Origin of the sequence: Caballeronia temeraria (genome assembly GCF_001544795.2) — a bacterium.
GTDB lineage: Bacteria > Pseudomonadota > Gammaproteobacteria > Burkholderiales > Burkholderiaceae > Caballeronia > Caballeronia temeraria.
The window spans coordinates 111,760-162,864 of record NZ_FCOI02000016.1 but is presented as its reverse complement, the minus strand read 5'-3'; the positions used below and the strand labels follow the sequence as shown (position 1 = coordinate 162,864).

General features: G+C 64.2%; 45 protein-coding genes and 1 pseudogene (1 of these 46 only partly in view). 19 read left to right on the top strand and 27 right to left on the bottom strand.

Features of this window, described 5'->3' with window-relative positions; translation table 11 throughout:
* From AWB76_RS43060 to AWB76_RS22915, 4 genes are all read right to left on the bottom strand, one after another.
* A partial coding sequence (locus AWB76_RS43060) for an ESPR-type extended signal peptide-containing protein (protein WP_374729943.1) occupies window positions 1–1,424 on the bottom strand: 1,424 nt, incomplete at its 3' end.
* 565 nt (window positions 1,425–1,989) lie between these two features.
* Complete coding sequence (locus AWB76_RS22925) at window positions 1,990–2,826, bottom strand: 3-oxoadipate:acetyl-CoA acetyltransferase (RefSeq protein ID WP_061162422.1); 837 nt, start codon at window positions 2,824–2,826, stop codon at window positions 1,990–1,992.
* A gap of 177 nt (window positions 2,827–3,003) precedes the next feature.
* The gene (locus AWB76_RS22920) at window positions 3,004–3,396 is read right to left on the bottom strand and encodes a DUF3303 domain-containing protein (protein WP_341845302.1); all 393 of its coding nucleotides are present in this window, start codon (window positions 3,394–3,396) and stop codon (window positions 3,004–3,006) included.
* Between the two features lie 31 nt (window positions 3,397–3,427).
* A complete protein-coding gene (locus AWB76_RS22915) occupies window positions 3,428–3,781 on the bottom strand; it encodes a hypothetical protein (protein ID WP_063936378.1) in 354 nt (117 codons plus the stop codon).
* Between the two features lie 277 nt (window positions 3,782–4,058).
* Between AWB76_RS22915 and AWB76_RS22910 the strand changes: the two genes are divergently transcribed.
* The 3 genes from AWB76_RS22910 to AWB76_RS22900 are packed head-to-tail and all read left to right on the top strand — an operon-like array spanning window position 4,059 to window position 6,417.
* Window positions 4,059–4,361 carry an EF-hand domain-containing protein gene (locus tag AWB76_RS22910; protein WP_061162419.1) on the top strand — a complete coding sequence of 101 codons (303 nt, stop codon included), beginning with the start codon at window positions 4,059–4,061 and terminating at the stop codon, window positions 4,359–4,361.
* A gap of 11 nt (window positions 4,362–4,372) precedes the next feature.
* Window positions 4,373–5,086 carry a response regulator gene (locus AWB76_RS22905; RefSeq protein WP_061162418.1) on the top strand — a complete coding sequence of 238 codons (714 nt, stop codon included), beginning with the start codon at window positions 4,373–4,375 and terminating at the stop codon, window positions 5,084–5,086.
* The gene (locus AWB76_RS22900) at window positions 5,083–6,417 is read left to right on the top strand and encodes an ATP-binding protein (protein ID WP_061162417.1); all 1,335 of its coding nucleotides are present in this window, start codon (window positions 5,083–5,085) and stop codon (window positions 6,415–6,417) included. The genes AWB76_RS22905 and AWB76_RS22900 overlap by 4 nt, the downstream gene beginning before the upstream one ends.
* 2 nt (window positions 6,418–6,419) lie before the next feature.
* On the opposite strand, the gene AWB76_RS22895 is transcribed toward AWB76_RS22900, so the two are convergent.
* On the bottom strand, window positions 6,420–7,814 hold the full coding sequence (locus tag AWB76_RS22895; RefSeq protein WP_061162416.1) for a polyhydroxyalkanoate depolymerase: 1,395 nt from the start codon (window positions 7,812–7,814) through the stop codon (window positions 6,420–6,422).
* A gap of 223 nt (window positions 7,815–8,037) precedes the next feature.
* Here AWB76_RS22895 and AWB76_RS22890 point away from each other — a divergent pair, with 223 nt between their 5' ends.
* The 3 genes from AWB76_RS22890 to AWB76_RS22880 all read left to right on the top strand — a co-directional run bounded on the left by AWB76_RS22890 (window position 8,038) and on the right by AWB76_RS22880 (window position 10,435).
* Entirely contained in the window at window positions 8,038–8,691 is a 654-nt protein-coding gene (locus AWB76_RS22890) for a glutathione S-transferase family protein (protein ID WP_061162443.1), read from the top strand.
* 76 nt (window positions 8,692–8,767) lie between these two features.
* On the top strand, window positions 8,768–9,487 hold the full coding sequence (locus tag AWB76_RS22885; protein ID WP_061162415.1) for a Crp/Fnr family transcriptional regulator: 720 nt from the start codon (window positions 8,768–8,770) through the stop codon (window positions 9,485–9,487).
* Window positions 9,488–10,060: 573 nt separating this feature from the next.
* On the top strand, window positions 10,061–10,435 hold the full coding sequence (locus AWB76_RS22880) for a DUF3564 family protein (protein ID WP_061162442.1): 375 nt from the start codon (window positions 10,061–10,063) through the stop codon (window positions 10,433–10,435).
* A 16-nt stretch (window positions 10,436–10,451) separates the two neighbouring features.
* On the opposite strand, the gene AWB76_RS22875 is transcribed toward AWB76_RS22880, so the two are convergent.
* Complete coding sequence (locus AWB76_RS22875) at window positions 10,452–10,643, bottom strand: DUF2964 family protein (protein ID WP_061162441.1); 192 nt, start codon at window positions 10,641–10,643, stop codon at window positions 10,452–10,454.
* Window positions 10,644–10,968: 325 nt separating this feature from the next.
* Here AWB76_RS22875 and phaP point away from each other — a divergent pair, with 325 nt between their 5' ends.
* Both phaP and AWB76_RS22865 read left to right on the top strand, forming a co-directional pair.
* Window positions 10,969–11,391, top strand: coding sequence for a phasin family protein (phaP, locus tag AWB76_RS22870; RefSeq protein WP_061162414.1), 423 nt, complete (start codon window positions 10,969–10,971; stop codon window positions 11,389–11,391).
* Between the two features lie 72 nt (window positions 11,392–11,463).
* Entirely contained in the window at window positions 11,464–12,276 is an 813-nt protein-coding gene (locus AWB76_RS22865) for a class I SAM-dependent methyltransferase (RefSeq protein ID WP_061162413.1), read from the top strand.
* Between the two features lie 7 nt (window positions 12,277–12,283).
* Here the strand turns inward: AWB76_RS22865 and AWB76_RS22860 are convergent, their stop codons facing one another.
* A complete protein-coding gene (locus tag AWB76_RS22860; protein WP_061162412.1) occupies window positions 12,284–14,434 on the bottom strand; it encodes a serine/threonine protein kinase in 2,151 nt (716 codons plus the stop codon).
* A 113-nt stretch (window positions 14,435–14,547) separates the two neighbouring features.
* On the opposite strand from AWB76_RS22860, the gene AWB76_RS42215 reads away from it, so the two are divergent.
* Window positions 14,548–15,111, top strand: coding sequence for a hypothetical protein (locus tag AWB76_RS42215; protein WP_244173421.1), 564 nt, complete (start codon window positions 14,548–14,550; stop codon window positions 15,109–15,111).
* 36 nt (window positions 15,112–15,147) lie between these two features.
* Here AWB76_RS42215 and AWB76_RS22845 read toward each other — a convergent pair whose 3' ends face one another.
* A complete protein-coding gene (locus tag AWB76_RS22845; RefSeq protein WP_061162409.1) occupies window positions 15,148–19,521 on the bottom strand; it encodes an Lhr family helicase in 4,374 nt (1,457 codons plus the stop codon).
* A 148-nt stretch (window positions 19,522–19,669) separates the two neighbouring features.
* Between AWB76_RS22845 and AWB76_RS22840 the strand changes: the two genes are divergently transcribed.
* Together AWB76_RS22840 and AWB76_RS22835 are read left to right on the top strand one after the other, a co-directional pair.
* Window positions 19,670–20,968, top strand: a complete 1,299-nt coding sequence (locus tag AWB76_RS22840) for a glycosyltransferase family protein (RefSeq protein ID WP_061162408.1) — start codon at window positions 19,670–19,672, stop codon at window positions 20,966–20,968.
* Window positions 20,969–21,147: 179 nt separating this feature from the next.
* Window positions 21,148–23,547, top strand: coding sequence for a phosphoketolase family protein (locus AWB76_RS22835; RefSeq protein ID WP_061162407.1), 2,400 nt, complete (start codon window positions 21,148–21,150; stop codon window positions 23,545–23,547).
* Window positions 23,548–23,676: 129 nt separating this feature from the next.
* Here the strand turns inward: AWB76_RS22835 and AWB76_RS22830 are convergent, their stop codons facing one another.
* The 8 genes from AWB76_RS22830 to amaB all read right to left on the bottom strand — a co-directional run bounded on the left by AWB76_RS22830 (window position 23,677) and on the right by amaB (window position 32,038).
* On the bottom strand, window positions 23,677–25,014 hold the full coding sequence (locus AWB76_RS22830) for an MFS transporter (RefSeq protein ID WP_061162406.1): 1,338 nt from the start codon (window positions 25,012–25,014) through the stop codon (window positions 23,677–23,679).
* Window positions 25,015–25,045: 31 nt separating this feature from the next.
* Window positions 25,046–25,984 (bottom strand): hydroxymethylglutaryl-CoA lyase, encoded by a 939-nt coding sequence (locus AWB76_RS22825; protein WP_061162405.1) that lies wholly within the window; start codon window positions 25,982–25,984, stop codon window positions 25,046–25,048.
* On the bottom strand, window positions 25,981–27,174 hold the full coding sequence (locus AWB76_RS22820; RefSeq protein ID WP_061162404.1) for a CaiB/BaiF CoA transferase family protein: 1,194 nt from the start codon (window positions 27,172–27,174) through the stop codon (window positions 25,981–25,983). Before AWB76_RS22820 ends, AWB76_RS22825 begins: the two co-directional genes overlap by 4 nt.
* A 124-nt stretch (window positions 27,175–27,298) precedes the next feature.
* Window positions 27,299–28,216, bottom strand: a complete 918-nt coding sequence (locus tag AWB76_RS22815) for a LysR family transcriptional regulator (protein ID WP_061162403.1) — start codon at window positions 28,214–28,216, stop codon at window positions 27,299–27,301.
* Window positions 28,216–28,602 carry a PaaI family thioesterase gene (locus tag AWB76_RS22810; RefSeq protein WP_061162402.1) on the bottom strand — a complete coding sequence of 129 codons (387 nt, stop codon included), beginning with the start codon at window positions 28,600–28,602 and terminating at the stop codon, window positions 28,216–28,218. Before AWB76_RS22810 ends, AWB76_RS22815 begins: the two co-directional genes overlap by 1 nt.
* A gap of 299 nt (window positions 28,603–28,901) precedes the next feature.
* Window positions 28,902–29,093, bottom strand: a complete 192-nt coding sequence (locus tag AWB76_RS22805; protein WP_061162401.1) for a hypothetical protein — start codon at window positions 29,091–29,093, stop codon at window positions 28,902–28,904.
* Between the two features lie 265 nt (window positions 29,094–29,358).
* Window positions 29,359–30,531: an NAD(P)/FAD-dependent oxidoreductase gene (locus tag AWB76_RS22800; protein WP_061162400.1), complete on the bottom strand. Its 1,173-nt coding sequence runs from the start codon at window positions 30,529–30,531 to the stop codon at window positions 29,359–29,361.
* Between the two features lie 7 nt (window positions 30,532–30,538).
* Complete coding sequence (gene amaB, locus AWB76_RS22795; protein ID WP_061162399.1) at window positions 30,539–32,038, bottom strand: L-piperidine-6-carboxylate dehydrogenase; 1,500 nt, start codon at window positions 32,036–32,038, stop codon at window positions 30,539–30,541.
* A gap of 225 nt (window positions 32,039–32,263) precedes the next feature.
* On the opposite strand from amaB, the gene AWB76_RS22790 reads away from it, so the two are divergent.
* Window positions 32,264–32,902, top strand: a complete 639-nt coding sequence (locus AWB76_RS22790) for a helix-turn-helix domain-containing protein (protein WP_061162398.1) — start codon at window positions 32,264–32,266, stop codon at window positions 32,900–32,902.
* 5 nt (window positions 32,903–32,907) lie between these two features.
* Here the strand turns inward: AWB76_RS22790 and AWB76_RS22785 are convergent, their stop codons facing one another.
* The 8 genes from AWB76_RS22785 to AWB76_RS22750 all read right to left on the bottom strand — a co-directional run bounded on the left by AWB76_RS22785 (window position 32,908) and on the right by AWB76_RS22750 (window position 40,925).
* A complete protein-coding gene (locus AWB76_RS22785; RefSeq protein WP_061162397.1) occupies window positions 32,908–34,362 on the bottom strand; it encodes a cytochrome P450 in 1,455 nt (484 codons plus the stop codon).
* Window positions 34,363–34,479: 117 nt separating this feature from the next.
* On the bottom strand, window positions 34,480–34,761 hold the full coding sequence (locus AWB76_RS22780; RefSeq protein ID WP_061162396.1) for a type II toxin-antitoxin system RelE/ParE family toxin: 282 nt from the start codon (window positions 34,759–34,761) through the stop codon (window positions 34,480–34,482).
* Complete coding sequence (gene relB, locus AWB76_RS22775; protein ID WP_061162395.1) at window positions 34,761–34,958, bottom strand: type II toxin-antitoxin system RelB family antitoxin; 198 nt, start codon at window positions 34,956–34,958, stop codon at window positions 34,761–34,763. Before relB ends, AWB76_RS22780 begins: the two co-directional genes overlap by 1 nt.
* Window positions 34,959–35,044: 86 nt before the next feature.
* Entirely contained in the window at window positions 35,045–35,899 is an 855-nt protein-coding gene (locus tag AWB76_RS22770; RefSeq protein WP_061162394.1) for an IclR family transcriptional regulator, read from the bottom strand.
* A 58-nt stretch (window positions 35,900–35,957) separates the two neighbouring features.
* Entirely contained in the window at window positions 35,958–36,779 is an 822-nt protein-coding gene (locus tag AWB76_RS22765) for a sugar phosphate isomerase/epimerase family protein (RefSeq protein ID WP_061162393.1), read from the bottom strand.
* A gap of 14 nt (window positions 36,780–36,793) precedes the next feature.
* Entirely contained in the window at window positions 36,794–37,405 is a 612-nt protein-coding gene (locus AWB76_RS22760) for an NIPSNAP family protein (RefSeq protein WP_061162392.1), read from the bottom strand.
* A complete protein-coding gene (locus AWB76_RS22755; RefSeq protein ID WP_061162391.1) occupies window positions 37,402–39,141 on the bottom strand; it encodes an FAD-dependent oxidoreductase in 1,740 nt (579 codons plus the stop codon). The genes AWB76_RS22760 and AWB76_RS22755 overlap by 4 nt, the downstream gene beginning before the upstream one ends.
* Complete coding sequence (locus AWB76_RS22750) at window positions 39,138–40,925, bottom strand: FAD-dependent oxidoreductase (RefSeq protein WP_061162390.1); 1,788 nt, start codon at window positions 40,923–40,925, stop codon at window positions 39,138–39,140. The genes AWB76_RS22755 and AWB76_RS22750 overlap by 4 nt, the downstream gene beginning before the upstream one ends.
* Window positions 40,926–41,115: 190 nt before the next feature.
* Between AWB76_RS22750 and AWB76_RS22745 the strand changes: the two genes are divergently transcribed.
* From AWB76_RS22745 to AWB76_RS22735, 3 genes are all read left to right on the top strand, one after another.
* A complete protein-coding gene (locus tag AWB76_RS22745) occupies window positions 41,116–42,834 on the top strand; it encodes a SulP family inorganic anion transporter (protein ID WP_061162389.1) in 1,719 nt (572 codons plus the stop codon).
* Between the two features lie 166 nt (window positions 42,835–43,000).
* A complete protein-coding gene (locus tag AWB76_RS22740) occupies window positions 43,001–43,828 on the top strand; it encodes a shikimate dehydrogenase family protein (RefSeq protein WP_061162388.1) in 828 nt (275 codons plus the stop codon).
* Window positions 43,829–44,094: 266 nt separating this feature from the next.
* Window positions 44,095–44,559 (top strand): hypothetical protein, encoded by a 465-nt coding sequence (locus tag AWB76_RS22735; protein WP_061162387.1) that lies wholly within the window; start codon window positions 44,095–44,097, stop codon window positions 44,557–44,559.
* Here AWB76_RS22735 and AWB76_RS22730 read toward each other — a convergent pair.
* Window positions 44,526–45,662 carry a glycosyltransferase family 9 protein gene (locus AWB76_RS22730; RefSeq protein ID WP_244173420.1) on the bottom strand — a complete coding sequence of 379 codons (1,137 nt, stop codon included), beginning with the start codon at window positions 45,660–45,662 and terminating at the stop codon, window positions 44,526–44,528. The genes AWB76_RS22735 and AWB76_RS22730 overlap by 34 nt on opposite strands.
* A gap of 592 nt (window positions 45,663–46,254) precedes the next feature.
* Here AWB76_RS22730 and AWB76_RS22725 point away from each other — a divergent pair.
* The 3 genes from AWB76_RS22725 to AWB76_RS22715 all read left to right on the top strand — a co-directional run bounded on the left by AWB76_RS22725 (window position 46,255) and on the right by AWB76_RS22715 (window position 48,335).
* Window positions 46,255–47,124: an alpha/beta fold hydrolase gene (locus AWB76_RS22725; protein WP_061162385.1), complete on the top strand. Its 870-nt coding sequence runs from the start codon at window positions 46,255–46,257 to the stop codon at window positions 47,122–47,124.
* Between the two features lie 72 nt (window positions 47,125–47,196).
* Window positions 47,197–47,712, top strand: a complete 516-nt coding sequence (locus AWB76_RS22720) for a DinB family protein (RefSeq protein ID WP_061162384.1) — start codon at window positions 47,197–47,199, stop codon at window positions 47,710–47,712.
* A 140-nt stretch (window positions 47,713–47,852) separates the two neighbouring features.
* On the top strand, window positions 47,853–48,335 hold the full coding sequence (locus tag AWB76_RS22715) for a hypothetical protein (RefSeq protein ID WP_061162383.1): 483 nt from the start codon (window positions 47,853–47,855) through the stop codon (window positions 48,333–48,335).
* On the opposite strand, the gene AWB76_RS22710 is transcribed toward AWB76_RS22715, so the two are convergent.
* Together AWB76_RS22710 and AWB76_RS22705 are read right to left on the bottom strand one after the other, a co-directional pair.
* A complete protein-coding gene (locus AWB76_RS22710; RefSeq protein ID WP_061162382.1) occupies window positions 48,329–49,678 on the bottom strand; it encodes an MFS transporter in 1,350 nt (449 codons plus the stop codon). The two genes, AWB76_RS22715 and AWB76_RS22710, sit on opposite strands and share 7 nt — an antisense overlap.
* Before the next feature lie 108 nt (window positions 49,679–49,786).
* Window positions 49,787–50,746 carry an MBL fold metallo-hydrolase gene (locus tag AWB76_RS22705; RefSeq protein WP_061162381.1) on the bottom strand — a complete coding sequence of 320 codons (960 nt, stop codon included), beginning with the start codon at window positions 50,744–50,746 and terminating at the stop codon, window positions 49,787–49,789.
* A gap of 122 nt (window positions 50,747–50,868) precedes the next feature.
* Between AWB76_RS22705 and AWB76_RS42210 the strand changes: the two are divergent.
* Window positions 50,869–51,105: pseudogene (locus AWB76_RS42210) on the top strand (IclR family transcriptional regulator); it runs 1,373 nt beyond the window's last position.

Below are 51,105 nucleotides of genomic sequence, written 5' to 3'. Positions count from 1 at the left end.
CTGGACGTTACCGTGCTCAGCCCCGTCGAAGCCGAAGCAGAGAGCGAATCGAGACCCGTCGACAGCGAAGTCACACTAGAGGTCACCGTGCTCACATTCGTCGACAGCGAGTTCACGTTGGACGTTACGGTGCTCATACCCGTCGACAGCGAGTTCACGCTGGACGTTACGGTGCTCATGCCCGTCGAGAGGGAACTTACATCGGACGTCACGGTACTCAAGCCGGTCGAGAGAGAATCGACGCTGGACGTTACCGTGCTCAGCCCCGTCGAAGCCGAAGCAGAGAGCGAATCGAGACCTGTCGACAGCGAAGTCACACTGGAGGTCACCGTGCTCACATTCGTCGACAGCGAGTTCACGTTGGACGTTATGGTGCTCATACCCGTCGACAGCGAGTTCACGCTGGACGTTACGGTGCTCATGCCCGTCGACAGTGAGCTCACATTGGACGTTATGGTGCTCATACCGGTCGACAGCGAACTGACGTTGGACGTCACGGTGCTCATGCCGGTCGACAACGAGCTCACGTTGGACGTCACGGTGCTCATGCCGGTCGACAACGAGCTCACGTTGGATGTCACCGTGCTCATACCCGTCGACAGCGAGTTCACGCTTGACGTTACGGTGCTCATGCCCGTCGACAGCGAACTCACATTGGACGTTATGGTGCTCATGCCGATCGACAGCGAGCTCACGTTGGACGTTACGGTGCTCATGCCCGTCGACAACGAGCTCACGTTGGACGTCACCGTGCTCATGCCCGTCGACAGTGAACTGACGTTGGACGTTACGGTGCTCATGCCCGTCGACAACGAGCTCACGTTAGAAGTCACCGTGCTCATGCCCGTCGAAAGCGAACTCACTCCGCTCAAAGCCGTACTCAGACCTGAGGACATAGAGCTGGACACAGTGAAAAGCTGGCCACCGTTGATAGCGTCTGTGCTACCTGTACTCACCGAGCCGCTCAGCAAACCCGTGATCTTGTTCCGGTTCATGTTGACCGGTGCGAACGCGTTGATTGTCGTGACACCTGAATTGGGGTCTGTGCTGATCGTTATCTGGTCTGCACCAGCAGTCCCGAATCGAAGCGTGTTGGAGTCTGTTGCGAGCGCATAGGCTCCCACCAGGGCCGCCTGATCGAAGGCTACAAAGCCCGCTCCCGTCATGCCACTGCTGTCGCAAACCGCGCCGGACTGCGAACCTCCGCTTGTTGACGAAAAGCAGTTATTGTTCGGGCCGAACACACCATTTATATAGCTATTCGCATCGATCGCATGCGCAGTCCCACCCGCAAACCCTGCCACCGCCGATGCAACCAGGACTACCGATCGCTTCGTGCCCTTCCCCCTGCTTCGAGCGACTTCCGATACGACGACCCACTCCCCCTGCGCCTGACTCCAAACCACCTTATGCGTGTTATTCACTAAAAACCTCGTAGATCAATCGCTTAAAAATCAATGCCGCGGCACAGGAGGGTCACTGGCCAGAGCACAGGCCACCCGTTCCGACACGGTGAGATCATGCGAACTTCGATATGGGCGACGACCGAATGAATCTGCAAAAACTATTTTGCATCGCATTCCTTAACGTAACGAATGCCAATCGTTCGATAATTTTCATCGACCAATAAGAATCGCCGCGAGATTCTTAAGTTTTACTGAGAGGTTTTCAATTCATGAATTCCGAAAAATCCGCTTTCCTTTACACGATTTTTCAAAAATGAGGCAAATTAGTGCATCAATGCTGATCTCGTCAAAGGAGCACACGGCCATCGCCGCGCATATAACTGCCATTGAGCATTTATATGCAGTCTTAATTGCCAAAAGGCATTGATCAATTGCCTGCATTCGGCGTTCAAAATCAGACGATCGAAATTCCTAAAAGGCAGCATGAACCGAGAGAACAACCGAGACGTGCCACCGCCTCGATGCACGCAAAAAAGCGCGCCGCGGTTTCCCGACGGCGCGCTCCACTTCACACAGCCACCATTCAAATCGACAACAGCTTCCTCGCCTCCGCCGCCGTCGCCACGGGCCGCCCGTACTCCGCGCACAACGACGCCACCCGGCTGACCAGTTGCGCGTTGCTCTTCGCGAGCGTGTCCTTGTCCCAGCGCACGTTGTCTTCCAGCCCCGTGCGGCAATGCCCGCCCAACTGCAGCGTCCAGTGATTCACTTCGAGCTGATGACGCCCGATGCCCGCAGCCGTCCACGTCGCATCGGGCAGATTCTTCTTCAACTGCTCGACCTCGAACTCCAGAATCTCGCGTCGCGCGGGCAGCGCATTCTTCACGCCGAGCACGAACTGCACGTGAACGGGCGACTTCAACAAGCCCTGATTCACGAGATCGACGGTGCTATAGAGCATCGCCAGATCGAAGATTTCGATCTCGGGCTTGACATTGTGATCGAGCATCGTCTGCGCGAGCGAGCGCACGAAGTCGGGCGGATTCTCATAGACGATCGTCGGAAAATTGACCGAGCCCGTCGCGAGCGACGCCATGTCGGGCTTGAGGTCCAGCATCGCGCCGCGCTGCTCGAACGAACGGCCGCGCCCGCCCGTCGAGAACTGGATGATGATGTCCGGACAATGCTTGCGGATGCCCTCCTGCAACTCCGCGAACCGATGCCGGTCCGAGCTCGACTTTTCATCCTCGTCACGCACGTGCAGATGCACGAGCGTCGCGCCCGCTTCATAGGCCTCGTGGGTGCTCTCGATCTGCTCGGCGATCGTGATCGGCACGGCGGGATTGTCCTTCTTGCGCGGCACCGAGCCGGTGATCGCAACCGATATGACGCAGGGTTCATTCGTAGGGGATTGGGTCACGCTTCGCTCCTTGACAGCGCCATCCCGGCGGCAACTTTGCGGGGAATCGCGGATAGCGCTCAAATTTGAACTAACTAGTACGTTTGTAATGGTGAGGCATTCTCCGTTCCGCTGCAAGCCACAGAAACCCTAAGCGTCGGCCGCGCGTTCGTACGATGAATCGGGCCGCCTCCCCGCCTACTGCCGCTCCGCGTACTCCGCCAGCATTTTGCCGACCTGTTCGTCGGTGATGGCCGGCTTGATGTCGAACATGAACAGATCGGCCCACTCGTGCGCCCAGCGTGCGAGCGGCTCGATGGTGTCGCATTCGCATACGGCGATGCCCCAGATCGAGCCGATCGCGTGCCAGCGGCCCAGCAGATGGATGCCATCGGGCGGGGCGCCGCGGGTTTGCAGGAATCGCTCGGCCGCCAGTCGTTCGGCCTCGGGCTGCGCAGTCCAGTTGACGATGAATAGCATGGCTCGATCCTCCTGTTGGAACGCCATGAAACGGCGCGACGCGCCGGGCTCGCCGCCGCATCGGCATATCCGGCCGATGCGGTTCATCCAGTATAGGAGGCGGCCGGGCATCGCAGCGCTGCGTTTGGCACGCGCATTCGGTTCAACGCAGCACGACGACGGGCGCGGCGAGCACCGGCTGCGCATAGGTCACCCGGACCGCCGGCGCGACGCCGTACGGTGTCACCACTACAGCCGGTCGCGGCGGCGGAGGCGGCGGCGCGGCGACCATCACGGGGGCGACGGGCGGCGCGACGACCACCGTGCGCACGGGCACGTACCAATACGGCGGCCTCGGCGGCGGCGCGTAGTAATACACGGGACGCGGCGGCGGCGGTGCGTAGACCACGGCGGGCGCTACATAGGAAACCTGCACGCTCGTACCGGCCAGCGCGGTTTTGGCGCAAGTCAGGCTGATGGCGGCAACGGCGGAAACGCTGATCAAACGGAAGTTCATGACGAGGTCCTCATGCATCGTGAGACGTGAAAACGGCAGCGTCGAAGCGACGGATCTGCCGGCGATGAGAACGATAACGAAGCGCCGCCCGAAGCGTGAGTCATGAGTTATGTCACCGCATGTCGGCGAAAACGCGCTGCATCGCCGATGAAATCCGGCGACATGATTCGTAGCATCCCCAAGATTGCGTTCGCCGCGCGGCTCAATAGAATGGCATCACCGTCGACGTTCAATCGAAGCCAATCGAAGCCAATCGGATCGAATCAGGGAGAGAGCCATGCGAAAGATGCTTGTGATCCTTGCGACATGCGCGGCGTGCGCCGTTTCAGGCGCGGCGTTCGCGCAAACCGCCACGCAGCCGATGGGCGCGAGCCCGCGCGTCGAACACGCGCTCGCCCAGTTGCAGACGCGCTTCTCGAGCGCCAACACCACGCACGACGGCAAGCTCACGCGCGAACAGGCGTCCACCGGCATGCCGATGGTGGCCAAACACTTCGATGAAATCGACACGCAGAAAAACGGCTACGTGACCTTGCCGCAGATCGAAGCCTTCCTGCACGAGCACGCCGCGCAACGCTGACCGGAGCCTCCATGGAAACCCTGCCGAAGATCATCGTGCTCGACGACGAAGCCGAGTTGCGCAACATGTTGCAGCGTTTTCTGAGTTCGCAGGGTTTCGAGGTGCGCGTCGTCGAGAACGGCAGGCGGCTCGACCGCTATCTGCAGCGCGAGCCTTACGATCTGCTCGTGCTCGACTGGATGATGGAGCCCGAGGACGGGCTTTCGGTCTGCAAGCGCCTGCGCGCCGAAGGCCAGACGCTGCCGATCCTGATGCTCACCGCCAAAGGCGATCCGGTCGACAAGGTCGTCGGTCTCGAAACCGGCGCCGACGATTACCTCGCCAAGCCCTTCCTGCCGCAAGAGCTCGTCGCCCGCGTGCGCGCATTGCTGCGCCGCCAGAAGATCGCGGCGGGTGATCCGACACATACTCAACAAATCATCCGCTTCGGCGATTTTCGCTTCGATCTCGCCAAACAGAAGCTCTATCGCAACGGCGAGCCGTTCGAGATGCACTCCGCGCAGATGCAGTTGCTGGCCGCGCTCGGATCGTCGCCGAACCGCGCGGTGAGCCGCGACAACCTCATCGCCCGCACGCGCGGCCGCGATCACGACGCGCTCGACCGCAGCATCGACGTCCAGGTGCTGCGGCTGCGTCAGATCGTCGAGGAAGATCCCGGCAAGCCGCGTTTTATCAAGACCGTCTGGGGCGTCGGCTACATGCTGCTCGCCGAAATCGAATCGTGAGCGTCGTGCCGCGGTCGCTCTTCGCGCGCAATATCCTGCTGCTCGTCGCGCTCGTCGCGGTGAGCCAGATTTGCGCGATCACCGTGCTGCTGCACTTCATCCAGACGCCGCGCATCGAGCGCGCGGCGGCGACTTTCGCGAGCTATATCGTCACGCTCGACACGCTCCTGCAGACGACGCCGCCCGAAGCCGCGCAGAGCGTCGCCCTGAATCTCGACCTGCGCGCCGAGCTGCCCGCCGGCGTGCGCGACACGGCGCCGGGTTCGCGCCTGCGCTTCTATCAAACGTATCAGCGCCGGACCTTCGTCCAGAGCCTGCGCAACCATTTGCCCGCCGACATGCTCGTGCGCTGGCAAGGCGGCGACGCAGCCGACGACGGCCAGCAGCGCTTGTGGATTCGCGCGCATCTGGCGGGCGAGCCGCGCTGGCTGGCGCTGCCGGTGCCTGAAGCCGCGCACGACGACGGCCTCGTGACCGCCCTTCTGCTTTCCGTCGGACTCGGCGCGCTCGCGTTCGCGACGGCTTACCTGATCCAGCGCCATCTGAACCGTCCGCTCGCGCATCTCGCCGATGCCGCGCGGCTCGTTTCCGCTGGCGGCGAGCCGGGCATTCTGCCGACCGACGGCCCGACCGAAATCGCTCAAGTCAGCGGCGCCTTCAACCGCATGACGGCCGCGCTGAAGGAGGCCGACGCCACGCGCGCGCTGATGCTCGCGGGCATCTCGCACGACATCCGCACGCCGATGACCAAGCTGCGCCTCGCGATGGCGATGTCCTCCGTGCCATCGACGGATTCGGCCTTCGCGGCGTCGGCGGAAGGCTATCTCGACACCATCGACACGATTCTTCAGCAGTTCATGGATTACGCGGGCAGCGGCGCGAAGGAAACGCCGGTCGTCGGCGATCTCAACGCGCTGATCGCCAATCTCGCCGCCGATTTCGCCGGACTCGGACACGAGTTCGCGCTCGATCTCGGGCCTATCGAGCCCTTTGCCTTCCGCCCGATCAGCATGATGCGCATGCTCATGAACCTGATGCAGAACGCGGTGCTGTACGGCGTCGTCGGGCTGGAAGTGCGCACGTGGACCGATCGCGAGACCCATACCGCGTGCGTTGTCATCGCGGATCGCGGCAAAGGACTCGGCGGGCAGGACCCCGAAGCGCTCAAGCAGCCGTTCAAGCGCGGCGGCGGCGAAGGCCAGCCGAAAGGCACGGGCCTCGGTCTCGCGATCGTCGAGCGCATCGCGCGGCTGCACGGCGGGACGCTCGAGCTGCGCGCCCGCGAAGGCGGCGGCGCGGAGTCGCGCATCGTGTTGCCGCTTGGCGATTAGCGCTATTCGGTGGCGTGGGCGTCGTCGGCGGGATCGGCAATCGTGTGCTTGCCTTCGCCCTGATTCGCGACTTGCGCCTGCTCCTCGGCGACCGTCGATTCGCGCGCGAGCGGCGCGATCGCCTGCAAGGGCACCATCGGCTGGGCGCGCGCGTTCACGCCGGCGGGACTCGGTTCGTTGTCGTGGATCAATGCGCGGATGCGCGGATAAATCTGCCGCTCCCAACGCTTGCCGTTGAACACGCCGTAGTGCCCCACGCCCGTCTGCACGTGATGCGCCTTCAGATACGGCCGCAGCTTGTCGCACAAATCCTGCGCGGCGAGCGTCTGGCCGACGGCGCAGATATCGTCGCGTTCGCCTTCGACCGTAAAGAGCGCGGTGCGCCGGATCGCCGACGGATCGACCTTGCGGCCGCGCACTTCGAGCTGTTTCAGCGGCAACGCGTGCCGCTGAAACACCGTATCGACGGTTTCCAGATAGAACTCCGCCGTGAGATCCATCGTCGCGAAGTATTCCTCGTAGAAAACGCGGATCGCGTCCGCCTTCGCGGGATCGCCTTTCGCGCGCTGATGATGCATCTCCTCGAACGATTCGATGTGCCGCGCAAGGTTCATCGACATGAACGCGCCCAGTTGCACGAAACCGGGATAGACGCGCCGCATTGCGCCCGCGAAACCGAACGGCACCATGCTGATCAGATTGCGCTCGAACCAGTCGATCGGCTTGCTCCTCGCGAGCTCGTTCACGCGCGTCGGGTTCACGCGCGTGTCGATGGGACCGGCCATCAGCGTCATGCTCGCCGGCTCGGCGGGATGCCGGTCCTCGGCCATCAGCGCGACGGCCGACAGCGCCGCGACCGTTGGCTGGCACACGGCGAGCAGATGCGCGCCCGGCCCGATCGTTTCGATGAAATCGATGATGTGATGCACGTATTCGTCGAAGCCGAAGCGGCCGTGCATCAGCGAGACATCGCGCGGATTGCGCCAGTCGGTGATATAGACGTCGTGATCGACGAGCATCGTCTGCACGGTGCCGCGCAGGAGCGTCGCGAAGTGGCCGGACATCGGCGCGATCACGAGCACGCGCGGCTGCGCGATGGACGCATCGTCCTTGCGGAAATGGAGCAGATCGCAGAATGGCGTCGATGCGGCGACTTCCTCCACGACGCGCACCGTTTTGCCTTCCACCTCCACTGGCGCGATATCGAACGCCGGCCGCGCGTGCGTGAGCCCCGCGAGCTCGATCTGCTCGCACAGCGCCGCGAGCGCCCGGCCCTGCGGCGTCTCGCCCATCTCTTTCCAGACACGCAATGCGCCGTCGACGAGCGCGGCGGCGTGACGAAAAGGCAGCATCGAATCGGACCAGGCCTGATAGCCCGCGTAGGCGAACGGATTCATCTCTCTTGCACGCGGGCCGCGCGCGCATCGATATAAAGCTCCGAAAGAAGGCAATACCTATGCCAATCGATCGCCAGATAGCGCATGAAGCTGCCCTTTATACAGCCGCACGATTGGCATAGGCTTTGCACCGATGCCATCCACGGGCGCGTTTTGCCGCGCTTCGGTGCCTGAATGCACCGCGCCCGATCCGTCTTGGTGCACGACGCGCGAGGAACGACTCATGGCGAACGCCACGCTCACCATCAGCAGCAAGAACTATTCGTCCTGGTCGCTGCGCGGCTGGCTGATCACGAAGTTCAGCGGACTGCCATTTGACGAAGTCGTGATGCCCGCCGACGATCCCGGCGCGCGCGCGGAACTGCTTCTGCTGTCGCCATCGATACTCGTGCCGTGTCTCTTTCATGATGGCATCAAGATCTGGGACACACTCGCCATCGCGGAATATTTGAACGAAGTGCGCCCCGACGCCGGCCTGCTCCCGGCCGAACGCGCCGAGCGTGCGCATTGCCGCGCCATCTGCGGCGAGATGCATTCGGGCTTCGCCGCGCTGCGCTCCGCCCTGCCGATGAACCTCAAGGCGCACTTTCCCGGCTTCAAGGTGTGGGCGCGCGCGCAGACCGACATCGAACGCATCGTGACGATCTGGCACGAGTGTCTCGCGCAATACGGCGGTCCGTATCTGTTCGGCGAACGAACGTGCGCGGATGCGATGTTCGCGCCCGTCGTCACGCGCTTCGTCACTTACGACGTGAAGCTCGATGCCGATATCGTCGCGTACGGCGAACGCATCCTCGCGATGCCCGAGATGCGTCAGTGGATCGCCGATGCGCAACAGGAAGCCGAAGAAATCGACGAACTGGACGTCGAATTCTGAAGACCCTTGGCGCGAGACGGCTGAATTTTCCTTTCCTCCATTCGTGAACCATACTGATCCGTAGGGGGAAACCGCAATGGAACCTTCGGTCGATGCAGGAGCCGCAGCCCGGCGCGCGGCGCACAACGGTGCGCCAACGCTTCACGTGCGCTTCTCGGATGCCGACGCCATCCCGTTTCCGACCCGCACCGTCGAGCGCGGCGACGCGCTGTATTGCGCGGGCGAGCCGCTGCGCAGCCTCTATACGGTGCAAAGCGGCTGCTTCAAGACGGTCGCGACGTTTCCCAGCACCGACGACGACAGCGCCCCGCATACGCAGGTCACGGGCTTTCACTTCGCGAATGAAACGCTCGGTCTCGACGGCGTCTGCACGAACCGCCACGAGAGCGATGCCGTCGCGCTCGAACCGAGTGTCGTGCGCATCATGCCGGTAGGCATACTCGAGCCTTTGTGCCGCGAGTACGCCGCGATGCAGCACGAACTGCTCGCGATCATGAGCGCGGAAATCGTGCGCGCGTCGCGTCTCGCGCTGATGCTCGGCACGATGCCGGCGCGCGAACGCGTCGCCGCGTTCCTGCTGGATTTCGCCGAACGTCTCGAAGCGGGCGCGACACCGGCGGGCGAACATGCCATCGCACTGCTTCTGCCGATGACGCGCGCGGATATCGGCAGCTATCTCGGGCTCGAACTCGAAACCGTGAGCCGCACGCTCTCAAAGCTCCAGCGCGAAGGCGCGATCGGACTGAATGGGCGGCAGGTGCGCATCGTCGATCGTTCGATGCTCGAGCATCAATGAAGCTAGCCGTTTTCGATATTGCAGTGCAGCGCAGCCTGCCTCTGACACCGGCTATCGATGTACGCCCGCGCGACGCCGTGGAGCGCGCAAAGCCGGTGTGGTGCGCCCATGCACGATCGGCGAGCGTCGATGCTACGTAACGTCTTCCGATGGTGCGGCGCGTTCATCGCCGACGAACTGCGCAGCCATGCGGCGATTTGCCTCCGCGCCTTGTCGCTGAAGCGTCAGATTGTCGTACTAAACTGCAATCATGCAGTCACGAGGCGAACATGTGTCGGAGGCACATGTCGGCATCGGTCTTGCTTGAATGGCTCGGATATTGTGGTTGCTGCGGTGCGGGAATTTCGCAGGTCGAAGCTTTGCTTTACGAGCGCATCGCCGATGGAACCCATTACATGCGGCGCGATTAAACTTCTTCGTCGCGCACGGTTCGAACCTTTCACCGCGGTCCCGGGATCGCGTCGCAACGCCTTAACAATACGCGCGGTGCAAGCCGCCATTCAACCGATGACGCTCATGGCCGGCGAAAGTGCCGAGCGTCTCGTCCATCGAAATCGTTTCATGGAGGATGACATGCGTATCACGGTCAAGCTGGATGGCTTCGAAGGCGCGCAATCGGCGGCCTACGCCATCCTGTGGCTCGACAAGGAAACCCGCCGATGGTCGCGCGAGGGCCATCAGTCAGTGGAAGTGCCGGACTGGGGCGGTCTGCAATCCGGATCGAACGGCACGACGATTTGCGGCCAGCAGGTCGGCGAGCCGATCTGCGTGCTGGAGCGTCTCGATGTCGACGCGCCGGACGGCCCGTGCGAAGGTCTCGCGGGACGCGTGCTGTGGTATGCGGACGGCGCCGGCTTGAAGAGCACCGGACGCTGGCACGTGCAGTGTATCGATCGCGAACAGATCAAGGCGGAGCACGGCGTATTCGCCGGCGAAGAGCGAATCTGATCGGCACGAAGAAACGTCAGGGCTCGTCGCTCGGCAACGGTGTGAGCATCACGACGAACGACGCAGCCCCGATGAGTATCGCGAGCACGCCGTAGTACATCACGGCGGTTTCGTCGAAGAGGAGCCCGCGCAGCGCCGCATCGATGCCGCCCAGCGTCACGAATACGGCGCCCAAGGCCGCGACGATGCGCCCTTCACCCCTGATCATGATCTTCTCCCGACCGTCCGGGCGGCGTCGGCCTTCTGCGCGGTCGCGGCACGCCAATGTGCCGATGTTGCGCCGCCATGATCTCATGGTCGTTTGCGCGGCGCGGCACGATTTGACCTGCATCAACCTCGAACGGCCACCGCGGCGAAACCGCTCGTTCTGGTGTTTTCCCTTGCCCCAAATCCACGGCTTATATTGGTAGTATCAGGTGCTGGCTGCGCGTCGGCATGATCGTTCGCGCACACGGCGCATGCTGCCCGGGCCATCCTCGCCCTTGCCCGCAAGAGTGGCTCGCATTCGACCGACAGAACCCTGGGGAGGCACGATGAATCAAAATTTCAGCGATCCGTTCAGCCAGTTTGCAGCCATGTTCCAGCAGTACCAGCTTCCCGGGTTCGACGTCACCGCGATCATGGAATCGCGGCGCAAGGACGTGGAAGCGCTCGCGGCGACCAATCGCGTCGCGTTCGGCGGCATGGAAGCGCTGCGCGACAAACAACTCGAAATCCTGCGCCGGACCTTGGGCGATCTGGAATCCATCGCCAAACAATTCGCCACTACGTCGACCCAGCCGCCCTTCAACGCCAATGAAGTCGTGCAACGCGCGCTGCACAACGCGCTCGCGGACATGCAGGACATCGCGCGCACGACCCAGCAGACTCAGGCCGAAGCCTATGCGCTCGTCAGCAAACGCATGGAAGACGCCCTGAACGAGCTCAAAGCTTCGATGGAGAAGCCCAAGACCTAGCCTCGCGCGGTCCTGACGAGGCCCGGCCTCCGGCAACGACGAGCCGCTGGGTGCGGCGAGCGGAGGTGCGTCATGCAATTCGATGAATTCGCGGCGTTCGAAAGGAACGGCTGGGAGCACGTCGTCCCGTCGTACGAGGACTATTTCGGCAGGCTGACCGTCCAGTCGCATCCCGCGCTGCTCGATGCGCTGGCGGTCGGTCCCGGCATCCGCATGCTCGATGTCGCCGCCGGGCCCGGCAATCTCGCCGCGGCGGCCATCGAGCGCGGCGCGACCGCGACGGCCGTCGACTTTTCCGCGTCGATGATCGCGCATGCCCGTCAGCTTCATCCCGAGATCGAGTTCGAGCACGCGGACGCCGAGCATTTGCCGTTCGGCGACGAAAGCTTCGACGCTGTCGGCATCAACTTCGGCATGCTGCATTTTCCGGAGCCGGAACGCGCGCTCGACGAAGCGGCGCGCGTGCTGCGCCGGCGCGGGCGCATCGCGTTCACCGCGTGGGCGATGCCCGAACGCGCGGTCGGTTTCGGCATGGTGCTCGATGCTGTACGGCTGCACGGCACGCTCGATATCGGACTGCCGCCCGCGCCGCCCTTTTTTCGCTTCGGCGATCCAGCGGAATGCGTGCGCGTGCTGACCGAAGCGGGCTTCATCGATGCACGCGCCGATGAAGTCGAGCAAACGTGGCATCTCGTGCTGCCCGAAACGCCGCTCGACGGATTGATGCACGGCGGCGTGCGCATGGCGGCGATATTGCGCGCGCAGTCGAAGAGCGCGCTTGCCGCGATCGAGCAGGAAGTGCGCACGCGCGTGAAAACGTACGCGCAACACGGCGAACTGCTTCTGCCGATGCCTTGCGTGCTCGCTTGCGCGACGAAACCCTGAGCGTGCGTTACTTCTTCGCCTGCGTCGTGATCTGGAAGATATCGACGGCCACGCGGTCGCGGCCGTACTTGCCCGCGAGCGCGGAGAGCCGTTTCTCGACGGCGCGCAGATATTCGGGCTTCGCCTCGCTGTCGGGGCGCGCCGAGTCGAAGAGCGGCGCGGGCGTGACCGTCAGCACGATCATCTCCGAACCGAACGGCTTGCCGACGACCCAGTCGCCCATCGTACCGATGGTCGCCGTGTAGTTCGCAGGCGCCTGGTTGTCGCGCGAACGCGTGTTGGGCACGAGATGCACGACGCTGCCATCGAGCATGAAATAGTCGACGTTGACGTAGGACTCGAACCCTGGCGTCATCAGATCGATGATGAGCGGATCGCCTTCGGTCAGGCGCGTCGCGCGCGAGCGGGTATGCACCGACGCCGGCCTGCCCGTCTGCCGGTTGGCCGTCCAGAACGGGCCGTACACCTTGAGCAGATCGCACTTGTCGTCGGCGACCTGCTGCACGCCGAAGTTTGTCGTCTTCACGCCGGGCACGCGGCCGAGCGCTTCCTTCAGTTTCGCGAGACCGTACTTCTGCGACACGAAGCCCTGTACGTCGACGGTCTGATCGTGCACCGATGCGACGAGCGCCGAGCACGGCACGCTCGCGAGCACGGGCGTGACGGCGGCCATCGTGAGTTCGGGAATGGGCGTCGCGGGCACGGCGGGCGTGACCGCCACGGTGGGTGCCGGCGCAGCGTTCGTTGGCGCATGCGGCGTGACCGCGCCCGACGCGCTTTCATCGGACGGAGCCGACGGAACTGACGGCGCGACGCGCGCGGACTCTTCGCCGCCTTTCGACTGATCGTAGAAGTAGTATCCCGCGCCCGCGACGAGCACCACCGCGACCGCCGCCGCGCCGATCGCGAGTTTCGGCCCACCGCGCTTCTTCGCCTTGCCCGGCGGCGACGGCGCATGATCCTCGCCGATCTCTTCGAAAAATTGCGTGACGCTCGGCGTCCTCGCCTCGCGCTCGAACGCGAGGGCGGCCTTCAGCGCTTTCCACTGCTTGTTGCCGAGATGCTCGGGTCGCTGCGGCTTCATGCCCGCGCTTTTCGCCTGCAGCGCGGGCACGCGCTCGAACGGGTGCTTGCCCGTCAGCAATTCGTACGTGATGCAGCCGAGCGCGTAGATATCGTCGCGCGGATCGGGCTCGCGATGCTCCAGCATTTCCGGGCTCGCGTAGGCGGGCGTGAGCGCGCCGAGACTGCCGGGATCGAAGACGGTCGCCTCGGTCTCTTCCTCGGGCCGCTGGATCACGCGCGAGATGCCGAAATCGATCACCTTCACTTCCGACGTATCGGTCAGAAACACGTTCGCGGGCTTGAAGTCGCAGTGCACGAAGCCGCGTTCATGGGCATAGGCGAGCGCGTTGGCCATGCCCTTCAGGATCGGGAAGACCTCGGCGAACGGCATGCCCTTGAAATTCGGGTTCCGAAGCAAGCGCGACATCGGCTGGCCGGACAGATATTCCATCGTCAGATAGACGACCTGACCATCGCGATCGAAATCGTAGACCGTGACGATGTTCCGATGCGCGAGCTGCTGCGCCTTGCGCGCCTCGCGCTGCAACGCGATCAGCGATTTCGGATTGCCGCGGAACTGGAGATTGAGCACCTTGATCGCGACATACGGCCGTCGATCCGACGCTTCGAGCTTGCGCAGATCGAGCGCCTTGTACACCGTTCCCATCCCGCCGATGCCCAGACACTCTTCCAGCACGAAACGGCTGTTGAGCGTGTCGCCGACGCCCTTCATCGGCTGGTCGTGATCGACCATGACCTGCGTGGCCTGGCTGCCGGTGCCGCTGCTCGGATCGCGCGATGGCGGCGGCGCGAAGCCTGGCGAGGTCTGCAGCCGCGTTTCGTCGCGGCTCGCGGGTCCGGTGGGGGAATCGGCTTCGGGGCGCATGCGTGCCGCATGCTCGATGCGGCGGCGGATGGCCGCGTAAATGTCGGGCGGCAACGGTCGTGCCGCGTGCTCCTCGTCGAGGATGTCCATGAGTTGCTTCGGCGGAGTCTGCTCGGTCGCCAGTGCGCCGTCCACTCCAGCAAAGAACTCGTCGCGCGACCCGCCGTCGCCCCGATATGTACGAATCGCTTGCGCAAAACTTGTCATCTGTGCGACGCGACGCGGCTCCAATCGATCAACTGCTACTTGTCGTAACAAAACCCCGGTTCTCGTTCGATACTAGCCTTCACATGGCGCTTTCGCAAATGGCGTTTTCGATCATGAGCGGCATCGCGCACATGTCGTTCGGAGACCGACACAACGATGACGAGTGTTGGCGCGGCAGCGCCGATATGCGCGGCGCTGGAGTGTGCGAGATGGCGAAAAGCATCAGCAAATCAAGCCCTTGCGTGTTTCGCTCGCCATTGGCACGCGATTCGCCTCGCTTTACGCGATCGTCCTTTGCGGCAGAAGGCATGCGCCTTTTGCCGCCATTGGCGTTCACAAGCGTCATCGGCGTTTCACAACCGGTGAACGGCGCACCGGATCAGCGAGTCGCTCCGGTGCGTCCGGCACGTATTGTCTATACTCGATTGCGACTCCCCACTCTGGAGGAAGCATCCATGCCCGTCATCAAAATCAGGGATCTCGCCGACAGCGTCGAACTCGACCGGCAGGCGATGCATACGATCGTCGGCGGCGCGCGCGATGGCGTGCGGCCGTTGTTTCGCATCCGGCCGGCGTCGAGCGGAAACCGTGTCGTCGACTATCCCGGCGTGCCCGTGAAGGACGTGCCCGCCGCGCAGACCGGACCGTTCACCACCAAGATCGTCACGAAGAAATAATGTCGATCGCAGCGAGGGATCGCGTCCCTCGCTGCATCAATGGCGCACCGGTATGCCCGTGCCCGTCATCCCGCTTCCGATTGCCGGCGTGCCCAGCGAACGCGCCGTGCGCTTGACGAGCGCGAGACGCATGCGCTCGCGCCCTTCTGCGTCGACATCGCCGAAATAACGCGTCTTGCCCGCGATCACCGCGCCGACCGGCACGCCGTCGCGATACAGCACGCGATTGCCCGCGAGCGCCGGCACTTTTTCTCCCGGCAGCAAGGTGCCGACCAGATTGAGCGGATCGACCGCCGAGAGCGCCACGAATGCGCCGTCCTTCGGGCGCTTGCGCATGTCGCGCAGCAGCGGCACGGCTTCGGGCAGCGCGAATTGCTCACCCGCGAGCCCGGCGACGAACCGCCCGCCGCGAATCTCGCCGCGCGCTTCCAGCCGATGATAAACACGCAGCAGATCGCGCCACGGCGGCAGCCACTCGGCCTCGCGCTCCAGCAGACGCCAGAACACGACGCCATAACGCCGCAAGAGCGTCATCGCGACGTGTTCGAGATCGCCGTCTTCGCGCGCGTCGTCGGGCTTTGCGCGGCGCAGGAGCGCCCAGCGCCCCGCATCGTCCATTCCGCCGATGAACAGACCGCCGCGTCTCGGACGCCGCGCGAACGCGTTGCGCTTCGCCGCGGGCGCGAGCAGCGCGCGCAGGCCCGCGAAGCTGTCGGCGTTGACGAGTCCGAGCGCCACCAGTTCGCCAAGCGCGTCTTCGAGCTCGGTGCGCAGGAGACGCGCGTCGGAGAGCAGTTCGTCGAAGAACATCGCGCCGTGCGCGTTCAGGGCATCGAACACGCGTTCGGCGCGCGATGAAAGCTGCGGCGCGTCGCCGGGGCGCATGAGCGCGTTCCACGCATCCAGATGACGGCGTGGCAGCAGCACGATCGGCGTGCCGCGCACCGGGCCGCCCGACGCGCGCGACCGTCCCGCCGGACGCGTCCACACGAGCTTGCCGGCGCGGCACAGATCGTCGAGCCACATCCCGGAATAATCCGCGATGCGCGCCGGCAGAATCTCTTCCTCCCACGCGACGGCGGGCGCCTCGAATCCTTCGAGCTGTTCGAGCACGGCGCCGAGCGCGTCGCGGCCCGCGCCATGTGAATCGGGTGCGACGCGCTGCCATTCGAGCAGAAAGCGCATGAAATCCTGGCGCTCGACCGGCTCGATCTCGCGACGCAGCCGCCGCACCGTATAGCGATGAATCCGCGCGAGCAGATGCCGCTCGCACCACTCGTCGGCCTCTGCGCCCGGCGTGAACCGGCCGCGCATCACGTAGCCTTGCGCTTCGAGCCGCGTCAACGCGAGCGCGATCGCCGATGCCGGCAACGCGAGCGGCCGCGCGATCTCCGGCACGCTCAGCGGCCCGAACCCGGACAGCCGCGCGCGCACGATTTCGACGAGCGCATCGTCGGGCGCCCAGGCATCGTCGAAACCGGGCGGCGGCGTCAGCGGCGGATGCATCGGCGCGTGCACGTAGACGGCGCGCACGCACGCGAGACGTTCGACGGGCGTCCACAGCGCGTCGTGCTCCGCGATCTGCAGGCGCGTCGCGCGGCCCGAGTGCGCGAGCGCGTCGAGCCACGCGATCCATTGCGGATTGCGCTGGGCTTCGGCATCGGCGATGCAGGCGAGCATCGACAGCGCCTCGTGCATTTCATCGGCGCTCGTGACCTCGGGCCACGCTTCCTCGCGCACGCTCGCGATGGCTTCGGGATCGAGCGCGCCGAGATCGTCCGCGGATTGCGGATCGCTCCAGCGTCGCGCGAGCACGGCCTGCGTGCGGCGTTCTTCGAGCGGCGCATCGTCGAGGAATGCGTACGGCCGCGCCGACAGAATCTCGGCCGCGAGCGGCGACGGCGCCGGCAACTCGCGCGTGACGAGCCGGACATCGCCCGTTTCGATGCGTCGAAGAAGCGCGAGCCATGCGTCGGCGTCCATCGCGTCGTGCAGGCAATCGTCGATGGTCTGCTCGACGAGCGGATGCGCCGGCACCTCGCGTTCGCCCGCGATGTTCTCCGCGCACGCGACCTGATCCGGAAACACCGCCGCGAGCAGATCCTCGCTCTTCATGCGCTGCAGTTGCGGCGCGACCTTGCGCCCGCCGGTGTAGCGCGGCAGCGCGAGCGCGTTGGTCGCGTTCCAGCGCCAGCGCACGCCGAAGAGCGGCGCGTCGAGCACTGCCTGAATCAGTACGTGCTCGGCTGTCGCGGATTTCAGATAGCGCCAGACGTCATCGAGCGCGAAGCTGTGGCTACCCGTCAGCGACAGCACGATGGCGTCCTCGGTGGCCGCCGCCTGCAGCTCGAAGTTGAACGTGCGGCAGAAGCGCTTGCGCAACGCGAGCCCCCACGCGCGATTCACGCGGCTGCCGAACGGCGCGTGAATGACCAGTTGCGTGCCGCCGGATTCGTCGAAGAAACGCTCCATAACGAGCGTGTCCTGCGTCGGCAGCACGGTCAGAGCAGCGCGCGAACGCGCCAGATAGTCGACGATCTGCCGCGCCGCTTCGCCATCGATGCTCGTCGCTTGCGCGAGCCACGCCACGGTTTCATCGACGGTGCCTTGCGCGAGCCTTGCATCGATCTCATTGCGCAGCCGCGCGATGGCGTGCGAAAGCTCGTCGCTGCGGCCCGGCGCTTCGCCGAGCCAGAACGGGATGTTCGGCGGCTGGCCGTTCGCGTTCTCGACGCGCACGCGCCCGCCCTCCACACGCACGATCCGGTACGACGTGTTGCCGAGCTGGAAGATATCGCCCGCAAGGCTTTCGACGGCGAAATCCTCGTTCACCGTGCCGATCTGCAAGCCCTGCGGCTCGAGGATCACGGCGAAATCGGCGTTGTCGGGAATCGCGCCGCCCGAGGTCACCGCCGTCAGCTTGCCGCCGCGCCGGCCGCGCAGCGTGCGCGAGACCGCGTCGCGATGCACATACGCCGCGCGCACGCCCTGCCGCCCGGTATAGCCTTCCGCGAGCGTGCGCAGCACGGCCTCGTAATGCGCGCGGTCGAGCGTCGCATACGGATAGGCCCGCGTGATGCGCGCGAAAAGCTCGTCCTCGCCCCACTCGCGGCACGCGACTTCGGCGGTGATCTGCTGCGCGAGCACGTCGAGCGGCGCGTGCGGAATTGTCAGCGCATCGAGTTCGCCGCGCCGCACGCAGTCGAGGAGCGCCGTGCATTCGATCAGATCGTCGCGCGACGTCGGAAAAAGCCGGCCTTTCGGCACGCCGCCGACGTGATGCCCCGAGCGTCCGACACGCTGCAAGAACGCGCCGATCGAACCGGGCGAGCCGATCTGGCAGACGAGATCGACATCGCCGATATCGATGCCGAGCTCCAGCGAAGCGGTCGCGATCAGCACGCGCAATTCGCCGCGCTTGAGCCGCTGCTCCGCCTCCAGCCGATGCTCCCGCGCGAGACTGCCGTGATGCGCGGCGACGGCTTCCTTGCCGAGCCGCTCGGTCAGATGCCGCGCCGCGCGCTCGGCCATGCGGCGCGTGTTGACGAACACGAGCGTCGTGCGATGCTGCCCGGCGAGTTCCGCGAGACGGTCGTACACGCGCTCCCACGTGTCGTTGGACATGATCGCTTCGAGCGGCGTCGGCGGAATGTCGAGCGCGAGATCGCGCGCGCGGACGTGGCCGACATCGACGATTTCGCCCGGCTCGCTTTCACCGACGAGAAACTTCGCGACGAGCTCGATCGGCTTTTGCGTCGCCGATAAACCCACGCGCACCGGACGCTGCCCGCCCGCTTCCTCGCACAGCGCGTCGAGCCGCGCGAGCGACAGGCTCAGATGCGAGCCGCGCTTGCTGCCCGCGACCGCATGGATTTCGTCGACGATCACGGTGCGCGTGCTCGACAGCATCGCGCGGCCCGAATCGGACGACAGCAGCACATAGAGCGATTCCGGCGTCGTCACGAGGATGTGCGGCGGGCGCTTTCTGACCGCATTGCGCTCTTGCTGCGTCGTGTCGCCGGTGCGCACGGCCGCGCGAATCTTTGGCGCGGCGACGCCGGATTCGCGCAGGGTCTGCGCGATACCCGCGAGCGGTTCTTCCAGATTCACGTGAATGTCGTTCGACAGCGCCTTCAGCGGCGACACATAGACGACGCGCGTCTCGTCCGGCAGCGCCCCGCCGCATGCGATGCCATCGCGCACCAGTTCGTCGATGGCCGCGAGAAACGCGGTGAGCGTCTTGCCCGAGCCCGTCGGCGCGGCGACGAGCGTCGAGCGGCGCGCGTGCACGAGCGGCCACGCGCGCGCCTGCGCGGCGGTCGGCGCGGAAAAGCGCGAGCGGAACCAGCCGGCGACGGCGGGATGAAAGCCGTGAAGCGGATCGGCCGTGGAATCGGATTTTCGGATCATTCGGACATTCTATGAGCGCTTGAGAAATGATGTATTGCACGCGGTTTTAGGACAGTTCCCATGCGAACGCGCGCGCTTTACAGCGATGCTAGGCGGTTCGCCCACGCGGCCGTCATAACGAAACACGTTCAATCGCCTTCTGTCTTTCATGATCGTCCTCAGCCTTCTGTTCGACCACGCGCCCGGTGCGCTTGCCAACCATCGCAGCTATGCGCGCGAGCTCGGTTATCGTCATATCGAAATCGACTGCTCCGATTTGTCCGGCAGCCCGAGCCCGATACGATGGGTCTACAAATACGAAACGCTCCTTCGTCATCTGAGCCAGGCCGCGCCGAACGAAATCCTCATGCTGTTGAGCGAGAACGCCGCGATACTGCGGCCGGTCGCGCTGCCCGACCTGATGGCCGGGCGTGACTGGCTTCTGACCTGCGCCCACACCGACGCCGCGCAGACCGACGTCCTCATTTTCCGCAATACGGAAACCGTCCGCGCCAAGCTCGCGGAACTCGTCAGCCGTTGCCGCATCGGCGTCGTGCTGCCGGAAAACGAAGCCGAGATGCTGCATGACTTCACGACCTGCCCGCAGCAGTTCAAAGTCGGCGACCTGTACGTGGTCATTCCGGCCGCGGCCAATCTGGAAAGCGTCTGGGCGATCTGGAACGCCTTCTCGCTCACTTTTGTCGACGAGAAGCAGCATCGGCGCTACCGGACGGCGGTCGTCGAGCACGTCAACGAATGCCGGGCGCGCGGGAAGCCGTTTCTTTCGCTCACCGATCCAGGCGTGCGCGAAACCGGCGCGAAGAGCGTGTATCAGCCGAGCCGGGCGATCGCCGTTGTCATGCTCTATACGCCGAACGTGGCGTGCTACGGACGTATCGCCGAGGCCAACTTCAGGCATTACTGCGAACGCCACGGCTACACGCTGTACGTACATCGCGATATTCCGCCGCAACTGAACGACGGCAAGACCTCCGCCAACTGGTTCAAAGCCGCGTTGCTGCGCGAATATCTGCCGAATCATCAATGGGTATTCTGGCTCGACGCCGACGTGCTCATCAACGACATGAACCGGCGCCTCGAACCGCTGACGCGAGACCGGGAAACGGTACTCGCGCGCGATGTGGGAACCTGGAGCTTCAATTCCGGAATCATGGGCTTCCAGCGCAATCAGCCCAATTACGACGCCCTCGCGCGGGTCATAGATGAGTGCCGGAACGTGGATGACAAGTCCAACGTGTATTCGAGTCTCGGCGATCAGCATTACTTCATCCGGGCGATTGAGTCGATGCCGGAATTCGATAAAACGCGCATACTCGACTTCATCGATCTGAACACGCCCTGGATCTACCGCCGCCCGGAAAGTTTCATGGTCCACTACATCGGCATGTGGCAGGATAACCGCGCCATCGTGATGGACTACGACCTGCGGCACTCCGCGATGGACTAACGCACCCGCCTCGCCCGCCGCCAACTCCCCACCAGGATGTTGCTCCGGGCGCGCGCGCCCTGCAACCAAAACGCCACACACCCCCCGATCATTGAATCACGCGCAGGACCCGATCTGCGCGCGATCTCGCCCGCCCCGCACGACGCTCGACCGATCCTCCCACCAGCAAGGAGAAGCCATTGAACGACGACGTCCTCCGCACGACCGCCCTCGAAACGCCGCTCGCGCCCGACCTGCTCGCAAAAATCGACGCCTACTGGCGCGCTTGCAACTATCTGTCGGCCGGCATGATCTATTTGCGCGCGAATCCGCTCCTGCGCGAGCCGCTCAAGCCCGAGCACATCAAGCGGCGCCTGCTCGGCCACTGGGGATCGGACCCCGGCCAGTCGTTCGTATGGGTGCATCTGAACCGTCTGATCAAACGCGATGACCTGAACGTGCTGTTCGTCTCCGGCCCCGGCCACGGCGCGCCCGCGACGCTCGCCAATGCGTGGCTCGAAGGCCATTACTCGGAAATCTATCCCGATCGCAGCGCCGACGAACGCGGCATGCTCAGGCTCTTCCGGGCGTTTTCGTCGCCGGGCGGCATCGGTTCGCATTGCACGCCGGAAACGCCCGGATCGATCCACGAAGGCGGCGAGCTCGGCTATAGCCTGTCGCATTCGTTCGGCGCGGCGTTCGACAATCCGGATCTGATCGTCGCGACGGTCGTGGGCGACGGCGAAGCGGAAACCGGCCCGCTCGCCACATCCTGGCATTCGAACAAGTTTCTCAATCCCGCGACCGACGGCGCCGTGCTGCCGATACTCCATCTGAACGGTTACAAGATTGCCAATCCGACGATCCTCGCCCGTATTCCGCATGACGAGCTCGAAGACCTTTTCAGAGGCTACGGCTACGCGCCGCATTTCGTCGAAGGGGACGAGCCGGAGGCCATGCATCAGCGCATGGCCGCGACGCTGGAACGCTGTATCGCCGACATCCGCGCGATTCAGGCGAATGCGCGCGCCAACCCGGAAAACGTGACGCGCCCCCGCTGGCCGATGATCGTGCTGCGCACGCCCAAGGGCTGGACCGGACCGAAGGAAGTCAACGGCCACAAGGTCGAAAATTTCTGGCGCGCGCATCAGGTGCCGATCACCGATCCCGCCAGCAATCACCGCAATCTCGCGTTGCTGGAAGCGTGGCTGCGCAGCTACAGGCCCGAAGAACTGTTCGATGAAAACGGCCGCCTGATCGAGACGCTGCGCGCGCTCGCGCCCGAGGGCACGCGCCGCATCAGCGCGAATCCGCACGCGAACGGCGGCGTGCTGCGGCAATCGCTCGATCTGCCCGATATCCGCGACTACGCGTTCGAGTTCAAGCGCGCGGCGAGCGTCTATCAGTCGCCGACAGCCGTGCTCGCCACCTTTCTGCGCGATGTGATCCGCCGCAACATGACGAGCTTCCGGCTCTTCGGACCGGATGAAACCGCGAGCAACAAGCTCGACGGCGTGTACGAAGCATCGGGCAAGCGCTGGCTCGCACAGACGCTGCCCGAGGACGACGACGGCGGCGCGCTGTCTATCGATGGCCGCGTCATGGAAATGCTGTCCGAGCACACGCTCGAAGGCTGGTTCGAGGGCTACGTGCTCACCGGGCGTCACGGTCTTTTCGCGACCTACGAAGCCTTCGTGCACGTGATCGATTCGATGTTCAACCAGCACGCGAAGTGGCTCGAAAAAGCGAAGACCGAACTCGACTGGCGCGCGCCGGTGCCGTCCGTCAACCTGCTGATCACGTCGCTCGTGTGGCGGCAGGATCACAACGGTTTCACGCATCAGGACCCCGGCTTTCTCGATGTCGTCACGAACAAGAGCCCGGGCGTCGTGCGCATCTATCTGCCGCCCGATGCGAACTGTCTGTTGAGCGTCGCGGATCATTGTTTGCGCACGCATGACTATGTGAACGTGATCGTCGCGGACAAGCAGCCGCATCTGCAGTATCTGAGCATGCAGGACGCCATCGTGCATTGCGCGAAGGGCATCGGCATATGGGACTGGGCGTCGACGGATCAGAACGCGGAGCCGGATGTCGTGATCGCATGCGCAGGCGATATCGCGACGATGGAAGCGCTCGCCGCCGTCGAAATCCTGAAGGCGAATTGCGCCGATCTGAAGATCCGCTTCGTCAATGTCGTCGATCTGTTCAGGCTGATGCCGGACACGGAGCATCCGCACGGTCTTTCACATCGCGATTTCGACTCGATCTTCACGCGCGACAAGCCGGTGATCTTCAACTTCCATTCGTATGGATCGCTCGTGCACAAGCTCACGTACAACCGCACGAACCACGCGAACATGCACGTGCACGGCTATCGCGAACGCGGCAACATCAACACGCCGTTCGAACTCGCGATCATCAACGGCGTGGATCGCTATACGCTCGCGATCGACGTGATCGACCGCGTGACGCGCATCGCGGGCAGCAGCGCGCATACGAAGGAATGGCTCAAGAACCAGATCATCGAAAGCGTTCGATACGCGCACGAAGAAGGCATCGATCGCGACGATATTCGCGAGTGGGTGTGGAAGGATTGATGCCGGCTTGAATGCGGCAAGCAAGATGCCATCTGGCCGAATGCATGCAAAACGCCAGATGCAAAATGCAAAAAGCGCCCGGGGACATGCCGTCCGCCGGGCGCTTTTGCATTCGGAAACGTAGGGAGATCAGGCCTGTTGCGCCGAATGATCCTTCTGTTTCAGCGACTGCGGCAGGCCAAAGAGCAGCAACAGCGCACACAGCACGCTCATCCCGCCGATCGCGTAGAGCGCGGGCGTCGTGCTGCCCATCGTGTCGCGGATGCGGCCGACCATCACCGGACTCACGATGCCGCCCAGTTGACCCAACGTATTGATCAGCGCGATGCCGCCCGCCGCGCCTGCGCCGGTCAGCAGCTTCGGCGGCAGCGCCCAGAACGCCGGGATCGATGCGATCACGCCTGCGCCCATCACGCCGAGCGCGGCGATGAGAAGCGTCGTCTGCTTGTCGAAAATGCCTGCCGCGAAGAAGCCCGCTGCCGCCATCACCAGCAACGCCGCGACGAACTTGCGACGCTCACCCGATCGATCCGACATACGGCCCACCACGACCATGCAGATCGCACCGCAGATATACGGCACCGCCGTGAGCAGCCCGATGATCGTCGGATTCTGCGTGCCTGCCGCGCGGATCAGATGCGGCGCCCAGAAGTTGAGGCCGTACGACGCGATCTGAATCAGAAAGTAGATGAGCCCAAGCATCAGAAAACCCGGCGTCTTGATCGCGCCGAAGAGCGAATGGCCGGTGTCCGTGTGCTGGCTTTGCGTCGAGATCTGGCTCTTGAGACAAGCCTTTTCGTCGCTCGTGAGCCATGCGGCGTCATCGACGCGATCCTTCAGCACCTTCAGCACGAGAATGCCGAGCAGCACGCACGGCATGCCGCCGAGCAGGAACAGCCAGTGCCAGCCCGCGATGCCCGCTACGCCGTTCAGATGCCCGAGCACGAGGCCCGACAGCGGCGCGCCGAAAAGACCCGAGAACGCCGATGCCAGAAACAACATCGACGTGATGCGCCCGCGATAGCTCGCCGGAAACCACAGCGTCAGGTAATACAGCACGCCCGGCGCGAAGCCCGCTTCCATCGCGCCGATGATGAAACGCAGCCCGTAGAACTGCCATTCCGTCTGCACGAAGACCATGAGCGCGGTCGCGATGCCCCACGAAATCATGATGCGCGCGATCCAGCGGCGCGCGCCGACCTTGTAGAGCAGCATGTTGCTCGGCACTTCGAAGATCACGTAGCCGATCACGAAGAGACTCGCGCCGAGACCGTAGGCGGTGTCGGACAGACCGAGCGAACTCTGCATCTGAAATTTCGCAAAACTGATGTTGATGCGGTCGAAGAACGCGAAGAAATAGCACAGCATGATGAGCGGCATGAGCCGCAATGCCACCTTGCGAACGATGTCCGAGGTGTTCGCGAGAAGGTGCGGCTCGCCGGCCGCGTGAACGCTTAGATCGCTCATGTTGTCTCCAATATTGTTTTGGTCTTGTGATTCAAATGGTCCGCACGTAGTCGGGCGCGGGATGCAGATCGCAGTTGCGCCCCGCTTTCGCGACTTGTCCCGGCACCTCATGTCCGACGAGCGCGGGCAAGGTGCGCGACAGCGCGATCAGCTTTTGCAGATCGACGCCCGCCGGAATGCCCATCTCTTCGCACATGTTCACGAGGTCTTCGGTGCAGATGTTTCCCGATGCGCCCGGCGCAAACGGACACCCGCCGAGGCCACCGAGCGCGGCGTCGAAGCGGCGCGCGCCGGCGTCGTAGGCGGCGAGGACGTTGGCGAGGCCGAGACCGCGCGTGTTGTGGAAGTGCAGCGTCAGATCGGCGGCGGGGACGTGTTCGAGCACGCGCGCGACGAGCCGCGCAACCTGTCGCGGATTCGCCATGCCGGTCGTATCCGCGAGCGTGATGCCGGTGATGCCCATCTCGCGATACGTCCGCACGATCGACACGACGCGCTCTTCGTCGATCTGTCCTTCGAACGGACAGCCGAACGCGGTTGCGACCGTCGCGTTCAGTGAGACGGTCGCGGCGGCGAGCCGCACGACATCGCCGAAACCGGCCAGCGACGACTCGCAACTCATGCGCATGTTCGCGCGATTGTGCGTCTGGCTCGCGGACATCACGAGGTTCAGTTCATCGGCGTTGGCGGCGAGCGCGCGCTCGCCGCCCTTCACGTTCGGCACGAGCGCAACGTAGATCACGCCCGGATCGCGACGGATGCCGTTGAAGACCGCGTCGCCATCGCGCAGTGCGGGAATCGCTTTCGGCGACACGAACGAGCCCGCTTCGATGCGCGTGAATCCGCATGCCGAGAGGCCATCGATCAGCGCGATCTTGTCTTCCGTCTCGACCCACTGCTTCTCGATCTGCAAGCCATCGCGCGGCGCGACTTCCTGCACAATCAACGGTTCTTTGTATTCAAAATTCATTGCACCGCTCCTTCGGCACGCAGCCGTTCCACTTCATCCGCGCCGAAGCCGAGCGATTCGAGCACCGATTGCGTATGCTCGCCGAGCGACGGACCTTGCCAGCGCACTTCGCCCGGCGTATCGGAGAGCTTCGGCACGATGCCCGGCATCTTCACCGACGCGCCGCCCGGCAGATTCGCCTGCAGCAGCATGTCGCGCGCTTGGTAATGGGCGTCGTCGACGATATCCGCGACCGAATAGATGCGGCCCGAGGGCACTTCCTCGCGCTCGAGCGTCGCGAGGACGTCGTCCATCGAGTGATGCGAGGTCCACGCGGTGATCGCTTCGTCGAGCATCGCGCTGTGTCGCACGCGGCCGTCATTGCGCGCGAGCGCGGGATCGTCCGCGAGATCGGGGCGGCCGATCACGTTCATCAGGCGCTTGTAGATCGGGTCGCTATTGCCCGCGATCACGACAAAGCCGCCATCCTCCGTGCGATACGTGTTCGACGGCGCGATGCCCGGCAGCGCCCCGCCGCTGCGCTCGCGCACGTGGCCGAGCAGGTCGTACTCGGGCACGAGGCTTTCCATCAGATTGAAGACGCTTTCGACGAGCGAGACGTCGACGACCTGGCCGTCGCCCTTGCCGGTCTTCACGCGCAACACCGACATCAACGCGCCGATCACGCCGTGCAGCGACGCGAGCGAATCGCCGAGACTCACGCCGACACGCGCGGGCAGCCCTTCGGCGTCGCCGGTCGTGTAGCGAATGCCGCCCATCGCCTCGCCGATCGCGCCGAAGCCCGGACGATCGCGGTACGGGCCCGTCTGGCCGTAGCCGGAGATGCGGACCATCGTGAGCTTCGGGTTTATTGCATGCAAAATGTCCCAGCCGAGGCCGAGCTTTTCGAGCGCGCCGGGGCGCATGTTTTCGATGACGATGTCGGCATCGGCGGCGAGCCGCTTGATCACGTCCGCGCCTTCGGGCGACTTGAGATTCACGCACACCGACTTCTTGTTGCGCGATTGCAGATACCACCAGAGCGACGTGCCCTCGTGAAGCTTGCGCCATTTGCGAAGGGGATCGCCGGTGTTCGGCGATTCGATCTTGATGACTTCCGCGCCGAATTCGGCCAGCATGCGCGCCGCGAACGGCGCAGCGATCAGCGTGCCGATTTCGATGACGCGAATGCCCTGAAGAGGTCCACTCATGCTGCTCGTCTCCTGATCCGTGCTTTTGATGGAGACAAGCTTATTGGCGAACGCTCGCGTGCGTCCAACCGCATTTCGGCAAGCATCGTTCGTCAAACGCGAACGCTCGGCCGGCTTTGCGGCGCTAGCCGCGCGCTTCGACGGTCCGCAGATGATCGAACAGCAGACGGCTCACCGGCGAGAGCGCATCAGAATCGCGCACGACGATCACGAGACTGCGCGCGGCCCATTCGTCGTCGAGTGCGACTGCCGCGAGGCCGAGCTGGCGGCCCATCGCTTCGAATACCTGCATCGGCAGCACGCCGACGCCCATGCCCGCCTGCACCATGCGGCACACGGCGTCGAAGCCAGGCACGTGGATGCGCAGCCGCAACGCGCGGCCCGCCTGTCGCGCCGCGAGATGCGTGCGCATGTTGATCGAGCTGGCCGAATGCAAGCCGATATGATCGAAATCGAGCGTTTCCGCGAAGCTGATCGTCTCGCGCCGCGCCAGCGGATGATCGCCAGGCATGACGAGCGCGAGCCGGTCGTGCCGATAATGCGCGCTTTCGAGTCCGCGCGTGTCGGCATCGCCGGAACAGATACCGAGATCGACGAGACTGTCCGCGACGCCTTCCACAATGCCACCGCTCGGCCGCTCTTCCAGATCGATCTTGATCTGCTCGTGCACCGACGAAAACGCGCGCAAATCCTCCGGCAGGAATTCGACGATCGCCGAGAGGTTCGCCATCATCCGCACATAGCCGCGCACGCCGCTCGCGTGCTCCGCGAGTTCGATACCGATGTTCTCGACATCGCGCAGCACGCGCCGCGCATGATGCAGCAGCGTTTCGCCGGCCGGCGTCAGCGCCATGCCGCGCGCCTTGCGCTCGAAGAGCACGGCGCCGACGGCTTGCTCCAGTTCGAGCAGACGCTTGCTCGCCGCCGATACCGCGATCGCTTCGCGTTCGGCCGCGCGCGTGAGCGTGCCTTCCTCGAACACGGCGAGAAAGAGTTGCAGCGTCGTGAGATCGAGACGTCGGAGGAGATTTCGCGTGGCCATCAGCGCGCGTATTTGAACGTGCCTTGCGCGCTCGCGATCATCACGCGATCGTCGACCCACGCCTCGCCGCGCGCGAAATACACGGAGCGTCCCTGCCGCTCGAGAAAGCCTTTCGCGACGACTTTGTCACCGATGCCGCGATCGAGATAATTCACGGTCAGCGAAAGCGTGAAGCCGTGCACGGGCGCTGCGCCCGTCGTGAAAAGGCCGGCGTAGCCGCAGGCGGCGTCGAGCAGCGTGGCGATCGCGCCGCCCTGCAGGATGCGTTGCCGGTTCAGGTGCCCCGCGTGTATCGGCATCGTGAATTCGGCGTAGCCCGCGCGCCATTCCGTGAGCGTCGCACCGAGCGCCTCGAGAAACGGATTGTCCAGATCCAGGTTCGCCACCCTTGCTCCTGATTGGCCTGCATTGCGAGCGATTGTGCCATCGGCGGGCGCGGACTGCCGAAGGAGCGAAAATCTTGCGAGACACGCCGAAAATGAAAAACCCGCACGCGGCGGGTTCGATTTACACGTTCCAATCAACCAAAACACTCGGAAGGATTTTCCGTTTGATAACGCACACAAACATCCGCTATATGCGTTTCATGAGGTCTTTTCATGAATCGCGCATGCGCATCTTTGCGCGCGTTAATGTGCGCCGTGACAAAGCGTGTCACGCGCGCAACACACTGCATTCAACGACGTCAGTTATATCCGCGAATCACACAGGAGTTTTTTTCCTCTTCCGTCTTTCCGAAACGTCCGCAAATTTCGGCAACATAATGCGGTTCCGCAGATACCTGGCTGGAACGGTGCGACACCGGAACGCTGGTGTCCGGCGGCAGCTCGCCGTCGTCGATCCAGGCATAGAAATGCGCGCTCGTATTCGCTTCCATGTTTTGCCTCCTATCTATAAAGCGCGAGAAAAGCGTTTCGACAGATCCAGAATGCGCTCATCCAAAGCGGCTGGCCCTAGTGGATTTCATTAATGGACGCCGCCCGTCAGCCTGACGATGATGATAAGAATGCCCGTTCGCAACGCAAACCGAACCGGTTTCAATCCGCCTGTCTATTTACGTAGCCAAAAAAATGCCCGGTACGCGGCCGGGCAGACTTAAATCATCGGTTATGGAAAAACGGCGTTTCCAGGTCTTCTATCAGTTATACGACATTCTTTTCGACGATCGGCCGGTTCTCCAGCACGCGAGTCCAGTCGAGCGGCGATAAATCGAGCGTCTCGTAACGCCCGCGCAAAATCAGCTCGCTCACGCCGCGCCCCGTCGCCGGGCCTTGCTGCAGGCCGTGACCGCTGAAGCCATTGGCGAAGATGCAATTGTCGATATCCGGATGACGTCCGATGATCGCGTTTTGATCCAGCACGTTGTATTCGTAATAGCCGGACCAGCAGCGCTCGACACGCAACGCCTCGAATCCCGGCACGCGATGTGCGAGCGTCGGCCAGATCACGTCGTCGAAAAGCGTGTGATCGACTTCATCGAGCGGTAAATCGTCGGGATCGTTGTCCGCCGAGGGCGACGTGCCGCAGATATACGTGCGCCCTTCGGGACGGAAATAGACGCCGGTCGGATCGATCAGCAAGGGCGCGCGTTCGAGCTTCGCCGGCGACGACACGTTGAAGATGCTGCGCCGCCGCGCGAACACGGGAATGTCGATGCCGAGCATCGCCGCAATCGAGCGCGACCACGCACCCGCCGCATTCACGACGACATCGCAGGCATAGGTTTCGCCGTTTGCCGCGCGCACGGCGCTCGCCCGCCGGCCTTCGCGTTCGATGCCGACCACTTCCGTCGTCACATAGCGCGCGCCGAGCGCCTGCGCCTTGCGACGCAGCGCCTGCACGAGACCGTAGCCATCGAACCAGCCTTCGCCGCTTTCGCCGAACGCGCCCGCCGCGAGATCGTCCGTGTTGAGCCACGGAAAACGCGCGCGCAGTTGCCCGGCGTCGAGCAGACTGATGTCCGCGCCGAGTTCGCGCTGCAGCGCGTGGTTCTCGCGCAGGGTCGAAACGCCCGCTGGCGTCGCGAGAAAAAGATAACCGCCTTCGTGCAGATCGATCGACGGACGCTCGCCGTTCACTTCGAGCCGCTCGCCGATCGCGCGCAGGAAATCGATGCCGAAGAGCGACATGCGCACCGAAAGCGGTGTCGAGAACTGCTGCCGGATCGACGCCGCCGACAGCGCCGACGACGAGCGCGCGTAAGTCGGATCGCGCTCGATTACCGTGACTTGCACGGTCGGGTCCGATGCGCGCAGAAAGTACGCGACCGAGCTGCCGATCACGCCGCCACCTACGATGACAACGCTCGAAGTCACGTTGGCCTCAGCTCAGATTGAAGTCGATGCCCTGCGCGAGCGGCAATTCCGACGAGTAGTTGATCGTGTTGGTCGCGCGGCGCATGTAGGCCTTCCACGCGTCCGAGCCCGATTCGCGGCCGCCGCCGGTTTCCTTCTCGCCGCCGAACGCGCCGCCGATCTCCGCACCGCTCGGCCCGATGTTCACGTTGGCGATGCCGCAATCGCTGCCCGATGCGGACAGGAAACGCTCGGCCTCGCGCAGATCGGTGGTGAACGCGCACGACGACAGGCCATGCGCGGCGGCGTTGTTCGCGGCGATGGCGTCGTCGAAATCGGAATAGCGCATCACGTAGAGAATCGGCGCGAAGGTTTCCTTCAGCACGACGTCCGTCTGCGACGGCATTTCGACCAGCGCCGGGCGCACGTAGTAGCCGTTTTCATGGCCCTTCACCGTGACGCGTTCGCCGCCCGTCACCTTGCCGCCTTCGCCCTTCGCCTGCTCCAGCGCGTCCTGCATGCGTGCGAACGCCTGAACGTCGATGAGTGGGCCCATCAAAACGCCCTGCTCCAGCGGATTGCCGACCGGCACTTTCGCGTAGAGATCCTTCAGGCGCGCGACGGTTTCGTCGTAGATGCTGTCGTGCACGAAAAGACGCCGCAGCGACGTGCAGCGCTGTCCCGCCGTGCCGACCGCCGAGAACAGGATGCCGCGCAACGCGAGATCGCGCATGGCGGTCTGCGAGACGATGCCCGCGTTGTTGCCGCCGAGTTCGAGAATCGAGCGGCCGAAGCGCTCCGCGACCGCGACGCCGACCTTGCGGCCCATCTCGGTGCTGCCCGTCGCGCTGACGATGTCCGAGCGCTTGTCCGCGACGAGCGCCGCGCCGACATCGCGTCCGCCGATGATGACCGACGCGAGGCCCGCCGGCGCGGAGCCGAATTCGTCGATGGCATCGCGCAGGATGCGATCGACGGCAAGCGCGGTGAGCGGCGTCTTTTCCGATGGCTTCCACACGACCGCGTTGCCGCACACGAGCGCAAGCGCCGCGTTCCACGACCACACCGCGACCGGAAAATTGAACGCCGAGATGATCGTGCAGACGCCGAACGGATGCCACGTCTCCGCCATGCGATGGCCCGGCCGCTCGGACGCGATCGTGAGACCGTACAACTGGCGCGAGAGCCCGACGGCGAAATCGCAGATATCGATCATTTCCTGCACTTCGCCCAGACCTTCCTGCAGGATCTTGCCCGCTTCGAGCGACACCAGGCGGCCCAGCGCCTCTTTCTTCTCGCGCAGGCGGTTGCCGAGCAAACGCACGAGTTCGCCACGGCGCGGCGCGGGCACGTTGCGCCAAGCGGCGAACGCGGCGCGCGCGGCGCCGAGCGCGGCATCGACATCGGCGGTGGTGTTCTGCTTTACGCGACCGATGACTTCGCCCGTGATCGGGGACGTGACGGCGATATCGCCATCGGTGACGAGGCTCGCGATGCCGAGGTCGGAGAGAATCGTTTGTGCGTTCACGATGAAGTCCTTTCGAAGCGGATTCGTTCTTCGGAGCGAAAGTTTCTGATAAGAAACTTTCGTGAGTTCGGAGACTATACGCGGCTATGCCATCGCCCACAACATCGGACAATATTGGGGTTGTCACCAATGCACACGGGCTTTCTGGGCGGTAGATTCAGGCGCTCGACGCCTTTTGCCGCGATGTTATTATCGGAAACAAAAAGCTCCTCCGACACGTTCCCTATGTCCAGCCTCGACACAAAGAATTCGCCCGAACAAACCGCGTCCGATCTCGGCCGCCGGGTCAAGCACGCGCGGCTCGCGCATGACCTGACGCTCGAAACCGCGAGCCGGATGTGCGGCGTGTCGCGATCGGCGCTGTCGAAAATCGAGAACGGGCTGATGTCGCCGACCTTCGACGTGCTCCAGAAAATCGTGCGCGGCCTGCAGATCGATCTCGCCGAACTGTTCGGCACCGCGCCCGCGCCGAATGCGAGCGGGCGTCGTGCGCTCACGCGACGCAACGAAGGACAGCGGCACGCGTATCGCGGCTATCAGATGGAATTGCTCGCCACCGAGCTCGCGCATAAGGCAATGCTGCCGTTTCGCATCCGCATTTCGGCGCACACGCTCGATGCCTTCGACGACTGGGGCCGTCACGAAGGCGAAGAATTTCTCTACGTGATCAGCGGCAGCGTGTGTCTCTATTCCGAACTCTACGCGCCGACGCATCTGAACGCCGGCGACAGCATCTATTTCGACAGCCGCACCGGCCACGCCGCCATTTCGACGAGCGAGGAAGACGCCGAAGTGTTGTGGATGGCGACGGGCGGCGGCGTGCCCACGCCCTCGTCCGCCACCGACGCAGTCGACGCCGGCTGACGCCGCTATCGGAGGGAAAGGCGCATCGGCATCTGGCTCGGCACCGTGGTGAATGCGCAGACTTCGTGGATATCGGCCCGGTTCGTGGCGAGTTGCGCGGTAAAGTTCGCCGTCAGCATCGACACGACGAGACGCATTTCCACAGCCGCCAGATGCCGCCCCGGACAGACACGCGGCCCCGCGCCGAACTGCAGATACGCGCGCGGCTCATGCGCCCCGCTCTCCTGCCGATGCGCATGCAGCCATCGATCGGGATCGTAACGCTCGGGATCGGCGTAGTTTTTCGGATCCATCATCGCAGGGCGATGCAGCATGAAGATCTTCGTGCCGATGGGCAAGCGCACGCCCTGCAAGCGCACTTCCTCGAGCGGCTCGAACGACAGATACGGCGCAACCGGATGCAGACGGCTCGCTTCCGTGCACACGGCTTCGCACAAGTCGAGTTCGCGCATCGCGCCGTAGCTCGGACAGACAGCCGATTCGTCTAGCACGCGCCGCGCGCTGTCGGCGACGCGCGCGTAGAGTGCGTCGTCACTGCCCAGAAAAAGCAGCGCCCACGCGATCGATGTCGCGGTCGTCTCCTCGCCCGCGACGAGCATCGTCAGCACGTTGGCGGCCACTTCGTCGTCGGTGATGCCGGAATCGGGCGCATCGCGCATCGCGAGCATCGCCTCGAGCAGGTTGCGCGGCGCGCGGGCGTTCTCGGCAAGCGGCGTTTCGCAGGCTTCGATCGCCGCTTCCTCGCGCATGCGTGCGCGCGTCCTCGCCATCAGTTCGCGGATATGCCGATGCACGGCGGTCATCGCTTCGTCGAACCTTCGGTCGCGCGGAAACTTCACGTAGTGCCAGTAGGCGAACGGCGCGTTCACACGCGACATGAGCATCGGCAGGAGCAGCGCCAGTTGTTCCTGGATCAGCACGTGCTCGTTTTCCAGCGTGTTCGGATCTTCGCCGAACGCGAGCGCGCTCGTCACATCGACGGTGAAGCGCTTCAGATCCTCGGTCATATCGACGACGCGCCCTTCACGCGCCACCGCTTCCCAGCGCCGCCGCAAACGCTCGGTGATGGCGGCGAGCGTCGGATAGAACGCCTTGATGTGCGGAATCGACAGCGCCTGCATCACGAGACGGCGCTGCGGCTCCCAGGCGGCGCCTTCGATCGAGAAGAGACCGTTGCAACCGAACTCCTTCAGGATATTTTCGATAGGCGCATAGCGTCGATAACGATGCGGCCGTTCGCGCATCACGGCGTGCGACAGTTCGATATCGCTCCAGACCGTGACAGGCGTCGGGCCGAAGCGGAACACGTAAGGCGTGCCGAGTTCGGCGGCCCAGCGTTCGAGCGTCAGATGGTGCGTGGCGGGCGGCAACTGATGCAGATTGCCGAGCAGTGGCAGGCCGCGCGGCGACGGTAGATCATCGATTTCGCGCAGGGATGCGCCGATGGACGCTGCGTTCATGATCGGCCTCGCGAGGGCTTGATCTGTGCAGGATAGTGCAGGCGTGGGAGGCTGGAGGGGAAAGTGTGAGGCGCTGCGTGGCTGGCGCGCTTCACACTGAGCAAACCATGAAAAGCTTCACGGGAAGGGATAGCGCTGGCGCGCGTGGATCACATTCACGACTTCGATCCAATTGTCCATGACGCGATAAACCACGATGTAGTTCGGATGCGCGACGATTTCGCGTGTGCCCGGCTCTCGACCGGAACGAAACAGGAACGGCGTAACGGCGACGGGAATGACAGCCTTTTCAATCACCTCGAACATCGTCATTGCTGCCCGAGGACTGAGTTCGGCTATGCAGTCTGTGAGTTGATCGAAGTCTTCAAGTGCTTCAACGGTCCAGCGTATCGACAGCATCAGGAACCCGACCGTTCCTTCGCTTTGATTTTCGCTTCAAGCTTCGCGCGAATCTCGGCCATCACCTGATCGTGCGGAACGCGCGGCCGCGTATCCGCCATCGAGCGCCGCACTTTCTCGCGAAACCACTGGTCATACGCCTCCGCCTCTTCGACAGAAGCGAATTCGGACACGATCGGATCGAGTGGAGTAGGCATTTCAAGTTCTCGTTTCATGATGAAAACGATGATAACGCAGGCTTCCGAACCGCGTCACCTCGGCCATTCGGCCAGTTCCTGCGCCGTTAAACGCTCGTCGCCCGCTTCACTTTCCCCTTCGCGACAGGCGCCGGCGCCGCCTCTTCCACCTTCGCCACCGATCGCTTGAAATAGGGCGAACTCAATGTCGCCGCGCCCATATCCGATGCCGCCTCGAGCAGCGCAGGCGCAAGCTCCTTCAGGCGCGTCTCGGGCAGACGGCTCGTCGGTCCGGCGAGACTCACCACGCCCACGACGATACCCGTCACCGGATGATGGATCGGCGCGGCCATCGACGTCATGCCGGCCTCGTACGTCTCGCTCGCGATGCCGTAGCCGCGCTTTCGGGCCGCCTGCAAGTCCGCGAGAAATTGCTGGATCGTCTTGGGCGCCTTCGGGCCGCCCGAGCCGGGCTTGCCGAGACCGCCTTGCTTCGACACGAGCTCGAGCGCCTCCTCGTCGGAGAGAGAAGACAGCCACGCCTGCCCGCTCGCCGTGCAATGCAGGGGCGGCTGGCTGCCCATGTCCGGGTCGTAGCGCAAACCCGACTTCGCGCCCTGCGCCTTGCCGACGAACGTAATGTGATCGTCCTCGACGACGCCCAGCCGCGCCAGCTCGCCCGACTGCGCCGCGAGCCGGTCGAGCACCGGCTGCGACACGTCGAGCACGCCGCCCGTCGACAAATAGATGAGCGCGAGCGACACGAGCTTCAGCGCGAGCATGTATTCCCCGTGATCCTCGTCCTGCCGCACGTAGCCTTCGTCGATCAGCATCGCGAGCAGCCGGTGCGTGCCGCTGCGCGGAATGTTGAGCGTGTCGGCGATGGCGGCGAGCTGCATCCGCCCGCCGTTTTTCGCCAGCAACTCGATGATCGACAACGCCCGCTCCAGATTTCCCGCCATCTTTCAGTCTCTCGAAGTTCCGGTGATTCGGAATGAGAACACGATTCCACCCCGGAATTCAACTGGCGTGTGCATCCTCCAGGACCGCGAGCGTCGCCTCCCGCAGCCGCTTCGCACGCGTGAGCGCGCTCGCAGTCTTCGCCCATTCGTTCATCGGCGTTTCGATCGATAGCGGCAGATCATCCGGCAGCGCGCGCAGGATGCCCGCGAGATCGAGGCCGCCCTCGCCCGGAATCATGCGTTCGGCGCGCGCCTGAAACAGCAGCGTGTCGAGATCGGCGGGGCGCTCGGCGGGCGCGTCGCAGAACTGCACGTAGCCGAACCATTCGCGCGGCAACTCGCGCAGCGTCTGCGTCGACGATCCCGCGCGGTCGAAATGGATCGGATCGACGATCAGGCCCGTATTCGCGCGCTGCGCCGCCTTCACGATGCGCGCGCCCTGCACGATGTCCTTCGCATCGGTCCAGGGCATCGGTTCGAGCGATGGCGACAATGCGTACGGTTTCGCGAGATCGCACAGCGCGGCGAGCCGCTCCGCCGTGCGCGCCTCGTCGGGATCGTTGCCCGCGACGAGCACGTAGCGCGCGCCCAGTTCGGCGGCGGTGGCCAGCATCGGTTCGAAACCGGCGACGTCCGTGTCGGGCCTCAGGCGCAGGATTTCGGCATCGAGCACGCCGATGCCCGTATCTCTCAACGCCGCGAGCGTCTCGCGCTTCAGCGGCGTCGCGCCGACGATCTCGTGGCGCACTTCCGTATCGGTCGCGGGCACGAGCCGCAGGCCGACGAAATCGTAGCCCGCCTGCGCCGCGCACTCGACCATCTGCGGCGGCGTCAGTTCGAGGATCGTCAGCGCGGACAGGGACAGCTTGCGTCGTGACATCGAAAAGTCTCCGGTTAGCGTAGCGGCGAGAACGGCGCGGGCACGTAGATGGTGGATTCCATCGTCGTCAGATGGGCCGGTCCGCCCTTCGGCGGCCAGATGCCGTCCTTCACGGCTTCGGCGCGAATCCGCGAGCGCTCGTCCACGCTCGGGTACGGCCAGATGTTCAGAAAGCGCGGCACGGCGCCGTCGAGCGCGTACATTGCGCCGATGAGCGGCGAGCGCTTCGTGCGCTCCGGCACGGCGTTTTGCCACGCATCGATCGTGTGCTGCAGGCTCGCGAGCTTCGTGCCGTAGACGCGCATCTCGTAGATGCCGCCGTGCACGGCCGGCTCGATCGGCGGCAGGAACGGAAAGAGCGCGTAGCTGTTCACTTCGACGTCGACGATGAACTCGCCGCAGCCGAACGGATTGCCTTCGAGCAGGAGACGCCGCCGCTCGCCGATCAACGCCGCTTCCGATTCGAAACCGCGCAGCACCATGACCTTGCCGAGCGCGCCGATATCCGAATACCAGCAGCCGAGCAGCGTCGAGCCGGGCGCGTCGCTGCTTGCCTTGATGTTCTCGAAAACCTGCGCATTCGCGCCGATCTTCACCGTCAATGTGACCGTGTCGTACAGAGTCATTGCAGAGTCCTTGCCTGTTTGAAGTTGGAGAGATTCGTGATGCTGTCTTCGCGCGCCGGTTCGGCGAGTTCGAGGCCCGCGAGATAGCCGAAGGTCATCGCGGGTCCGAGCGTGATGCCGCCCGCGGGATAGTGGCCGCCCATCATGCTCGCGGCGTCGTTGCCGACGGCGTAGAGGCCGGGAATCGGCGCGCGCGCTTCGTCGAGCACGCGCGAGTGCGCATCCGTCGACAAACCCGCGAACGTGCCGAGGCTGCCGGGTACGATCTTCACCGCATGAAACGGACCGTCGACGATCGGCGCGAGACACGGATTGGGCTTGTGCGATGCATCGCCCTGCACGCGGTTATACGGCGTCGAGCCTTTGTGGAATTGCGGATCGAAGCCGTCTTTCGCGTAGCCGTTGTACGTGGCGACGGTATCGGCGAGGCCGCGCGCATCGATGCCGCATTGCTGCGCGAGCGCTTCGAGCGTCGGCGCGGACTTCAAATAGCCCGAACGCTCGTAAGGCCCGAGTGGAAACGGAAACGGCTTCGCGAAACCGAGGCCATATCTGCGCTGAAACCGATGATCGCAAACGAGCCATGCGCACGTCTCTTCGCCCGGCGACGTCGTGCCGATGAGCGCCGAGATGAAGTCGTAATACGACGACGCCTCGTTCGTGAAGCGCCTGCCCGCGCGCGTCACCGCGATCACGCCCGGCTTCGCGCGCTCGATCAGATGCGGAAACGCGACCTCGCGTCCGCCGGATTTCGGCACGAGCGACACGGGCGCCCACGCGGCGGGCGCGTCGAGCGTCGCGTCGAAATGCGCGCCGGCGTCTTCGCCCAGGCGAATGCCATCGCCGGTATTGCTCTTCGGCGCGGCCGACCAGTGCGGCATGACCGGAAACGTCTCCGTTTGCCGCTTCGCGTCGTGCGGATAACCGCCGCACGCGAGCACGACGCCGCGCCGCGCGCGCACGTCGTGCATCACGCCTTCGATCTCGACGCGCGCGCCCGTCACGCGATCCGCCTCGCGCGTCAGCGACACCGCCTTCGCCCGCGTGCGCAGATCGACGCCGCGATCCGCCGCCGACTTCAGCAGCCGCGCGACGAGCGCATTGCCGTTCACGAGATGCATCGAACGCCGATGACGCAGCATGTGCCACGCGAACGCCGCAAAGCGCTTCGTGACATGCCACGCCGACTTCGCGCTGCGCGTCGCGTTGAGGAAATGCGCGAGATCCTGTCCCGATGCGATCGCCATGCCCTTGATCGTCACTTCGGCCAGAGGCGCACGCAGCTTGTCGATGAGCGGCCCGAGCTCGCGCCCGTCGAACGGCATCGCGCAGACGGAGCGCCCGCCCGTCGCCGCGCCTTGCGTCGTGTGGAAATCGGGAATGCGATTGCCGTCGATGAAGCGCATCGACGTATTGCGCTCGAAGAATTCGATCATGCGCGGGCCGTGTTCGATGAGCGCATCGGCTTTGGCGGCATCGAAATGCGCGCCGAGTTCGCTTTTCAGGTACGTGCGCGGCGCGCTTTCATCTTCGACGATGCCCGCGCGCGTCGCCAGCGGATTGCGCGGAATCCACATCCAGCCGCCCGACCACGCGGTCGTGCCGCCGAACACGTCTTCCTTCTCGCAGACGAGCACGGACAAGCCGCGCGTCGCCGCGGTGACGGCCGTCGACAAACCGCCCGCGCCGGAACCCAGCACGAGGACGTCGCATTCGAGAATCGGTTCGAGCTTCATTTGGCGTGGGCGTGCAGTGGGAGATCGATCGGCAGATCGAGCGCATCGTCGTGCGTCGGCTGATTCGGGTGCTTCGCGCGCACCGTCGCGTGCCGCGCCGCGAGATAGCCGAACGCGAGACCGGGACCGAGCGTGATGCCGGGGCCGGGATACACGCCGCCCATCACCGATTGCGCGTCGTTGCCGCACGCGTAGAGGCCGCCGATCGGCCGGTCGTCGCGATTCAGCACGCGTGCGTCGGTATCGACGACGAGGCCCGTCGCCGCGCCGATATCGCCCGGATAGAGCCGCACTGCATAGAACGGCGCCTGGCCGATCGGACCGAGACACTTGTTCGGGCCGGTCCAGTTGGCGTCGCCGTTGGCGTTCTGGTAATCGGTCGTGCCGCGCTGAAAATCCGCGTCGACGCCGGTTTGCGCGTAGCGATTCATGCGCGCGACGCTATCGGCGAGTCCGGTTTTGTCGATATCGAGCTTCGCCGCGAGTTCGTCGAGCGTCTTGCCTTCGACGAGATAGCCATCCGCGAGAAACGGCGCCAGGCCCTTCCCGCCCGGACGCACCATCCCGAGACCGTACTTGCGCAGTCCTTCGGAGTCCGTAATGAGGTATGCGGGCACGGAAGGCGTCGTCGTGTTCGCTTTCTGCATCGCGATACCGAACAGGTGATACGACGTGTTTTCGTTGAGAAAGCGCCTGCCCGATTTGTCGACGGTGATCATGCCCGGCTTGCCTCGATCCATGATGAAATGCGGAAACACGGCGGTCGTGCCGTCGGCGCGGTTGCGCACGGAAACCGGCGCCCAGAACGCGTTCGACAATGCGCCCTCGCCGAAGCGCGCGCCCGAAGCGAGCGCAAGATCCTGCGCACCGCCGCGGTGACCGGGCGCGCCGGGACACCATGCCGGATCGGCGCCGGGAAGCATCTCGCGTCGACGCGCCGGATGACGATTGAAGCCGCCGCTCGCGAGGATCACGCCGCCCTTCACGCCGATACGCCGGCGCTCATTGACTTGACTCAGCGTCACAGCTTCGATGCCGTTCGCGCCCGCATGCAAGGCTTCAAGCGTCGTGCTCGTCAGCACCGTCACGCCGCGCTGAAGCAGCGAATACAAAAGCCGGCCGATCAGCGCGTTGCCCATCACGAGACGCGTGCCGCGCGGCGAACTCATGCGGTCGCGGGCATGACGCGCGAGTAGTTTCGCTGCATGCCTGAACGACGCGAACGACTTCGTCATGTTCAGAAGATGCCCGACGTCGTCGCGGTCGACCATCATGCCGCCAAGCACGGTGAATTCGGGAATCGGCGGACGAATCAGCGAGAACGCGCGGCCGAGCTTGCGGCCATCGAACGGAAGCGGCTCCAGCGCGCGGCCGCGCAAGGTCGAGCCTTCGATCTCCGACAGATAGTCCGGATGAAACGGCCGCGCCCGATATTTCACGTCGGAATTCGCTTCGATATGCGCGACCGCCTTCGGGCCGGCATCGAGGAACGCGCGGCGCATCGCAGCGCTGCTGCGCCCGCCGACCGCGCGATCGAGAAAGCCTTCGGCATTCGCGGATGAATCGTCGCGATTGACGCCCGCCGCGTGCGTCGACGCGGGAATCCACGTCGTGCCGGCCGAGTACGCGGTCGTACCGCCGACGTACTCCGTGCTTTCGACGAGCAGCACGCGCGCGCCGTCGATTGCCGCGACGAGTGCCGCCGACATACCCGCGCCGCCCGCACCGACCACGACGACATCGAAGGTTTCGTTCTGCCCCAGTGTGTCCAGTGTCTCCGCCATTGATCCGCTCCGTCGCGATTCGTGCCGTCATTTCTCCGACAAATCGAAACGCGTGTTAGCCATAGAATTCGCTTTAATTGTGGAATGCTATTCCAAAACAACAGCGTTCGCCAAGCTCTTTTTGAGACGACGATCTTGGCATCGCGTATTCCTTGGGGCACGATCGCTTCTTCAGGAAAAGGGGCCAAACATGCAAGACACGACCCGGAGACCCGCGTCGAGCAAGCCGCTGCTCAAAGGCATCGTGCCGATCAACCGCGCCGGCGCCTTGCGCGACGTGCTCGCCGGCATGTCGCTCGCGTCGATGGACATTCCGCAAGTGCTCGGCTACGCGCGCATCGCCGGCATGCCCGCGGTGACGGGCCTCTACACGGCGTTCCTGCCGCTGATCGCGTTCGCGCTTTTTGGCGCGTCGCGGCATCTCGTCGTGGCCGCCGATTCCGCTACGGCGACGATCTTCGCGAGCAAGGTGTCGTCGATGACCGCAATGGGCAGTCCGGAATACGTCGCGCTCGCGGGTATGGTCGCGCTGCAGACGGCCGCGTTGCTCCTGCTCGCGCGGCTCTTCAAGCTCGGATTTCTCGCGGATTTTCTGTCGCGCACGGTGTTGACGGGCTTTCTGGCGGGCGTCGGCGTGCAGGTGTCGATTGCGATGCTCGGCGATCTCTTCGGCATGACGGTGCCGTATCCGTCGTCGCGCAGTCTCGCCCAGCTCGTCTATGTGATCGGGCATCTCCTGCACGCGCATGGCCCGACGCTCGTCCTCGCGCTCGGCGTAATCCTCGCGATTCTCGGCTGCAAGCGCTTCGCGCCGCGTCTGCCGGTGCCGCTCATCGTGGTGATCGGCAGCATCGCCGCGAGCCAGGCGTTCGATTTCGCCGCGCACGGGATTTCGGTGCTCGGTCCCGTCGACGGCGGTCTGCCCTCGATCCGCTTTCCCGATATCACCTGGCAGCAGTCGCTCGATCTCGTGCCCGTCGCGGCGTCGTGCTTCGTGATGATCATCGCGCAGAGCGCCGCCGCGGCGCGCGTCTTCGCGCAGCAGTATCACGAAGACGTCGATACCAACAGCGACATCCTCGGTCTCGCCGCGGCGAATGCGGCGGCCGCGATGAGCGGCACGTTCGTCGTCAACGGCAGCCCGACGCAAACCGCGATGGCCGAGCGAGCCGGCACGCGCAGCCAGCTCGGACAGATCGCGTTCGCGGTGGTCGTCGCCGTCGTGCTGCTGTTTCTGAGCGGCTATCTGCGCTATCTGCCGCATTGCGCGCTGGCGGGCGTCGTGTTCACGATCGCGGTCGGCCTCATCAACGTGCAGGACCTGAAGGACATTCGCGCGGAAAGTCCCGGCGAGTTCGCGCTCGCGCTCATCACGGCGGCGGCGGTGGTGCTGGTGGGCGTCGAGCACGGCATTCTGCTCGCCGTCGCGCTGTCGCTGATGCGGCACGTGCGCCACAGCTATCATCCGCACACGATGGTTCTTACGCCCGTCGCGCCCGGCAAACCTTGGCAGTACATGCCGACGACGCCCGCCGCGATGACCGCGCCGAACCTGATCGTCTATCGCTTCGGCGCGGATCTTTTCTACGCGAACGATCATCTGTTCGCATCGGAAGTGACGACGCTCGTCGATACGGCTGCCGATGGTTTGCGTCATCTCGTCGTCGATGCCGGCGCGATCACCGATCTCGATTATTCGGCTGCGCGCACGATCGGCGAGTTGGTCGAGACACTGCGTGCTCGCGACATCGCGGTGATTTTCGGGCGCGTCAACCGCTTCTTGCGCAACGATATGGACCGCCACGGACTGACGCGCGTGCTCGGGGAATCCAACATTTTCGACACGCTGCATGAAGCACTGGCGGCCGCCGGTGTGAATCCCACCGCGCACGAGCCTAACGCGCTTTAAAGTGCTCGCGTGCCCGATGGCAGTTTTCGCGGGGGCTGCGCATCAAGACAGTTAGTTGCTTCATAAATAACCAATGAAATTGTTGAACAGTATTCCAATTTCAACTAGCATTCACGTAACGCTTTTCCACAAATTTCCGATCAAAGACTCAGGAGGCAACCGAGGCATGGCGCAGGACACTTCTTTTTCCGCATCGCTCGACGCGGGCCTGAGCGGCGCGACGCGCGTCTATTTCATCGTCGGCGATCCGATCGCGCAGGTGCGCTCGCCTTCCGGCGTGACGGCCGCTTTGCGCGCGGCGGGCCGCGACGCGATCGTGATTCCGGCGCACGTCGCGCCCGCCGATCTTGGCGCGTTCTTCGCGGGCATCGCGCCGCTGCAGAACTGCGACGGCGTCATCATCACCGTCCCGCACAAGTTCAGCGCGACCGAGTATTGCCAGTCGCTGACCGATGAAGGCGCGTTTCTCGGCGCGGTCAATATGCTCAAACGCAACCCCGACGGCACCTGGCACGGCGGCGCATCGGACGGCATCGGCCTGGTGGCGGCGTTGAGGGACGCGGGCTGCGAGCCGAAGGGCAAGCGCGCGCTTTTGATCGGCGCGGGCGGCGCGGGCTCGGCGATCGGCCACGCGCTCGTCGATGCAGGCGTGGCGTCGCTCGCGATCCGCGATTTCGATGCCGAGCGCACCGGCGCGCTTGCCTCGCGTCTCGCCGCGCTGGGCCGCGGCCCGGTGAGCGTCGCCGACGATGCGCCCGCGGAAACGTATGACCTCATCGTGAACGCGTCGCCTGCGGGCATGCGTCCGGGCGATCCGCTGCCGATCGACGTCTCGCGCCTGCCACCGACGACCTTCGTCGGCGATGTGGTGACGAAGCCGCCGCTCACGCCGTTCATCGAAGCGGCCCGCGCGCGCGGTTGCACGACCGTCACCGGCACGCAGATGTTCGGCCGCGTGTGCGATGCGATCGTCGCGTATCTGTTGAAAGCCTGATCCCGCGAGGCGGTTGGCCGCGCAAAGAATCGGAGCAATCTGCTTCAATCGCGACGCGCATTCGCGCAACATTCCCGCCGCGCCTTCGCGTCCCTCGCGAAGCGCGCCGGTCCGCAGATTCCAGAACGAATCGCCGACGAGCCGCCCTCTTTCGGGCGGCTTTTTTGCGCGACGTTCCGGCCGCACCGGCGCGAGCGTGCGTTTCCATGAGACGCGCTCGCTTCGAGGGCCAACAGAAAGCGTGCAGCGGCACGCAAGAGGCTGGAATGAAAGTGGATCGGAAAGGAATTCAACGCGCGGCGCGAGCAGGCTTAGCCGTCATCGTATTTGCCATGCTCGCGGCATGCGCGACGGGACCGGGCGCACCCGCGCCGCTGCCGGCGGACAGCACGCTCGCAACGGGCCGTATTGTCGGCAAACAATATTTGACGACCGTGTCGACGAGCACGCCGTCTTCGTCAGGCCCGACGGTCGGCGTGGGCGGCGGCGGCATCGGCGGAAATGGCTGGAGTGGCGTGGGCGGCGGCGCGGGCCTGAGCTTCGACCTGACGAGTCTGTTCCAGAAAAGCCCGGAGCAGACCACGAAGGTCTACCGCTACAGCGTGCAGATGAAGGATGGTTCGAAGCGCGATATCGACAGCCCGCTTGATCTCAGCGAAGGCGCGTGCGTGACGACGATCGATTCCAGCCAGCCCGGCTATCCGAGAATGACGGGCGCGGACGCCTGCTGATCTTCCGGCGCGGCGCGTCCGGCGAGCCTCGCCGATAACGCCGCCGCGACGCGCTCCACCACGGGCGCCCAGTCGCCGGGCTCGCGCTGGCGAATGAGCCGCACCGAGTCGTACCACGGCTGCGTTTCGCCTTCGCCCCAACACCAGTGCGACGCGCGATCGATCATCGCCAGCACCGGTTTGCCGAGCGCGCCGGCGAGATGCAGCGGTGAGCTGTCGACGGTCACGAGTACGTCGAGCGCGCTGACGAGCGCGGCCGAATCGTGAAAATGCTCGCGATATTCGGGAAGCCCGGCGATGCGTGCGTCCGCCGCGCGCATCGCAGCGATATCGCCGTCGCGGCCCGGCGCAACAGGATGGAACACGATGTTCGGCAGGCGCCAAAGCGGCTTGAGGGCATCGACAGGCATGCTGCGCTGGGCATCGCGCCGATGCGTAGGACTGCCCGCCCAGACGAGCCCGACGTGCAGCGCGTTCGTGCCGCCGGCGGACAGCATGCGCCGCCACATGCCGATGCGCTCCGGCGCCGCGTCGAGATAGGCGCGGCCATCCACCTGATCAGGCAACAAGCCGATCCAGAACGGCATGCTCATCATGCGCACGGTGTAATCGACCGTACTGAAATCATGGGTCTCGAGCACGACGCAATCCGGCGCGAACCGCCGGATGAGCGGATGCAATGTAGAACGCACCGCCAATAACGCTTCACCGCTGTTTCTTCGCACACTTTCCGCGAATCGTGGAAAGTACCGCACGAATTGAATGTCGTCGCCCAGACCGAGCTCGCTATAGACTACGACGCGCTTGCCGGCGAGTGATTCACCACGCCAGCGCGGCCCGGCCCGTTCCATTCGCGTCACGACGCTGTTCTCGCCATGCGCCGAGACGCGCCGCTCGAAGCGCGGCCACCCGTCACGCCACGCGCCCCGCCGCAGTTCGAGTTCCGCGAGATCGACGGCGATCGAACTGGCATTCGGCGCCTGAGAGAGCGCGAGGCGGTACATGGCTTCGGCCTCGGCGTGACGCGACTGTTCGTTGAGATACATCGCGATTGCGCCGGTCACGTGTCCGTCGTTCGGACGATGCCGTGCCGCCTCGCGCATGACCGCTTCCGCCGACGCGCTATCGTGACGTAACCAATAGCAATGACTCAGTTGCCAGCGAAGCTCGGGATCATGCGGAAATCGCCCGATTGCTGCGAGGCAGAAGCGTTCGAACTCGGGCCAGTTTCCCGAACCGCGAATGTCGAGCGCGACGGAAAGGGCTTGGTTTGCATCTGACGGGACACTGGCTGCGTGCGGCGATACCATGACTGACTGAAATCAGAAGAGTTTGAAACGCTCGCTGAGTTTATATCAATCAGGCCGCCTAGGAATGCTCAAAAGACCCAGAAAAATCCCAAAATGGCGATCTATCAGATCATTACTTTGGATATCGAAATATAAGCGCCGCTTATTCCGAAACGCAGTGATTCGAATCGACGATTGTGCGTGCCTCGGCGCTTTGACATACTGGCTTCGTCGACTTGTCTCCTCAAGCGTCCGCTCTCGACAAACGAGCCCACAAGCGGACGCACTCTTGCCGCCGTTTCAGGCGGCTCTTTTTTGCACGCGGCCTATTACCTTCGACGTAATTGTCCGCCTCGCTTTCTCCTGCGACGATTCAGTCACACCAATCATCGTCGAGGAGACGGACATGTCCGAGAAGCGCCAGCGAAGCAACGTCGAAATCGCCCGTCCGGGTTTTATCGCGAGCGGTGACGGCGTCGAACTGTTTTATCGCGACTGGCGGCCCGAAGCCGCGCGCAGCAACGGCAGAATCATCGTCTTCGTTCCCAGCTATTCGCTGCCGGGCGACATGTGGGCGTATCAGATGTTGCCGCTCACGCGACAAGGCTTTCGCTGCGTCGCCTATGACCGGCGCGGCCACGGCCGTTCCAGCGATCCGGGCGGCGGCTACGACTACGACACGCTCGCGGACGACCTCGCCGCCGTCATCGAGGCGCTCGATCTGTCGGACGTTACGCTCGTCGGCTACTCGATGGGCGGCGCGGAAGCCGTGCGCTATCTCACGCGTCACGGCAGCGCGCGGGTCGCGCGGCTTGCGTTGATCGCATCGACATTGCCGATGCTCGCGCGAACGTCTGACAATCCCGACGGCGTCGACCCCGCTTATGCCGATGCCTTCCAGAAAGACCTGATGACGGACTATCCGCAATGGCTCGCCGGCAACGCCCGTCCGTTCGCGGGACCGGGTGCCTCGGAGGCGATGATCGAGTGGATTCGGGAAATGGCGTTGCGCACGTCGCATCACGCGCTCTTCGCGTGCAACGAAACCGTGAATCGTGGCGATTTCCGCAACGAATTGCGCGACATCGACGTGCCGACGCTCATCGTGCAAGGCGATCGCGATGTGTCGAATCCGCTCGAACTGACTTCTGAGCGCACCGCCCGCCTGATCCCGAACGCACGCCTCGTCGTCTACGAAGGCGCGCCGCACGGCGTCTTTCTCAGCGATGCAGCGCGTCTGACCACGGATATCGGCGCGTTCGCGTCGGCGTCGTGAACGGTCGTCTGTGGTAGTGGCTTAATATCGTGCAGGAACGCGAATGTCACTGCCACGACGGAGATTCCCGCCATGCAAGACCTGCTCAAAAAGCATTTCGACATGTTCGCGCGCTACAACGCGTGGGCCAACACGAGGCTCTACGACGCGGCGCGCGCACTGTCCGACGCGGACTATCGCGCCGACCGCGGCGCGTTTTTCAAGTCCGTGCACGGCACGCTCAATCATCTGCTCGTGACGGATCGCGTCTGGATGTGTCGCTTCACGGGCGAAGGCGTTGCGCCCGAGCGGCTGGATGCGATTCTCTTCGACACTTTTCCCGCGCTCGAAACGGCGCGCCGCGAAGAAGACGCGCGCATCGTTGCCTATGTGAGCGGCCTGACGCCCGAAGCGCTGACCGGCACGATCAGCTACAAGCGTGTTTCGACGCCCGAGCTGATGACGCAGCCGCTCATGCCCGCGCTCGCGCACTGGTTCAATCACCAGACGCATCATCGCGGACAGGCGCATGCGCTGCTCACCGCGCTGACGGGCAAGGCGCCGGAGCTCGATCTGCTTTTTTATCAGCGTTTGTCGGATAAGCACTGAGTCATGACGCGTATGAAAACACTCATAACAATAGACTCTGCAAGAATGCCGGCACACCGTAGCACTGCGAACCGACACCCCGGCACGCGACACGAAACATCGCCGCGCAGCCCTCCTCACGTCCACAGGAGTTCATCGCGATGATCTTCCACGCCTCCATTCCCGCCAACGATCCGCAACACGTCGCGCAGGTGCTCGCCGAACTGTGGAGCGGCTTCGCCGCGCCCTTCTCGCCGTTTCCCGACGCCTGGATGGCGGTGGCCGGCGACGATCGCGGCAGCATCATCGAGGTGTATCCGAGCGATCAGGTCATCACGCCGGGCGGCGGCCACGAGGAGAGCGTCAGCTACGGCGCGGATACGATCAAGCGGCCGCAGTACAGCGCGTTCCACATGGCCATCGCGACGAAACTGAGCACTGAGGAAGTCATCGCGATCGGCGAGCGCGAAGGCTGGCGCGCGGTGCGCTGCACGCGTGGCGACAACTTCTTCCATGTGATCGAATTCTGGATCGAAAACTCGACGATGCTCGAATTCCTCACACCCGAGATGCAGTCCGAATATCTCGCCTTCGCCACGCCCGAGAACTTCAGGGCGATGGCGGCCGCCGCCATGCCTCAATGAGCGTGTGCGTTTGACGACGCATCGCCGCGCAAGCCGAACATCAGCGCGGCGCCGCTCGCGAAGAGCAGCAACGCGAGCAGATGCACGGCGAGATCCATGCTGCCCGTCGCGGTGCGGATCTGGCCGATCACCCACGGACTGACGATTCCGCTCGTGATGCCGATACTGCTGATGAACGCGATGCCCGCCGCCGCGCTCTTGCCCGGCAGATGGCTCGCGGGCACGGCCCAGAAAATCGGCAGCGCGGCGAAGATCAGCGTCGCGGCGAGCGAGAGAATCGCGAGCATCAGCGGAAAGCTCGGGAAATGCAGCGTCAGGGCCGCGAGCGCGATGCCGCCGCCGACCGTGCAGCACGCGAAGTGCTTGCGCCGCTCGGCGATGCGATCAGAATGGCGCGCGATCAGAATCAGCCCCACCGCGCCGATCGCGTTCGGCACGACGGTGTAGAGACTGACGGACACGACATCGGTGACGCCGAAATCGCGGATCATCAGCGGCATCCAGAAACTGAGTGTCAGCGACGCGCACGTCAGCGAAAAGTAGATGAACGCAAAGAGATAGACGCGCGGATTGCGCAGCGCGTCGAGCATGCCGCGATGGCCGTGTGCATCGGCATCGGCGTTCGATTCCCCGCGCAGCGCGGCAAGGCGTTCCTTATCTGCCGACGTCAGCCAGTGCGCATCGCGCGGCGTGTCCACGAGCATGCGCCGCGCAATCAGGCCGAGCAGCACCGCGGGCACGCCTTCGATCGCGAACATCCACTGCCAGCCGTGCAGGCCCATGACGCCCGCCATGTCGCGCATGATCCAGCCCGACACGAGTCCGCCGAACACGCCCGCCACGGCCACGCCCGCGAAGAATACCGACATCACGCCCGCGCGCCGTTTCGCCGGAAACCAGTACGTCAGATAAAGCACGATGCCGGGGAAAAAACCCGCTTCGAACACGCCGAGCAGAAAGCGCAGCAGATAGAAGTGGCCTGCCGTCGACACGAACATCATGCCGACCGACGCCGCGCCCCACAGCAGCATGATCCGCGTGAAGGTGCGGCGCGCGCCGAACTTCGCGAGCAGCAGATTGCTCGGCACTTCGAAGAGCACGTAGCCGATGTAAAAGACGGCGGCGCCGAGGCCGTACATGGCATCGGAGAAGCCGAGATCATGCTTCATCTGCAACTGCGCGAAGCCGATATTGATGCGGTCCAGAAACGACACCACGTAGCACAGAAACAGAAACGGAATGATGCGCCACGCGATTTTGCGGAACAGCGCGTCGTCCGAAAGGGCGTGCGCGTCCGCGGAGGCGCTCGGGCTGAGCGCCGCCGTGCTGATCGACTTCGACATGTCTCGCTCCAGATGGGCGTGAGAAGGCCGGCGTCTTGATCGCGCCTTTCGCCTTGGAAAAGATGGAAGCGGCGCGTGTTCGCTACGACGCGCCGCGAGGGACGGACGTCAGTCCTGCAAGGCGGCCCACATGTCCTTGTCGCGCTGGGCCGTCCAGATGCGCGGATGCTTGATGCCGCTCGCTTCGTCGTAGGCGCGCGAGACGTCGAACGGCAGGCAGTGCTCGTAGATGAAGACGTGGCCGAACTTCGGATCCATCGCGCGGCGGGTAAGCGCCATCGAGCCTTTCAGATCGAGCTTTTCGGCGACGGCCTCGCGGCCCGCCTGCAACAGCGTCGTGACGAAGTCCTTCGTATAGTCGAGGCCCTTGTCGACTTCCGCCGGCGACAGCAGCGCGGGGCCGCGGCCCGGCACGAGCTTGTCCGCCTTCAGCGCGCGCAGCGCTTCGAGCGTCGCGGGCCATTCTTCGAGCTGCGCGTCGCCGCAATAGCAGGCAGCGTCGTACTCGACGAGATCGCCCGAAAACAGCACCTTCTGCGACGGCAGCCAGACGACCGTATCGCCCTTCGTGTGGCCCGAGCCGAGATGCGCGATCTTCACTTCGAGCTTGCCGAGAAAGAGCGTGATTTCCTTCTCGAAGACGAGCGTGGGCCACGTGAGGCCGGGCACCGTCTCGACGCCGGCAAAAAGTCGCGGAAAGCGCTCGATCTCCGATTTCATGTCCTGCTCGCCGCGCTCGACGATCATTTCGTACGTGCCGCGGCTCGCGATGACCTGCTGCGCGCCTTCCGCGAAATACGCCGACGCGCCCAGCACGCGCACCGCGTGGTAATGCGACAGCACGACGTACTTGATCGGCTTGTCGGTGACGCTGCGGATTTTCGCGATGAGGTCCTGCGCCATTGCGGGCGTCGCGGTCGTATCGACGATGAGCACGCCGTCGTCGCCGATGATCACGCCCGAGTTCGGATCGCCCTCCGCCGTGTAGGCGTACGCGTTGTCGGAAAGCTGCGTGAAGGTGATCTTCTTCTCTTCCAGATCGGCCTGCGATGCGAATGCTTTTGCCATGGTCGTGTCTCGCTTCCATTCTCGTGGGGATGGGTGGATGATCGGCGTGACGCTGATTTTTGTCAACAGCAAGCTTACTTGCTATTTGCAAATTACGGGTAAATACCGAATCGCTTCATCCGATGATTCCCGCTCGGCTAACATCTGCGGTTCGTTCATCCTTTATAAATCGCGGAGTGTCTTTGGCTCGTTCCGAAACAGGCGAAGAAAAGAAACAGCGCGGCGTCCAGAGCGTCGAAGTCGGCGCGCGCCTGCTCGATGCCCTCGCCGCGCGCCGCGAACCGCTCGCGCTCAGTACGCTCGCCGAAGCCGCCGGGCTGTCGAGCGCGCAGGCGCACACGTATCTCGTGAGCCTCACG

Coding starts and splice junctions, on each gene's coding strand:
- AWB76_RS22895 (WP_061162416.1), bottom strand. CDS start 7,814: ATGAATCCGTTCGCCTACGCGGGCTATCAGGCCTGGTCCGATTCGATG.
- AWB76_RS22765 (WP_061162393.1), bottom strand. CDS start 36,779: ATGTCACGACGCAAGCTGTCCCTGTCCGCGCTGACGATCCTCGAACTG.
- AWB76_RS22875 (WP_061162441.1), bottom strand. CDS start 10,643: ATGATCAGGGGTGAAGGGCGCATCGTCGCGGCCTTGGGCGCCGTATTC.
- AWB76_RS22840 (WP_061162408.1), top strand. CDS start 19,670: ATGATCGTCCTCAGCCTTCTGTTCGACCACGCGCCCGGTGCGCTTGCC.
- AWB76_RS22715 (WP_061162383.1), top strand. CDS start 47,853: ATGATCTTCCACGCCTCCATTCCCGCCAACGATCCGCAACACGTCGCG.
- AWB76_RS22740 (WP_061162388.1), top strand. CDS start 43,001: ATGGCGCAGGACACTTCTTTTTCCGCATCGCTCGACGCGGGCCTGAGC.
- AWB76_RS22755 (WP_061162391.1), bottom strand. CDS start 39,141: ATGAAGCTCGAACCGATTCTCGAATGCGACGTCCTCGTGCTGGGTTCC.
- AWB76_RS22745 (WP_061162389.1), top strand. CDS start 41,116: ATGCAAGACACGACCCGGAGACCCGCGTCGAGCAAGCCGCTGCTCAAA.
- AWB76_RS22860 (WP_061162412.1), bottom strand. CDS start 14,434: ATGACAAGTTTTGCGCAAGCGATTCGTACATATCGGGGCGACGGCGGG.
- AWB76_RS22915 (WP_063936378.1), bottom strand. CDS start 3,781: ATGAACTTCCGTTTGATCAGCGTTTCCGCCGTTGCCGCCATCAGCCTG.
- AWB76_RS22725 (WP_061162385.1), top strand. CDS start 46,255: ATGTCCGAGAAGCGCCAGCGAAGCAACGTCGAAATCGCCCGTCCGGGT.
- AWB76_RS22750 (WP_061162390.1), bottom strand. CDS start 40,925: ATGGCGGAGACACTGGACACACTGGGGCAGAACGAAACCTTCGATGTC.
- AWB76_RS22885 (WP_061162415.1), top strand. CDS start 8,768: ATGGAACCTTCGGTCGATGCAGGAGCCGCAGCCCGGCGCGCGGCGCAC.
- AWB76_RS22905 (WP_061162418.1), top strand. CDS start 4,373: ATGGAAACCCTGCCGAAGATCATCGTGCTCGACGACGAAGCCGAGTTG.
- AWB76_RS22830 (WP_061162406.1), bottom strand. CDS start 25,014: ATGAGCGATCTAAGCGTTCACGCGGCCGGCGAGCCGCACCTTCTCGCG.
- AWB76_RS22880 (WP_061162442.1), top strand. CDS start 10,061: ATGCGTATCACGGTCAAGCTGGATGGCTTCGAAGGCGCGCAATCGGCG.
- AWB76_RS22825 (WP_061162405.1), bottom strand. CDS start 25,984: ATGAATTTTGAATACAAAGAACCGTTGATTGTGCAGGAAGTCGCGCCG.
- relB (WP_061162395.1), bottom strand. CDS start 34,958: ATGCCTACTCCACTCGATCCGATCGTGTCCGAATTCGCTTCTGTCGAA.
- AWB76_RS22820 (WP_061162404.1), bottom strand. CDS start 27,174: ATGAGTGGACCTCTTCAGGGCATTCGCGTCATCGAAATCGGCACGCTG.
- AWB76_RS22710 (WP_061162382.1), bottom strand. CDS start 49,678: ATGTCGAAGTCGATCAGCACGGCGGCGCTCAGCCCGAGCGCCTCCGCG.
- AWB76_RS22770 (WP_061162394.1), bottom strand. CDS start 35,899: ATGGCGGGAAATCTGGAGCGGGCGTTGTCGATCATCGAGTTGCTGGCG.
- AWB76_RS22735 (WP_061162387.1), top strand. CDS start 44,095: ATGAAAGTGGATCGGAAAGGAATTCAACGCGCGGCGCGAGCAGGCTTA.
- AWB76_RS22730 (WP_244173420.1), bottom strand. CDS start 45,662: ATGCGCGAGGCGGCACGGCATCGTCCGAACGACGGACACGTGACCGGC.
- AWB76_RS22760 (WP_061162392.1), bottom strand. CDS start 37,405: ATGACTCTGTACGACACGGTCACATTGACGGTGAAGATCGGCGCGAAT.
- AWB76_RS22910 (WP_061162419.1), top strand. CDS start 4,059: ATGCGAAAGATGCTTGTGATCCTTGCGACATGCGCGGCGTGCGCCGTT.
- AWB76_RS22705 (WP_061162381.1), bottom strand. CDS start 50,746: ATGGCAAAAGCATTCGCATCGCAGGCCGATCTGGAAGAGAAGAAGATC.
- AWB76_RS22785 (WP_061162397.1), bottom strand. CDS start 34,362: ATGAACGCAGCGTCCATCGGCGCATCCCTGCGCGAAATCGATGATCTA.
- AWB76_RS22890 (WP_061162443.1), top strand. CDS start 8,038: ATGGCGAACGCCACGCTCACCATCAGCAGCAAGAACTATTCGTCCTGG.
- AWB76_RS22790 (WP_061162398.1), top strand. CDS start 32,264: ATGTCCAGCCTCGACACAAAGAATTCGCCCGAACAAACCGCGTCCGAT.
- AWB76_RS22865 (WP_061162413.1), top strand. CDS start 11,464: ATGCAATTCGATGAATTCGCGGCGTTCGAAAGGAACGGCTGGGAGCAC.
- AWB76_RS22815 (WP_061162403.1), bottom strand. CDS start 28,216: ATGGCCACGCGAAATCTCCTCCGACGTCTCGATCTCACGACGCTGCAA.
- AWB76_RS42215 (WP_244173421.1), top strand. CDS start 14,548: ATGAGCGGCATCGCGCACATGTCGTTCGGAGACCGACACAACGATGAC.
- AWB76_RS22920 (WP_341845302.1), bottom strand. CDS start 3,396: ATGCCCGGCCGCCTCCTATACTGGATGAACCGCATCGGCCGGATATGC.
- AWB76_RS22845 (WP_061162409.1), bottom strand. CDS start 19,521: ATGATCCGAAAATCCGATTCCACGGCCGATCCGCTTCACGGCTTTCAT.
- AWB76_RS22780 (WP_061162396.1), bottom strand. CDS start 34,761: ATGCTGTCGATACGCTGGACCGTTGAAGCACTTGAAGACTTCGATCAA.
- AWB76_RS22720 (WP_061162384.1), top strand. CDS start 47,197: ATGCAAGACCTGCTCAAAAAGCATTTCGACATGTTCGCGCGCTACAAC.
- AWB76_RS22805 (WP_061162401.1), bottom strand. CDS start 29,093: ATGGAAGCGAATACGAGCGCGCATTTCTATGCCTGGATCGACGACGGC.
- phaP (WP_061162414.1), top strand. CDS start 10,969: ATGAATCAAAATTTCAGCGATCCGTTCAGCCAGTTTGCAGCCATGTTC.